This window comes from Hymenobacter sp. ISL-91, assembly GCF_018613725.1.
Taxonomy (GTDB): Bacteria; Bacteroidota; Bacteroidia; order Cytophagales; family Hymenobacteraceae; genus Hymenobacter.
In genome coordinates this window covers 1-55673 of sequence record NZ_JAGGPS010000014.1, presented here as the reverse complement: position 1 = coordinate 55673, position 55673 = coordinate 1, and the positions used below count along the sequence as shown (strand labels likewise).

At 61.5% G+C, this 55673-nt stretch carries 54 protein-coding genes; 29 read left to right on the top strand and 25 right to left on the bottom strand.

The features are described from left to right. Positions 1–86 precede the first annotated feature (86 nt). Positions 87–743 (top strand): NAD(P)H-binding protein, encoded by a 657-nt coding sequence (locus J7E24_RS07490; protein WP_251047084.1) that lies wholly within the window; start codon positions 87–89, stop codon positions 741–743. Positions 744–797: 54 nt separating this feature from the next. Here J7E24_RS07490 and J7E24_RS07485 read toward each other — a convergent pair whose 3' ends face one another. Beyond that, positions 798–1994, bottom strand: a complete 1197-nt coding sequence (locus tag J7E24_RS07485) for a lactonase family protein (RefSeq protein ID WP_215136717.1) — start codon at positions 1992–1994, stop codon at positions 798–800. Between the two features lie 180 nt (positions 1995–2174). On the opposite strand from J7E24_RS07485, the gene ispG reads away from it, so the two are divergent. The 4 genes from ispG to J7E24_RS07465 all read left to right on the top strand — a co-directional run bounded on the left by ispG (position 2175) and on the right by J7E24_RS07465 (position 5681). Then, complete coding sequence (ispG, locus tag J7E24_RS07480; protein ID WP_215136715.1) at positions 2175–4244, top strand: (E)-4-hydroxy-3-methylbut-2-enyl-diphosphate synthase; 2070 nt, start codon at positions 2175–2177, stop codon at positions 4242–4244. Between the two features lie 471 nt (positions 4245–4715). Beyond that, on the top strand, positions 4716–5015 hold the full coding sequence (locus J7E24_RS07475; RefSeq protein ID WP_215136713.1) for a hypothetical protein: 300 nt from the start codon (positions 4716–4718) through the stop codon (positions 5013–5015). Between the two features lie 21 nt (positions 5016–5036). Continuing rightward, complete coding sequence (locus tag J7E24_RS07470; protein ID WP_215136711.1) at positions 5037–5228, top strand: hypothetical protein; 192 nt, start codon at positions 5037–5039, stop codon at positions 5226–5228. A 279-nt stretch (positions 5229–5507) separates the two neighbouring features. Beyond that, entirely contained in the window at positions 5508–5681 is a 174-nt protein-coding gene (locus tag J7E24_RS07465) for a hypothetical protein (RefSeq protein WP_215136709.1), read from the top strand. A 144-nt stretch (positions 5682–5825) separates the two neighbouring features. Here the strand turns inward: J7E24_RS07465 and J7E24_RS07460 are convergent, their stop codons facing one another. Beyond that, on the bottom strand, positions 5826–6287 hold the full coding sequence (locus J7E24_RS07460; RefSeq protein WP_215136707.1) for a nuclear transport factor 2 family protein: 462 nt from the start codon (positions 6285–6287) through the stop codon (positions 5826–5828). Positions 6288–6427: 140 nt separating this feature from the next. Here J7E24_RS07460 and J7E24_RS07455 point away from each other — a divergent pair, with 140 nt between their 5' ends. The 3 genes from J7E24_RS07455 (at position 6428) to J7E24_RS07445 (ending at position 8907) form a co-directional block, all read left to right on the top strand. Further along, on the top strand, positions 6428–8197 hold the full coding sequence (locus J7E24_RS07455) for an AMP-dependent synthetase/ligase (protein WP_215136706.1): 1770 nt from the start codon (positions 6428–6430) through the stop codon (positions 8195–8197). A gap of 102 nt (positions 8198–8299) precedes the next feature. Next, entirely contained in the window at positions 8300–8473 is a 174-nt protein-coding gene (locus tag J7E24_RS07450) for a DUF6728 family protein (protein ID WP_176901158.1), read from the top strand. A gap of 83 nt (positions 8474–8556) precedes the next feature. Continuing rightward, complete coding sequence (locus tag J7E24_RS07445) at positions 8557–8907, top strand: MmcQ/YjbR family DNA-binding protein (RefSeq protein WP_215136704.1); 351 nt, start codon at positions 8557–8559, stop codon at positions 8905–8907. Between the two features lie 245 nt (positions 8908–9152). On the opposite strand, the gene J7E24_RS07440 is transcribed toward J7E24_RS07445, so the two are convergent. Then, positions 9153–12179 (bottom strand): class I tRNA ligase family protein, encoded by a 3027-nt coding sequence (locus tag J7E24_RS07440; RefSeq protein WP_215136702.1) that lies wholly within the window; start codon positions 12177–12179, stop codon positions 9153–9155. A 116-nt stretch (positions 12180–12295) separates the two neighbouring features. Between J7E24_RS07440 and J7E24_RS07435 the strand changes: the two genes are divergently transcribed. Next, complete coding sequence (locus J7E24_RS07435; RefSeq protein WP_215136700.1) at positions 12296–14152, top strand: SWIM zinc finger domain-containing protein; 1857 nt, start codon at positions 12296–12298, stop codon at positions 14150–14152. Positions 14153–14284: 132 nt separating this feature from the next. On the opposite strand, the gene J7E24_RS07430 is transcribed toward J7E24_RS07435, so the two are convergent. Then, positions 14285–14971, bottom strand: coding sequence for a spheroidene monooxygenase (locus J7E24_RS07430; protein WP_251047083.1), 687 nt, complete (start codon positions 14969–14971; stop codon positions 14285–14287). 109 nt (positions 14972–15080) lie between these two features. Continuing rightward, positions 15081–15596 carry a pyridoxamine 5'-phosphate oxidase family protein gene (locus J7E24_RS07425; protein WP_215136698.1) on the bottom strand — a complete coding sequence of 172 codons (516 nt, stop codon included), beginning with the start codon at positions 15594–15596 and terminating at the stop codon, positions 15081–15083. A gap of 156 nt (positions 15597–15752) precedes the next feature. Here J7E24_RS07425 and J7E24_RS07420 point away from each other — a divergent pair, with 156 nt between their 5' ends. Then, a complete protein-coding gene (locus J7E24_RS07420) occupies positions 15753–16364 on the top strand; it encodes an ACP phosphodiesterase (protein ID WP_215136696.1) in 612 nt (203 codons plus the stop codon). 92 nt (positions 16365–16456) lie between these two features. Here J7E24_RS07420 and J7E24_RS07415 read toward each other — a convergent pair whose 3' ends face one another. From J7E24_RS07415 to J7E24_RS07390, 6 genes are all read right to left on the bottom strand, one after another. After that, positions 16457–16867, bottom strand: a complete 411-nt coding sequence (locus tag J7E24_RS07415) for a DUF6691 family protein (protein WP_215136694.1) — start codon at positions 16865–16867, stop codon at positions 16457–16459. A 2-nt stretch (positions 16868–16869) separates the two neighbouring features. Further along, positions 16870–17430 (bottom strand): YeeE/YedE family protein, encoded by a 561-nt coding sequence (locus J7E24_RS07410; protein WP_215136692.1) that lies wholly within the window; start codon positions 17428–17430, stop codon positions 16870–16872. Positions 17431–17469: 39 nt separating this feature from the next. Further along, complete coding sequence (locus J7E24_RS07405) at positions 17470–17808, bottom strand: rhodanese-like domain-containing protein (protein WP_215136690.1); 339 nt, start codon at positions 17806–17808, stop codon at positions 17470–17472. A 66-nt stretch (positions 17809–17874) separates the two neighbouring features. Continuing rightward, positions 17875–19230 carry an MBL fold metallo-hydrolase gene (locus tag J7E24_RS07400; protein ID WP_215136688.1) on the bottom strand — a complete coding sequence of 452 codons (1356 nt, stop codon included), beginning with the start codon at positions 19228–19230 and terminating at the stop codon, positions 17875–17877. Between the two features lie 75 nt (positions 19231–19305). Continuing rightward, a complete protein-coding gene (locus tag J7E24_RS07395) occupies positions 19306–20118 on the bottom strand; it encodes a sulfite exporter TauE/SafE family protein (RefSeq protein ID WP_215136686.1) in 813 nt (270 codons plus the stop codon). 93 nt (positions 20119–20211) lie between these two features. Then, entirely contained in the window at positions 20212–20529 is a 318-nt protein-coding gene (locus J7E24_RS07390) for an ArsR/SmtB family transcription factor (RefSeq protein WP_251047082.1), read from the bottom strand. Between the two features lie 204 nt (positions 20530–20733). On the opposite strand from J7E24_RS07390, the gene J7E24_RS07385 reads away from it, so the two are divergent. The 3 genes from J7E24_RS07385 (at position 20734) to J7E24_RS07375 (ending at position 23828) form a co-directional block, all read left to right on the top strand. Beyond that, positions 20734–21105 (top strand): hypothetical protein, encoded by a 372-nt coding sequence (locus J7E24_RS07385; protein ID WP_215136684.1) that lies wholly within the window; start codon positions 20734–20736, stop codon positions 21103–21105. A gap of 299 nt (positions 21106–21404) precedes the next feature. Beyond that, positions 21405–22007: a TlpA family protein disulfide reductase gene (locus J7E24_RS07380; RefSeq protein WP_251047081.1), complete on the top strand. Its 603-nt coding sequence runs from the start codon at positions 21405–21407 to the stop codon at positions 22005–22007. A 375-nt stretch (positions 22008–22382) separates the two neighbouring features. Further along, positions 22383–23828, top strand: a complete 1446-nt coding sequence (locus J7E24_RS07375; protein WP_215136682.1) for a dihydrolipoyl dehydrogenase family protein — start codon at positions 22383–22385, stop codon at positions 23826–23828. 8 nt (positions 23829–23836) lie between these two features. On the opposite strand, the gene J7E24_RS07370 is transcribed toward J7E24_RS07375, so the two are convergent. From J7E24_RS07370 to J7E24_RS07340, 7 genes are all read right to left on the bottom strand, one after another. Continuing rightward, positions 23837–24460: a peroxiredoxin-like family protein gene (locus tag J7E24_RS07370; protein WP_215136680.1), complete on the bottom strand. Its 624-nt coding sequence runs from the start codon at positions 24458–24460 to the stop codon at positions 23837–23839. A gap of 31 nt (positions 24461–24491) precedes the next feature. After that, positions 24492–25175, bottom strand: coding sequence for a haloacid dehalogenase type II (locus J7E24_RS07365; RefSeq protein WP_215136678.1), 684 nt, complete (start codon positions 25173–25175; stop codon positions 24492–24494). A gap of 288 nt (positions 25176–25463) precedes the next feature. After that, complete coding sequence (locus J7E24_RS07360; RefSeq protein ID WP_215136676.1) at positions 25464–25979, bottom strand: peptidylprolyl isomerase; 516 nt, start codon at positions 25977–25979, stop codon at positions 25464–25466. 92 nt (positions 25980–26071) lie between these two features. After that, on the bottom strand, positions 26072–28057 hold the full coding sequence (locus J7E24_RS07355) for an AAA domain-containing protein (RefSeq protein WP_215136674.1): 1986 nt from the start codon (positions 28055–28057) through the stop codon (positions 26072–26074). Between the two features lie 101 nt (positions 28058–28158). Then, complete coding sequence (locus J7E24_RS07350; protein ID WP_215136672.1) at positions 28159–28668, bottom strand: hypothetical protein; 510 nt, start codon at positions 28666–28668, stop codon at positions 28159–28161. 168 nt (positions 28669–28836) lie between these two features. Continuing rightward, complete coding sequence (locus tag J7E24_RS07345) at positions 28837–29130, bottom strand: NifU family protein (protein WP_215136670.1); 294 nt, start codon at positions 29128–29130, stop codon at positions 28837–28839. Positions 29131–29419: 289 nt separating this feature from the next. Then, a complete protein-coding gene (locus J7E24_RS07340) occupies positions 29420–31714 on the bottom strand; it encodes an efflux RND transporter permease subunit (RefSeq protein ID WP_215136668.1) in 2295 nt (764 codons plus the stop codon). 206 nt (positions 31715–31920) lie between these two features. Here J7E24_RS07340 and J7E24_RS07335 point away from each other — a divergent pair, with 206 nt between their 5' ends. The 6 genes from J7E24_RS07335 (at position 31921) to J7E24_RS07310 (ending at position 37531) form a co-directional block, all read left to right on the top strand. Beyond that, complete coding sequence (locus J7E24_RS07335) at positions 31921–32145, top strand: hypothetical protein (RefSeq protein ID WP_215136666.1); 225 nt, start codon at positions 31921–31923, stop codon at positions 32143–32145. Positions 32146–32221: 76 nt separating this feature from the next. Continuing rightward, the gene (locus J7E24_RS07330) at positions 32222–32707 is read left to right on the top strand and encodes an SRPBCC family protein (RefSeq protein ID WP_215136664.1); all 486 of its coding nucleotides are present in this window, start codon (positions 32222–32224) and stop codon (positions 32705–32707) included. Between the two features lie 552 nt (positions 32708–33259). Then, on the top strand, positions 33260–35962 hold the full coding sequence (locus tag J7E24_RS07325) for a hypothetical protein (RefSeq protein ID WP_215136662.1): 2703 nt from the start codon (positions 33260–33262) through the stop codon (positions 35960–35962). An 85-nt stretch (positions 35963–36047) separates the two neighbouring features. Continuing rightward, a complete protein-coding gene (locus J7E24_RS07320) occupies positions 36048–36344 on the top strand; it encodes a TIGR03643 family protein (RefSeq protein ID WP_215136660.1) in 297 nt (98 codons plus the stop codon). A 103-nt stretch (positions 36345–36447) separates the two neighbouring features. Beyond that, entirely contained in the window at positions 36448–37242 is a 795-nt protein-coding gene (locus J7E24_RS07315; protein WP_215136657.1) for a thymidylate synthase, read from the top strand. A gap of 64 nt (positions 37243–37306) precedes the next feature. Next, complete coding sequence (locus J7E24_RS07310; RefSeq protein ID WP_215136655.1) at positions 37307–37531, top strand: hypothetical protein; 225 nt, start codon at positions 37307–37309, stop codon at positions 37529–37531. Between the two features lie 29 nt (positions 37532–37560). Here J7E24_RS07310 and J7E24_RS07305 read toward each other — a convergent pair whose 3' ends face one another. From J7E24_RS07305 to J7E24_RS07290, 4 genes are all read right to left on the bottom strand, one after another. After that, positions 37561–38397 (bottom strand): aminotransferase class IV, encoded by an 837-nt coding sequence (locus J7E24_RS07305; RefSeq protein WP_215136653.1) that lies wholly within the window; start codon positions 38395–38397, stop codon positions 37561–37563. A 56-nt stretch (positions 38398–38453) separates the two neighbouring features. After that, the gene (gene dprA / locus J7E24_RS07300) at positions 38454–39590 is read right to left on the bottom strand and encodes a DNA-processing protein DprA (protein WP_215136651.1); all 1137 of its coding nucleotides are present in this window, start codon (positions 39588–39590) and stop codon (positions 38454–38456) included. 13 nt (positions 39591–39603) lie between these two features. Continuing rightward, on the bottom strand, positions 39604–40278 hold the full coding sequence (locus J7E24_RS07295) for a DUF4241 domain-containing protein (RefSeq protein ID WP_215136649.1): 675 nt from the start codon (positions 40276–40278) through the stop codon (positions 39604–39606). A gap of 121 nt (positions 40279–40399) precedes the next feature. Beyond that, on the bottom strand, positions 40400–40762 hold the full coding sequence (locus J7E24_RS07290) for a MerR family transcriptional regulator (protein WP_215136648.1): 363 nt from the start codon (positions 40760–40762) through the stop codon (positions 40400–40402). 248 nt (positions 40763–41010) lie between these two features. Here J7E24_RS07290 and alaS point away from each other — a divergent pair, with 248 nt between their 5' ends. The 6 genes from alaS (at position 41011) to J7E24_RS07260 (ending at position 49065) form a co-directional block, all read left to right on the top strand. After that, on the top strand, positions 41011–43692 hold the full coding sequence (gene alaS / locus J7E24_RS07285) for an alanine--tRNA ligase (protein ID WP_215136646.1): 2682 nt from the start codon (positions 41011–41013) through the stop codon (positions 43690–43692). Between the two features lie 117 nt (positions 43693–43809). Beyond that, entirely contained in the window at positions 43810–44571 is a 762-nt protein-coding gene (locus J7E24_RS07280; protein WP_215136644.1) for an energy transducer TonB, read from the top strand. An 81-nt stretch (positions 44572–44652) separates the two neighbouring features. Continuing rightward, positions 44653–45447, top strand: a complete 795-nt coding sequence (locus J7E24_RS07275; RefSeq protein ID WP_215136642.1) for an energy transducer TonB — start codon at positions 44653–44655, stop codon at positions 45445–45447. Positions 45448–45556: 109 nt separating this feature from the next. Continuing rightward, positions 45557–47017 (top strand): Asp-tRNA(Asn)/Glu-tRNA(Gln) amidotransferase subunit GatB, encoded by a 1461-nt coding sequence (gene gatB / locus J7E24_RS07270; RefSeq protein WP_215136640.1) that lies wholly within the window; start codon positions 45557–45559, stop codon positions 47015–47017. Between the two features lie 222 nt (positions 47018–47239). After that, a complete protein-coding gene (locus J7E24_RS07265; protein ID WP_215136638.1) occupies positions 47240–47719 on the top strand; it encodes a peroxiredoxin family protein in 480 nt (159 codons plus the stop codon). 191 nt (positions 47720–47910) lie between these two features. Beyond that, complete coding sequence (locus J7E24_RS07260) at positions 47911–49065, top strand: TlpA disulfide reductase family protein (protein WP_215136636.1); 1155 nt, start codon at positions 47911–47913, stop codon at positions 49063–49065. Positions 49066–49287: 222 nt separating this feature from the next. On the opposite strand, the gene J7E24_RS07255 is transcribed toward J7E24_RS07260, so the two are convergent. The 3 genes from J7E24_RS07255 to J7E24_RS07245 all read right to left on the bottom strand — a co-directional run bounded on the left by J7E24_RS07255 (position 49288) and on the right by J7E24_RS07245 (position 51673). Next, on the bottom strand, positions 49288–50154 hold the full coding sequence (locus tag J7E24_RS07255; RefSeq protein ID WP_215136634.1) for a hypothetical protein: 867 nt from the start codon (positions 50152–50154) through the stop codon (positions 49288–49290). Between the two features lie 95 nt (positions 50155–50249). Beyond that, entirely contained in the window at positions 50250–50801 is a 552-nt protein-coding gene (locus J7E24_RS07250; RefSeq protein WP_215136632.1) for an acyl-CoA thioesterase, read from the bottom strand. Between the two features lie 215 nt (positions 50802–51016). Beyond that, complete coding sequence (locus J7E24_RS07245; RefSeq protein WP_215136630.1) at positions 51017–51673, bottom strand: protein-L-isoaspartate(D-aspartate) O-methyltransferase; 657 nt, start codon at positions 51671–51673, stop codon at positions 51017–51019. Between the two features lie 186 nt (positions 51674–51859). Between J7E24_RS07245 and J7E24_RS07240 the strand changes: the two genes are divergently transcribed. From J7E24_RS07240 to J7E24_RS07225, 4 genes are all read left to right on the top strand, one after another. Continuing rightward, positions 51860–53293 carry a sugar transferase gene (locus tag J7E24_RS07240; protein WP_251047080.1) on the top strand — a complete coding sequence of 478 codons (1434 nt, stop codon included), beginning with the start codon at positions 51860–51862 and terminating at the stop codon, positions 53291–53293. 163 nt (positions 53294–53456) lie between these two features. Continuing rightward, a complete protein-coding gene (locus J7E24_RS07235; protein ID WP_019949591.1) occupies positions 53457–53828 on the top strand; it encodes a GxxExxY protein in 372 nt (123 codons plus the stop codon). A 117-nt stretch (positions 53829–53945) separates the two neighbouring features. After that, positions 53946–54545 carry a riboflavin synthase gene (locus J7E24_RS07230; protein ID WP_215136628.1) on the top strand — a complete coding sequence of 200 codons (600 nt, stop codon included), beginning with the start codon at positions 53946–53948 and terminating at the stop codon, positions 54543–54545. 63 nt (positions 54546–54608) lie between these two features. Beyond that, the gene (locus J7E24_RS07225; protein ID WP_215136626.1) at positions 54609–55553 is read left to right on the top strand and encodes a serine hydrolase domain-containing protein; all 945 of its coding nucleotides are present in this window, start codon (positions 54609–54611) and stop codon (positions 55551–55553) included. Positions 55554–55673 lie beyond the last annotated feature (120 nt).

The window sequence follows — 55673 nt, the reverse complement described above, 5'->3', positions numbered from 1 at the left end:
CAACAAAAGGGTCTTGCCGCCGTTAGTCTTCTGCCTGGTTACGGTTGAGCTTGGCCAGCCGTCTGTTTTTCAAACCATCATTTCATATGAATACCGCACTTCTGATTGGGGCCACTGGTCTCGTGGGCAGCTACCTGTTGCGGCAGCTTCTCGCCGATGAGCAGTGGCAGCACATCAAAGTTTTTACCCGTCGGCCTACCGGCTATCAGAATCCGCGGCTCGAAGAGCACACAGTTGATTTCGACCAGCCTCGCACCTGGAACCACCTGCTGCAGGGCGATGTGCTGTTTTCGAGCCTCGGTACCACCCTGGCCCAGGCCGGCAGCCAGCAGGCCCAGTATCAGGTCGATTACAGCTACCAGTACCAGGCTGCTCAGGCGGCGGCCGAAAACGGGGTACCCGCCTATGTGCTGGTATCTTCGACCGGGGCCGATGCCGAGTCGCTGCTGTTTTATAACCGCATGAAGGGTGAGCTGGAGCGTGATGTTAAACGGCTGCCTTTTCAGCGTATTCGCATCATTCAGCCCGGTATTCTGGCTGGGCCGCGGGCTGAAACCCGGCCCGCCGAAAAAGTGGGCCTCTGGCTGGCTACGGCCGCCAGCATGATGCCGCTACTGCGCAGCTACCGGCCCATCCATGGCCGCACCGTGGCCCGCGCCATGCGCCACGCCGCCCTCGATGAAACTCCGGGCGTACAGACGGATACACTGGAAGAAGTATTCAGCCGGGCCGGAAAGGCGTAACCCCACGGCCAGCCGGTGGATTAAAGTGGACCTTCCGGCTTCGGCTCGCCCCGCTCAGCGGGCCATAAAATCGGGCACTAGCTGCAGAGAAACCGGTTTGGGCACCGTGGCCGTGTGGCCGGTGGCTGTGAGCAGGCCGGTTTGGGTATCGACGCGAAACGTGACGAGGGAGTTGGAGTTCTGGTTGGCGACCAGCAGCAGGCGGCCGTCGGGGCTGAGGGCGAAGTTGCGGGGCGTCTGGCCCCGGGTGCTCACAGTTTGCAGCAGCGTCAGGCGGCCGGTATCAGGGGCTACCCCAAACACGGCCAGGCTGTTGTGGCCGCGGTTGGAGCTGTACACAAACCGGCCGTTGGGGGCCACATGAATATCGGCGGCGGTGTTGGGCGCGGCAAAGCCGGCCGGCAGCGCCGACAGCGTATGCACTTCGGTGAAGGTACCGGCTGCGGCATCGTAGCGCAGGGTGGTAACAGTCGAGGTCAGCTCGTTGGCCAGGTAGGCCCAGCGGCCGTTGGGGTGGAAGGTGAGGTGGCGCGGGCCCGCGCCGGGTTGCGCTATAAAGGCTGGGGAGGCCAGCGGCAGCAGCTGGCCCTTGGCTGCATCGAGCCGGTAGCCCACCACCTGGTCACTACCCAAATCGACGGCAAAAGCAAACCGGCCGGCCGGATCGGGGATAATGCAGTGGGCGTGGGGTTTTTCCTGCCGCTCCCGGTTGGGGCCCGAGCCTTGGTGCGCGTGGGTGGCCGCGGCCTGCCCCGGTTGCCCGTTGGGGGCCAGCGGCAGCAGGGCCACGCTGCCGCCGGTGTAGTTGGCAACCAGCGCGGCCCGGTTGTCGGGGCTCAGGCTAAGGTAGCAGGGGGCCGCCCCGCCCGAAGCCTGCCGCCCCAGGGCCGTAAGCTGGCCCGTTTGCTGATTGACGCCAAAGGCGCTGACGAAGCCGCTGGCGGCCCCTTCGAACTGGCCCATCTCGTTGGCAGCATACAGATACCGGTGGCGGGAGTCGAGGGCAATAAACGACGGATTGGGCCCTGCTTTTTCGGCCCGTAGCCGGGTTAGCGCCCCCTCGCCACTCATGCGGTAGAGGAAAATGCTTTCGGCCTCTGCTTCGGCGTAAGTGCCCACATACAGCAGGTAATCGGTTGGAGAGCCGGCGGGCAGGCGGCCCGCGCCGCAGCCTGCCAGCAGCGGCAGGCCGGCCAGCGCCAGGGCAAAAAGGTGCAGGAAACCACGACGCGAAAAACCAGCAGAACGCATAGAACAGGAGGGAGAAAGTGCTGAACGGCGGTCAAGATAAGTATCCTGTTGCCAGCAGGGCAGCGGTAGCGGCGCGTTTGCTCAGGCTAACCGCCCCGGCCAGCCGCTTGGCCGCTGCCCGGCAGCGTGTACCTTTGCCTAGCCGCGCAACTTTCGCCCGCCGCCCCCGGTTTTCCTCCTATGAACACGACGTACTGCCCCAGCCTGACCGAGTATAAGCGCCGCCTGAGCCGCGAGGTGAAAATCGGCGACCTGCCCATGGGCGGCCTGAACCCCATTCGGGTGCAGAGCATGACCACCGTGGACACCATGGATACCATGGGCTCGGTGGAGCAGACGCTGCGCATGGTGGAGGCCGGCTGCGAGTATGTGCGCATCACGGCTCCCAGCGTGAAGGAGGCCCAGAACCTGCTCGAAATCAAAAAGGAGCTGCGTAAGCGCGGCTGCACCGTGCCGCTGATTGCCGACATCCACTTCACGCCCAACGCCGCCGAGCTGGCCGCCCGCATCGTGGAGAAAGTGCGCGTAAACCCCGGCAACTACGCCGACAAGAAGAAATTCGACCTCATCGAGTACACCGACAGCAGCTACGCCGCCGAGGTAGACCGTATCCGCGAGCGGTTCCGGCCGCTGGTCCAAATCTGCAAGCAGTACGGCACCGCTATGCGCATCGGCACCAACCACGGCTCGCTTTCCGACCGGATTCTGAGCCGCTACGGCGATACGCCGCTGGGCATGGTGGAGTCGGCGCTGGAGTTTCTGCGCCTTTGCGAGGAGGAAAACTACTACGACGTGGTGCTGAGCATGAAGGCCAGCAACACCCAGGTAATGGTGCAGGCCTACCGTCTGCTGGTGCAGAAGCTCGACGCCGAAGGCCTGCAGCCTTACCCGCTGCACCTGGGCGTAACGGAAGCCGGCGAGGCCGAAGACGGCCGCATCAAGTCGGCCGTGGGCATCGGCACGCTGCTCGAAGACGGCCTCGGCGACACCGTGCGCGTAAGCCTCACCGAAGCCCCCGAAGCGGAAGCGCCGGTAGCCCGCGCCCTGATTGACCGCTACACCCACCGCGCCGAACAAGCCAGCCCTATTCCTCCAGTTGTTAGTGGTCAGTTGTCAGTTGTCAGTCAGCAGACCAGCATTGACAACGAGCAACTGACAACTGACAACCAACCCCCCACAACTGACAGCTCCCCAATCAATCCCTTCCAGTACCAGCGCCGCGTAACGCGGGAGGTGCTCAACTTCGGGGGGCTGAACGTGCCGCGGGTGGTGGTGGATTTTTCGCGGCTGCCGGGGCTGGAGTACGCCGATTTGCGGGCGGCCGGCCACCTGTATTCGGCGTTTTTGGACAAGTTTCAGATGAGTGACTTGGGGGCCGACTACCTGTACTCGGGCCAGCAGCCGGTGCCGTTCATGCTGCCCAACGGCCTGCGCGAACTAGTGGACTACAGCGCCTGGCTCGATGCCGGCCAGCGACCCGAGCACTACCCCGTGCTCACCCAGGCCGAGTACGCCGCCGCCGGGGTCCGCCACCCCGCCCTGAACTTCGTGTTTCAGAACCTGGCCTCGCTCACGCCGCCCACGCTGGCGCAGCTGCGCGACGATACCACGGTCGTTATTATTCTCTACACCGATAACGCCCACGCCATGCCCGAAATCCGGCGGGCATTCTTCGAGCTGCTGAACCACGACGTGCCCAACCCGGTCATCATCAACCGCCAGTACCCGGCCCTCACGCCCGAGCAAACCCAGCTCTACGCCGCCACCGACGTGGGCGGCCTGCTGCTCGATGGCCTCGGCGACGGCGTGGTGCTGAGCACCGAGCTGCTGCCCGAGCGCCCCAAAGCGGAGTGGCTGACGACCATCGACGAACTCAACCAGCTCAGCTTCGGCATCCTGCAGGCGGCGCGTACGCGCATGAGCAAAACCGAATACATCAGCTGCCCCAGCTGCGGCCGCACCCTGTTCGATTTGCAGGAAACCACCGCCATGATTCGCCAGCGCACCGACCACCTCAAGGGCGTGAAAATCGGTATCATGGGCTGCATCGTGAACGGCCCCGGCGAAATGGCCGACGCCGACTACGGCTATGTGGGCGTGGGCAAGGGCAAAATCGCGCTCTACCGCGGCCAGGAAGTCATCAAGAAATCGGTGCCCGAAGCCCAGGCCGTCGACCAGCTCATCGACCTCATGCGCGAGGACGGCCGCTGGGTGGAAAAGGAGTTTCTGGAGCAGCCGGTAGCAGGGTAACGAGCATTTCTAATGCAATATCTGCACATCATTTTTACTTGGTACTACTGCGCAGCACATCGAAATAGATGGTCTGATGGTATTTCTCGGGCTGCCGGTGCAATGGGACTATGCGTTGGGATTTTGTTTCTTAATCTAGTGCTTTTGGCAGTAAGTGTTGTCAAAAGCAATGTAGAAATCGGGGTAGTTTTATTTCTTTCGATTCTACTAATTCCAAGTTTAATTTCTTACTTCATTATTTATCGGATCTACGACAAAAAGTATAGAAGAATAGTAAGAAAAGCTTCAGAAATTCACGGAATACCTAGGCTTATACGAGGGATAATTGCTATCATTTTAACTATCATACCTGCACTCATTGCAACGTTGATTAATGTAAAATTTATCTGATTATTTAGTGTGTAGATAATGTTCATTACGATTGCCCCGCATTATTTAACGCCAGTTTTTTTCTTGTAACTAAGCATATCTATGCTGGATTTCTACTTGATTCAAGATAGCCATAACATTTCGAGCAAGGGCTTAACGCTGGAGCGTTTTGGCGGTATGGAATACGAGGCGATTATCGAACTGCAAGCAGCCGGAATTATCGAATCGTGGCTTGATTACTACGGTAAATTCCGCTGGGGCAATGAGTTGATTATCCGCAAACAACAGCAAATGAGCCAGCTGCCTAAAGCTGCCGTGGACCCAAGCACGCGTATAGTGTTTGCGGCGCTTCTCCAACGGGCAGCGCAGGCGCATTGCGGCTTGCTGGCACAGGGTGATTGAACTACGAATCCCATATTGATTATGACGGATATACAAAAAATGCAGGCAGCACTGGAGGCGGCTGGTATCAACGTCCAGAAGCATCGTGAGCGCCTGCGACCCGAAAACGCTGACCTACTGCAGCAGAGGGCCGTTTCGGCAGAGGTACAGCAGTTTTTGACGGAGTTTTCCTTCGATACCGATCTGTCAATCGGGGAGGTGCATTTTGACTAGGTGAACGGCCTGAAAAATAAACTGGATTGGGAAGATGATTTCCAGCGGGCCTGGCAAGCCGGGTTGCTGCTGGTGGGAGCCGGTTCAACCGGTGACCCCATTGCGCTAGATATCCGGGATTCCCAGGTAGGATACCTGTTTCACGATTACTTCTAGGAAGAGGAAGCCGAAGACCCGCGCAAGTTCTTTATCAAGCTCAATTGCTCGCTGGGGCTGGGGTTTCGGGCGGCCTTCCTGTTCCGGCCCGGCTTCCTGAAGCCCACGCCCGGCCAGCAGCACGTGCTTTCCTATTACAAGTACCTTGGCTGGCTGTATCCGGTGCTACGGGGGCTGGCGCCTCGCTACGCTTCTACGCTGGCCGGGCTGGGGCAGGCCATGCTGCACGTAGCGCAGCGCGGCTTCGCGCGGCCAGTGCTGGAAGTGCCGGACGTGGTGGCGGCGGCCAGCGGGTAACTGCCCAAGCTGCGAAGAACGGCGTAGGGGCGGGGCTTGTCCCCGCCCGCCGTGCGCGCCACTGTAACGGTAGTCGTTCAGCGGGAATCGTCCAACGGCGGGCGGGGGCAAGCCCCGCCCCTACATCGACCTCCCCGACTTTTGTTACTTACACTTCTCCATGCGGCGCGTGTCGATGACGTGGGCGATGCGCCAGCCGTCGGCCAGCTTTACCAGCTGAAACGAGTTGTAACCGCAGTGGCTGAAGGTGCTGCCCAGGTAAAACTCGTAGGGCGTCCAGACGCTGGCCAGGTTGGCGTCGATGAGCACTTTCTCAAACGTGATGCGCTCATCCCACACCTGCGGATGCGGGGTGCCCACGGCCTTCACAAACCCCGACGGGCTTTCGGGCCGTAGCTGGGTCTGGCCGTTTTTGGTGGCGAGCGTATGGAAAATCGCTCCCGGGGCCAGCGTGGCGCGCACGGCGGTACTGTCGCCGCGGCGCATGCCCTCAAAAAACCGGCGAACGGTTTGCTGTACGGCTTCGGTTTCGGCGTTTGGCTGGGTTTGGGCGAAGGCAGCCGGCGCGCTCAGCAGCAGCAGCGGCAACAGAAGCAGGGGTTTCATAGGCGGAGCAACGGCGCGGATAAGCGTCTCTGAAGCGAATGTAGTCTGATAAAATTAGGGCCTGGCACCATTGCCACCGCGAAGCCGGCTATTTTTGGCTGATTGCCGCGGTTCCGGCAGCGTACCCCGCTCTGTTTGCTATGACGTTTTCCCGCACCTTCGATTTGCTGGCCCACCTGGCTGAAACCACCCCGCAGGCCGACTGCCTGGTAGAAAAGCGCGACGGCCGCTGGCAACCCCGCAGCGCCCAACAGGTGCAGCAAAGCGCCGACCAGCTCAGCCTGGGCCTGCGGACGCTGGGCGTGGCGGCCGGCGACAAAGTGGCCATCATCTGCGCCAACCGGCCCGAATGGGTAATTGCCGATATGGCCATTGCCCAGCTCGGAGCCGTGAGCGTACCCATGTATCCTACCATCACCGTCGACGACTACCGCCACATTTTCCAGGATGCCGGCGTGCGGGTGGTGCTGGTGCAGGATGCGCCGCTGCTCGACAAAGTGCGGCAGGCCATTGTCGGGCTTGAAGCGGGTCCCGAGCACATCTTCACCTTCGACCCCACGCCCGGCGCCCCCTCGCTGGCCGACCTGCTGGCCCGCGGTGCCACCGCCGACCCGGCCGAGCTGGTGCCGCTGCGGGCCGCCGTGCAGCCCGACGATTTGCTCACGCTCATCTACACCTCGGGCACCACCGGCCGGCCCAAGGGCGTCATGCTCAGCCACCGCAACATCCTCTTCAACTGCGAAAACCTGCTCAGCTACCTGCCGCTGGCGCCGGGTTCCAAAACGCTCAGCTTCCTGCCCCTGAGCCACATTTTCGAGCGCACGGCCACGTTTCTGTACCTGCAGCTGGGCTTCAGCATCTACTACGCCGAAAGCGTGGCGCTTATTGCCGACAACCTGCGCGAGGTGCAGCCCCACGCCTTTACCACCGTGCCGCGCCTGCTCGAAAAGATATTCGACAAGATTGTGGCCACCGGCCAGCAGCTGACGGGCGCCAAACGCAAGCTCTTCGACTGGGCCCTGGCGCTGGGCCTGCGCTACGACACCCAGCAGGACCAGGGCTGGTGGTACAACGCGCAGTTGGCGCTGGCCAACAAGTTGGTGTTCAGCAAGTGGCGGGCGGCGCTGGGCGGCGAGGTGCGCTTTATTATCTGCGGCGGCGCGGCCCTGCAGCCGCGGCTGGCGCGGGTGTTCTGGTCGGCCGGCATCCGGGTGATGGAGGGCTACGGCATGACCGAAACCTCGCCCGTAATTGCTGCCAGCCGGCCTGAGCCTGAGAACAACCTGATTGGGGCCGTGGGGCCGGTGCTGCCGAACGTGGAGGTGCAGATTGCCCCAGACGGCGAAATCCTGACCCGCTCGCCCTCCGTGATGCGCGGCTACTACAACCGGCCCGACCTCACGGCCGAGGTGCTCGACGCCGACGGCTGGCTGCACACCGGCGACATCGGCGAGCTGGTGCAGGGCAAGTTTCTCAAGATTACAGACCGCAAGAAGGAGATGTTCAAGAACGCCAACGGCAAGTACGTGGCCCCGCAGCCGCTGGAGTCCCGATTGTCGGAGTCGCCGCTGGTCGAGCAGGTGATGGTGGTGGGCGAGGGCGAGAAGTTTACGGCCGCGCTGCTGGTGCCGGCCTTTGCCGAACTGCGCACCTGGGCTGCCGGCCAGGGCCTGCCCGCCGGGCTGTCGGACGAAGCGCTGGCCGCCGACGAGCGGGTGCAGCAGCGCTACGAGCAGCTGCTGCAGGATGCCAACGCCACGTTTGCCGACTGGGAGCGAATCAAGAAAGTGGCGCTGCTGGCCACGCCCTGGAGCGTGGATTCGGGCGAATTGACGCCTACGCTCAAGGTGCGGCGCAAGGTCATTCGCGAGAATAATACCAAACAGCTCGAACAGCTCTACCGCGGCTAGAGCCCATTTTATTGCCGCGAATGGGAGGCTTTTGTCTCCGCCAGGCAAATCATTTTCTGGCGACGGGTGTTATCTTTCCGAACCCGCAACTTCTTCTTCGTCATGCGCAAAGACCTGTTCAATCTCGGCCCCGTATTCGGTTATTTCTTCCGCAAAAACGACCCCAACCGGCCCACCAACTTCAACCTCCGGACCATGCACTTCATCAATAAGCTGAGCCTGGCCATGTTCCTGGTCGGTTTTCTGGTGCTGCTCTACCGCTGGTTTATCCGCTAAACCAGAAACGCCAAAACCACCTGTCATCCTGAGCGGAGCGACGCTCCGCTCAGGATGACAGTTTTTTTATCCGAGCTCAGCCCATGCACATCGAAGAGTTCCGCGACTATTGCCTGCTGAAGGCTGGTGTTACCGAAGACACGCCCTTCGGCCCCGATACGCTGGTATTCAAGGTTGGCGGTAAGCTATTCGCCCTCACCGACCTCAATACCTTCGCCAGCATCAACCTGAAGTGCGACCCCGAGCGGGCCACGGAGCTACGCGAGCAGCACGAGTACGTGCTGCCCGGTTACCACATGAACAAGAAGCACTGGAACACGGTGCTCATCGGCACCGGCATCCCGGGCCAGCAGCTCCGCGAGCTAATTGACCATTCCTATGACCTCGTGCGCGCTTCCCTGCCGCGGGCTGTGCGGCAAGAAATAGAGGGATAGAGTCCAGGAATTGCTTATCAAAGCCTTTTAAAGCCCCAGCGGGGCGACATATCGGTAGTATGGTTTGTGGTTGAAGAATTAAAGCCCCAGCGGGGCGGCACCAACCGTTTAACGATTGGTGCCACCCCGCTGGGGCTTTGTAAATAAATGGCTATTGGGTTACTACCGATATGTCGCCCCGCTGGGGCTACAATGAAAATAGCAGGTAGTTCTTGAAGAGGATATTTTGCTCAAACCCTGACCAGCTACACCACGATATTCACCATCCGGCCGGGCACGACAATCACCTTTTTAGCAGGCTTGCCTTCGGCGAAGCGGGCCAGGATATCGGTGGCGCGCACGGCGGCTTCAATTTCGGCGGCGGTGGCGGTGGCCGGGAACTGCAGCTGCTCGCGTACCTTACCGTTGATGGCCACCGGGTAATTCACCGTGTCCTCCACCAGGAATTCCTCGCGGAACTCGGGGTAGGCGGCCGTGCTAATGGAACCGGCCGCGTGGCCCAGCTCCGACCACAGTTCCTCGGCCAGGTGCGGCGCATACGGGGAAAGCAGCACCACCAACGGCTCCAGCACGGCCCGCTTGTGGCAATCGAGGGCCGTCAGTTCGTTCACCGTAATCATCAGGGCGCTGACGGTGGTGTTGAACGAGAACCGCTCAATGTCCTCTTCTACCTTGCGGATGGCCTTGTGCAGGGCCTTCAACTCGGCGGGGGCGGCCGGCTCGTCGGTTACGGCAAAAACGCCATCCTGGGGGTGGTAGAGGCGCCAGAGCTTTTTCAGGAAGCCCGCCACGCCGCTCATGCCGTTGGTGTTCCAGGGCTTGAACTGCTCCAGCGGGCCCAGGAACATCTCGTACATCCGCAGCGCATCGGCCCCGTAGCGCTCAATCAGCGTGTCGGGGTTCACCACATTGTACTTCGACTTCGACATCTTCTCGACTTCGGTGCCACATACGTAGGTGCCGTTTTCTTCGAGAATGAACTCAGCATTGGCGTACTCCGCCCGCGAGTTTCGAAAGGCTTCAATGTCGAGCGTATCGTTCTCTACAATGTTCACATCGACATGGAGAGGAGTAAACGCTGGCGTTCCGAACTGGGCGCTAGCGAAAGAATAAGCTCCAGTGTTGGGTTTCATCAGTTGCTTCAGCGCCTCCTTAATACCGGCGCGGACCGTACCCGTGTTGTCGTGAAGGGCTTCCAGCAGGCCAATTTCACTTACCGCCTCATAAATTCCCTTGGAAACGAAGACATTAGGGCCAGTCAGCTTCTGCATCTGCTTGTCTTTATCGGCCTGTAAGTAGCTTACATTCAAACGATACACGAAGTTCGAGCGGCCCAATATCATCCCCTGATTAATCAGCTTCTGGAAAGGCTCATTGGCCGTTACCAGGCCTAAATCCTTCAGGAACAGGTGCCAGAAGCGGGAGTAGAGCAGGTGGCCGGTGGCGTGTTCAGCCCCGCCCAAATACAGGTCCACGTTCTGCCAGTAGGCTTCGGCTTCTTCGCCCACGAACCGCTCGGCGTTGTGCGGGTCCATGTAGCGCAGGTAGTACCAGCTGGAGCCCGCCCAGCCGGGCATAGTGCTCAGCTCGTAGGGGTACTGGCCCTTGTACAGCCAATCCTGGGCGCGGGCTAGGGGCGGCTCGCCGGTTTCGGTGGGCTTGTAGGCGTCGATTTCGGGCAGCACCAGCGGCAGATCGGCTTCGGCCACGCCGTAGGCTACGCCATCCTTGTAGTAAATCGGGATGGGCTCGCCCCAGTAGCGCTGGCGGCCGAAAATGGCGTCGCGGATGCGGAAGGTGGTTTTCGGCTCGCCCACGCGGTTGGCCCGCAGCCGCAGGCGAAGCTGCTCCAGGGCCTCGTCGTAGGTGAGGCCCGTGATGAAGCCCGAGTTGATGTAGCGGCCCTCCTTGGTGGGGTCGGCCTGCTCATCGAGGTTCTGCTGGGCATCCAGAATCTGGCGGATGGGCAGGTTGAAATGGGTGGCAAACAGCCAGTCGCGCTGGTCGCCGCTGGGCACGCCCATCACGGCGCCGGTGCCGTAGCCGGCCAGCACATAGTCGGCGGTCCAGACGGGCACGTACTCCAGCGTGAACGGGTTCTGCACGTAGAAGCCGGTCGGCGCGCCGCTCACGGTTTTCACGTCGGTCTGCCGCTCGCGCTCCGAGCGGTTGGTCGCCGTCTTCACGTAGGCCTGCAGCTCCGAGAATGTCTGCGAAGCCTCGGGCGAATAGTCGGCCTGAGCGGCGGCCCGCTCGCCCATGGCCAGCGTGAGGTCCAGTTCGGGAGCCAGCACCAGGAAGGTGGCGCCGAAGATGGTGTCCACGCGGGTCGTGAACACCTCAATTTCCTCGGGCTGGGGCTTCATCTCGCCGTCGGAAGTACGCAGATATACCGGGAACCGCACGCTGGCCCCGATGCTCTTGCCAATCCAGTTGCGCTGCATTTCCTTCACGGCGTCGGGCCAGTCGAGCTGGTCGAGGCCGGCCAGCAGGCGGTCGGCGTAGGCGGTGATGCGCAGGTTCCACTGGGGCATCAGCCGGCGCTCGACGGGGAAGCCGCCGCGCTCTGAAAGGCCATCCTTCACCTCGTCGTTGCTGAGCACCGTGCCCAGGCCGGGGCACCAGTTCACGTAGGTATCCTGCTGGTAGGCCAGCCGGTAGGGGTGCACGGCCTGTAAGCGCTGTTTTTCTGAGAAGCTCTGCCACTGCCCGGCCGTAAACTCGTGGCGCTCGGCCTCGTCGCCGGCCGCCCGGATGCCGGCGCTGCCATTGGCGGCAAACTTGTCGAGCAGGGTTTTGAGCGGCTCGGCGCGGTCGGTGTCGAGGTTGTACCAGCTATTGAACAGCTTGAGGAAAATCCACTGCGTCCACTTGTAATACTGCGGGTCGGAGGTGCGGATTTCGCGGCTCCAGTCGTAGCTGAACCCCAGGGCCGAGAGCTGGCGGATGTAGGTGCTGATGTTCTGTTCGGTGGTAACGGCCGGGTGCTGGCCGGTCTGGATGGCGTACTGCTCGGCAGGCAGCCCAAACGAGTCGAAACCCATCGGGTGCAGCACGTTGAAGCCCCGCAGCCGCTTGTAGCGGGCCACGATATCGGAGGCGATGTAGCCCAGCGGGTGGCCCACGTGCAGCCCCGCCCCGCTGGGGTAGGGGAACATATCGAGCACGTAGTATTTGGGCTTTTCGGAGTGGTTATCGGCTTGGAACGTCTGGTGGTCTTTCCAGAAGTCCTGCCACTTTTTCTCAATATCCTGGGGATGGTAGCCGGGCATGGTTGACGGAGCGGTTAGCGGATAGCCGTGAGCCAGTAGCTTTCGGGCTGTAGATTAGGGGCAGTTAAGCGGGCGAAATTACGGAAATTTACCCCCGCCCATTTACCCCCAAGCCTATGTTCACGCGCCAGAACCTGAAAGCCGCTGCCAACACCACCAGCTACGAGCGGGGCCAGCAGTATTTCAAACGGGGCTACGTGGGCAAAATCAGCCGCGAAAACAACACGTTCAAGGCCCGCGTGGAGGGCTCGGAGCGCTACAAGGTGCGGCTAACGGTTGATAGAACGGGGGCCACCTACCGCTGCAACTGCCCCTACGACTACGACGGCATCTGCAAGCACGCCGTGGCGCTGGGTTTGGCCGTGCTGCAAAAGTTCGGCTCGCCGGTTGAGCCCCTGCCCATGCCCGATACCAGCGAGCAGGCGCTGCTGCAGGCGTTACTGGACACGCCCGTTACCACCCAATTGGCCTTTCTGACCAACCTGCTGCGTACCGAGCCCAGGCTGCGGGAGCAGTTTCTGCTGCACCTGGCCCCCGCCGCTCCGGCCGCGGCCAGCAGTGCCCCCGTCGCCGCCCCCGAAGAGCTGACGACCATCGAGGAAGTGAGTACCGAAGTGTACGAGGCGCTGGCCGACCTGGTGTTCGATGACGACGCGCTATCGGAGCACACCGATTATTACGGTGAATACCTGCATGACGAAGGCGACGGTATGCTGGAGCTGGCCGACGAAATCATCTGCGACGTGCTCAAGCCCTTTGCCCGCTTCGTGGCCGACCACCTGGCCCACGGCCGCCTCACCCGCGCCTTGGAATACTGGATTGGCGTGTACGAGGGTGCCACGGCCGCCACCGACCCCGCCGCCGACGATTACAGCCTTTTTAGCTACGAGGGCTACCCGGCCCGGGTGCTCGACTGCTGGGACCGGCTGCTGAATGAGTCGGGAGTTGATGCGCGGCTGAAAACCACCGACTTCGGCGACGCCAAAACGGAGGCCGCACTAACGCTGCTTTTCGACCGCTACGCCCAGCAAGGCTCCCCGCCCGACTACTTCGCCGACCTGCTGGCCGACCTGACCCGCACCCCGGCCGCCGCGGCCCGGCTGCGCCCGCGCCTCGAAGCTGCCGGGCCGCCCCTGAGCCCCGACCAGGCCCACCTGCTGCTGCACACCGCCGAGGCGCTGGCCGACGACGCGCTGTGGCGGCGCACCGCCGAAGCCCACGCCGGCCAGGATTTCGGCCTGCTCCAGCGCCTGCTCGACCATTACCGCCAGCACGACGACCGCCCCAACCTGCTACGGCTGCTGCGCCAGTACCGGGAGCAGTTCAGCCACCGCCTCGACCCCTACATCCTCGAACACCTGACGCTGGCCGACGACGAAAGCCTGTACCTGACGGCCCTGGAGCAGCGCTGCCGCAGCACTCAGTCGCTGGCCGATTACGAGCAGCTGCGGCCACATTGGAGTGTGGCGCAACGGCGGCAGTTCGTGGACGAGCAGGTGGAGCGCCAGCGCAAGGCCTGGGGCGGCAGCAACCCGCTGTTCGGGGCCGGGCTGCTGGTGGCCGAAAACCGCGCGCCGGAGCTGCTGGCCTACCTGCTGGCCCAGCAGTGGCTGAGTTCGGGCGGCGTCCCGGAGCTGCTTGCCCTCACGGCCCGCCCCCAGCCCGAAGCCACCTTCGACGCCGTAATGGAGCGCACCGAGCAGGCGCTGGCCAGCAGCAGGGGCCGCGACGTGTACCAGCGCATCACCTCATGGCTGCTGGCCCTCAACGAGTTCGAGGCCCTGCGGCCGGGCATTGCTCTTTTTGCCACCCATCTCTACACCGAATACTCCAAGCTGAACGCCCTGCGCGAAGAATTGCGGGCTGCCAAGCTCGTGAAAACCGAACGGTTTGGCAAAACCTACCGCCTGGTGCCACCCACCCCCGAAGACGACGAGCTGCGGGAGCTGCTGCGCGACCGGAAGAAGCGGTGAGAGAGGGGGAGCTTAGAAGTGAGAACGTCATTCTGAGCGAAGCCGAAGAATCTCTACCGCTTCGTTGCAGTCGTCAGGATTGGCATTGCGGTAGAGATTCTTCGGCTTCGCTCAGAATGACGTTCTCACTTCTCAGCTCTCACTTCTAAGCTCCCAAACCCCTTCCGTACTCAGCACCCGGAACCGGGCGAACATTTCCTCCGAATACCAGTCTTCCTGCCGCGTGAGGCGGATAACTTCCTTGTGTTTCTCGTTGCGGTAGGCGTAGTCCTGCATTTGGCGGGCCGAATCCCAGAGGCTGACGGTGGCCTGGCGCACGATGGGCAGCTCGCCCAGTCCGATGGCGGCCCGCACGCCCGGCGCATCGGCAATAGTGGCGCTTACCGGGGCCACGTAGCGCCAGAAGCGGGGCGTTTTCAGCAGCCGGATGGCGGCCCGCGTGAGCACCAGCACCGGCTCGTCGGGCGCGGCCGTTTCGGAGGCGTAGTCGAACGGGTTCACCCCATCCCAGAGGCCGTGCGCCTTGATGGGAGCTAGCCGGGCCGTCCAGATAGCGGTGGTGCGCTGCTGGTACTGCTGCCAGAGCGGGTGCTGGCCGAAGAACGCCTCGGCCGCCGCTTCCGATTCCCAGACGGCCATAAAGCCATAGCGCCGCAGGTTGGGCAGGGCCCCGAAACCGTTATCGGCCCCGCTGCCCAGCAACCGGGCAAACCGCAGCCCGGCCACCCGGCGCAGGGGCTGCTGGGCCGTACCCATCTGGGCAAATCCCCAGCGCCGCTGGTTGGGGAGAAGCGTGATAATGGAAAGCGTCGTCAGCAAAGGAAAAAGGATAACTGAAGGGCTCTGCGCACTTGTGCAGGAACTGCCAGCGGAACAACAAAAAAGGGCCGGAATTGCTTCCGGCCCTTTGCAATCAGCCAAATATACGCTACTTGACTTCTACTTTGGCGTGCTCGTTCACGTCGTCGGCGTCGCTCTTCTCGCCCGAAGCCACGGCCCGCACGTAGGCGTACGCGCGGCTGAGCAGGCCGCTGGGCGAATCCCAGTACTCGCCCTTATCAATTTCCACCTTCAGAATCATGATGTTAGGATCCTCTTTGCCGTTGGGGAACCAGGCTTTCATATCCTCGCTCCAGAGCTCATTGATTTTGGCCTGGTCGCGGTAGGCATTGCAACGGCCCGAAACCGACACGTACACGTTGTCGGAGGGGTTGCCGTAGCTCAGGCCTACGTGGCTGTCCTTTTTCACCTCGTACACCTTAGCCGAATCCTTGTCGGTCAGGAAGAGCAGGGAGTTGTCGGCCTCGGGCTTCTGGGTGGCCATCGGGCGGCTGCGCAACGAATGATCCTCGTCGGAGGTGGTCGTCATCATGCAGATATTGATATCCTTGATTTTTTCGAGCAGCGTTTTAATGTCGTTCGTTACGGGCGTTTTAGAAGCCATGATAGTACGGTTTTGGGTTGGGGTAAACAGGTAGGCACTAGAAGCAATGCGCCCGGGCCAGGGCCGGAGGCGCGCAAGTAAATACGGCCCGCCTACGGCTGGGGTTGGCTCTGCAGGCCGCATTGCCCGTATTATACCCATCCACCCCCTGCTCCCATGAATTTTCTGGCCCATCTGCTACTTTCCGGCTCGCCCGCCCACACTCCTCAGTACGATGACATAGTAGTGGGCAACTTCGCGGCCGAAGCCGTGCGCGGCCGGGCCGGACTGCTGGCCTACCCCGAGCCCGTGCAGCGCGGCATCCGTCTGCACCGCTTCATCGACTCCTTTACCGATACCCACCCCGTTGTGCGCCGCACCACGGCCCGCTTGCGCGAGGCCGGCCTGGGCAAGTGGGCCGGCGTGGTGGCCGATATGGGCTATGACCACCTGCTGGCCCGCGACTTCGTTCGCCACCACCCGGCCGAGCCGCTACCCGACTTCGCCCAGCGGCAGTACACGCTGCTGCACGCCCGCCGCCACGAAATACCCGAGCGCCTGCAGCCCCTGCTGCACCACATGCGCCACGGCGACTGGCTGACCGGCTACGCCCACCCCGCCGGCCTGCAGCAGGCCCTGCTGGGCCTCAGCCGCCGCGTGCCCGCCGGGGCCGTAATGGCTACCGGAGCGGCGGCTTTCCTGGCCGAGCTGTCCGCCTACGAGGACGATTTTATGGAGTTCTGGCCGGAACTGCGGGCAGGGGTGGAGGGCAACAGTGCTGCGTTTTAATAGGGGTGAGGTAGCGGAGGTTATCGGCTGCTGGGTGGCTGGCTTCCAGAAGATGATTATTGAGGTTTTTGCCCTGTAGGCTGTTTGGCGGCCTACATCGGCAGCTTTTCGCGCAGGGCACTGTAGGTCCAGGTGCCGGCTAGGGCGGCCAGAACCATGACGGCGGCGGCCGCCACACCGCTGCCCAGCTGGGCAAACAGGGGGCCGGGGCAGGCGCCGGTAAGTGCCCAGCCCAGCCCGAAGATGGTGCCCCCGATCCAGGTGCCGTGGTTGTACTGCTTGTCGGTTAGCTTTATTTCTTCGCCGTTGATGGTTTTCAGGCGGTTGCGCTTGATGAGCTGAATGGAAATCAGGCCTACCACAATGGCCGAGCCGATAACGCCGTACATGTGGAAGGCCTGGAAGCGGAACATCTCCTGAATTCGGAACCAGCTGATGACTTCGCTTTTGGTGAGGATGATGCCGAACAGCACGCCCAGCACCAGGTATTTGAGGTTTTTCATCGTTAAAAAAGCAAAGGGTAAATCACCCAGGTCAGGAGCAGGCCGCCCGCAAAAAAGCCGATAACGGCTACCAGCGACACCCACTGCAGGTTGGAAAGGCCCGAAATGGCGTGGCCCGAGGTGCAGCCGCCGGCGTAGCGCGTGCCGAAGCCCACCAGAAATCCGCCCAGTACCATAAATACCCAACCCTTCCAGTTGGCCAGGTTTTCCAGGGCAAACAGCTCTTTGGGCAGCAGGCCCGAAAAGTCGGTCAGCCCCATCTGCGTCTTCAGGTCGCGCACGGTGTCGGCCGAAATGGCAATGGTGTCGGGGTGGCCCATAAGCCGGTAGCCGATAAAGCCGCCGATGCCGATACCGAGCACGAAAAACAGGTTCCAGATTTCCTTGCGCCAATCGTAGGTAAGGAAGGGAATGCCGGCGGGCATGCAGGCCGCGCACACGTGGCGCAGCGACGAGCTGATACCCAGGGCCTTGTTGCCAATAAGCAGCAGCGCCGGCACCGTGAGGCCGATAAGCGGCCCGGCCACGTACCAGGGCCAGGGCTGGCGAAGTAATTCAAGCATAAAAAGGGAAGTCAGCAGGAAAAACAGAAAAACAGGAAGCTAGCGAACCAACGGTTCCGACCAGTCCAGCACGCCGCCGAGCATGTTGTGCACCTGGGCAAACCCAGCTTTGGTGAGCTGGCCGGCGGCCGTAGCCGAGCGCGCCCCACTGCGGCAGTACACGTACAGCGGGGCGCTCTTGTCGAGGGCGGCCACGCGCGGGCCGAAGTCGGGGGACGTAACGTCGATGTTCAGGGCACCGGGCAGGTGGCCGCTGGCAAACTCGTCGGGGCGGTGCACATCCAGCAGCAGCGCACCGGGCTGGCGCAGGGCCGCCGAAAACTCGGCGGGCGTCAGGTTCTGATAAGTGGGAGCAGCGGGTTTTAGGAAATCAAACATGATGAGCAGAAGAAAAAAAGTGCGAAATAGAGCCTTAAAAGCAGCGGAATAGCCTGTAGGCGTTGCCTAGTGACTGGCCGCCATTGGTTGAAACGACTTCACGGCTTCGCCCAGGTCGAACACGCTGGTGCCGGGCAGGGCCGGGGCCACTATGCTGCTGCCGGCAGCCGAGCGGTAGCCGCCGGCGCAATGCACCACCACGGGCTTGCCCGCCGGAATTTCGGCGGCCCGCTCGCGCAGCTCGGGCAGCGGAATGTGGAGGGCGCCGGCAAACAGCGACTCGGCCTTCGCTTCCGATGCGTTGCGGATATCGACAATGGTGTACTGCTCCGGGTGCTGGCGGAACTGCTCCACATCCAGCTCGGGAAGCGTGGCCGCCGCCGAGGGCAAGCCCACCAGGCCGCCCGCCACCAGGGCTTCGTAGCCGATTTTGGCCGTTTTACGAATCAGGTCTTCGAGCGTCGCCTCATCGGCGGCCAGCAGGTAAAACTTCTCGTTGGGGCCAACAATAGAGCCCAGCCAGGTTTCGAACTTGCCACCCTGCTGAATGTTGAGCGCGCCCACCAGGTGGCCCCGCTTGAACTCGGCTTCGGGGCGCGCATCTACCACCAGTACGCCGGGCTGCGGGGTGGTGCCGGTGGCCAGGCGCGGCACCCGCGCCACGCTGGGGGCATAGGCCGGGGCGCCCTGCCTGTTCAGGTCCACATCATAACCGAAATACTTGGGTATAAAGGGCTGGTCGGCCAGCAGCTCCTTTACAAAATCATCCTCCGACTGGGGCTGCAGGGCATAGTTTTCGGCCTTTTCGAGGCCAATGCTGCTGCTGCTGGCGCCGCTGCCGGCCTTGCTACACAGGCTGCCCGCACCGTGGGCCGGATACACCAGCACATCATCGGCCAGCTGCATAATCTTTTCGCGGGTGCTGTGGTACATCTGCCGGGCCAGCTCCTCGCGTTTGGCCGTTTGGTGGCCGGCTGTCTCGCGCAGGTCGGGGCGGCCTACGTCGCCGATGAGCAGCGTGTCGCCGGTAAACACGGCTACGTCCTGGCCCTCGCGGCTGAGCACGGTGCTTACCGAGTCGGGCGAGTGGCCCGGCGTGTTCAGGGCCCGAAACGTGAGCTTGCCCACCGTAAACGACTGGCCCTCATCGAAACCTTCGTGGTCGTAGGCGGCCCCCAGCAGCTTGCTCACGCGGATAACGGCCCCAGTGGTCTGGGCAATTTCCAGGTGCGAGCTCACAAAGTCGGCGTGCGGATGGGTTTCGAGCACGCATACGATGCGGGCGTCGTGCTGCCGGGCATAATCGTAGTAGGGCTGCGGGTCGCGGGCGGGGTCGACGAGCACAATTTCGCGGGCGCAGTCGCTCAGGATAGCGTAGGAAAAATGGGCCAGGCCCTTGTCTTCAAACTGTTCGATTTGCATAGGTGTAAACGAAGAAGTAGGGGAGAAAAATGCGGGTCCCGGCAGCGTATTTCGGCGCCGGTTCCGGCGGATTGATTACCGAAATACCAGCTCGCGGAGCAGAATAAAAGTGCCCATAAACAGTGTAAACCAGCCGAAAGCCGGCTTGAGCCGGGCCCCCGAAATGAAGCGGGCCAGGTAGGTGCCCAGCACGATGCCGCCCAGCGCGAAGGCCAGAAAACCGCTCAGAAATAGCCAGTCGATGGGGGTGCCCGCGCTCAGGTCGCCGGTAAAGCCAATCAGCGAGTTGGTGGCAATAATGAGCAGCGAAGTGCCCACGGCCAGTTTCATGGGCAAGCGGGCAAACAGCACCAGGGCCGGAATAATCAGAAAGCCCCCGCCGGCCCCCACAAACCCCGTCAGCAGGCCCACTATGGCGCCCACGGCCAGAATCAGCGGGTAGTTGACGCGGTGCCGGTGCTGCTCATCGTCGTGGAGGATTTCCTCGGCCTGCCGGCTGCGGATCATGGACGTGGCGGCCACCACCATCAGCACGGCAAAGGCCACGAGCACCAGCAAATCCTTGGTGAAAGCCACCCTGCCGACTGTGAACAGCTGCTGCGGAATAGCGGGCATAAGCAGCTTGCGGGTGGCAAATACGGCCCCCAGCGAAGTGGCCAGAAACACCAGAGCCGTGGGCACCGATACCAGCCCTTTACGGAAATAGCCGGCCGCCCCAACCACCGAAGTCGTGCCCACCACAAACAGCGAGTAGGCCGTGCTCAGCACCGGGCTCACACCCATCAGATAAACCAGCACCGGCACCGTCAGGATGGAACCGCCCCCGCCCATAATGCCCAGCGAAAGGCCGATGAAGATGGCGGCAAAGTAGCCGATAAGGTGCAGCATGGCTGAAAGGGGAGGAGGACGAAAAAGGGAAGTGAACGTATGTATTTATGAATAGATGTTCATGTGTGTGGCCGATAAAAAGCTGCGCTTTTCCTACAGGAAAGTGCAGCTGGCCAGGCACTGAATTACATCGACTACCTCGCGCATTTTCAGCGAATAAAAGATGTTTTTGCCCTCGCGGGTGCTGCTCAAAATACCCTTGAGCTTCATGCCCGTCAGGTGGTGGGAGAGCAGGCTCTGCTCCACCTGCAGCGTCTCGCTGATGTCCGTCACCGACAGACCTTCCTGCTGGGCCAGCAGCTGCACAATGGCAATGCGGGTAGGGTGGGCCGTGGTTTTGAGGATGAAAGCCACCTTTTCCATCTTCTCAACGGATAGGTTCAGCTCAGCAGAAGTGGTTATCGGATGCATAGGACAGGCAAATATAGGTTCATTTGTTCATCTATACAAAACGCCACTTCCTTTTCGTTCCCGGCCAGCGCTTTTTTTCCCTCGGCCTACCAAAAAATGTCTGGTAGCAGGGGCAGTGCCGGCCGTTGCGCTACCGGCCGGCAGACCGTTGGCGGCGCCCATTCCCTGAAAATGTGCGCACCTTTGTACCGCGTTCCACTGCCTATGTCTCGTTTGCTGGCCCATTTGCTGTTGCTGCTCTATGCTGGGTTATTCCTGCAGTGCCAGCCGCTGCCTGCCCGGGCCGCCGCAACCGCCGCCAGCTACGGCAGCCAGCAAAAGGCGCCGCGCACCAGTTTCTGTAAGAAGAAGCTGCAGTCGGTGCAAGCCAACCCGCTGGCCGACTTCGGCCAGCGAGTGAAAGCCAAGCTGCCGCCGCTGGACCTTTCGTTGGGCGACGGCTTGGCGGCGCTGTATTTGGGGCGGCTGTTTCCGGCCGATAAGCCGGTTCTGACGCCCACTCGTGGCCCCAACCTCGGGCCTGGCCAGGCTTTTGCCAACCACCCCAACAAGGCTCCGCCCGTTTGCTTTTCTTAAGGATAAGCCCCCAGGAGCCGGGCGTGTACCCGGTTAGCTGTCCCGCTTAGCGGGGCCGGCAGCCGGTTTTTTTGTGGCCCTGCGCCCCAACGAGGTTGCGCCCGATGCCCGGCTTTTCCCTGACGGCACTTACGCGAAGCCAGCGCTTTGCTTCGCTGTCCTTGGGTTTGTGCTACCGCCTAAGTCCTGCCCCTTTTATTTCTGCTGCTGGCCATCCCAGGTAAGCCGCACGGCTAAACCCCGGCGGTAGCTGATACATGAATATTTTCGCATCTTTTCGTTGCTTGAACCTGCTGATTATGAATCGTAAAAAACTGTTGCAATGGTTGCCTTTGGCCATTTTCGCCCTTGTTATGTTCACGCCGCTGCGCACACCGGTAATGGCAGGGCTGCAGCGCGGCCTGCTGGCTACGGGCCTGTGGAATGCCAATGCGCCAACGGCTGGCGCGGCTCCCGCAGCCAATACGCCTGTTGTGCCAACAGGCGGAGCCGCCTACCCCCACCAGCTGCCCCTGACAACGCTCGATGGCAAATCGGTTAGCCTGAGTGATCTGAAAGGCAAAGCGGTGTTCGTGAATATGTGGGCCAGCTGGTGCCCGCCCTGCGTGGCCGAAATGCCGGGCATTCAGGCGCTTTACACGAAAACGGACCCCCAAAAGGTGGCCTTTGTAATGATTTCGCTGGATGAGAATCCGGCCAAGGCGCGGGCCCTGCTCAAGCGCCAGGGCTACACGCTACCGGTGTACTTCCCGGCCGGCCCGCTGGTCGCGCCTTTCAATTCCAACTCCATCCCGTCCACAGTGATTCTGGGGCCCAACGGCGAGGTAGCCGCCCGCCACGAGGGCATGGCCGACTACGACACGCCCGAATTTAAAGCCGCTCTGGAGCAGTTGGCGCGTTAAGCACGCCTTTCTCTGGTTCCTGGTGTGGGCGCCGGCCGTAATGGCCGGCGCTTTGTGTTTGAGTGCATTCTGTTAGCTGTGCGCCGGCCCCGTTCGCGTGGGTAGCCTCGCTGGAACCTAACCGGACCACCGACTTGCTTCGGCGAAAAACCCTCCGCTGCTCGGCGGCCGTATAGCTTTCCTGAAAGTTTTACCTGAAACCGACGTAGCACAACTACGCTGTTGTGGCGGGCTAAACGGCCGCAGCCTCGCACGATACCGGGGCCCCAAACACGCGTGCACCTGCCGGCGCGCTTGTAATGGCCGCTGGAATAATGGCAGCTGGAAGTGTCCCGTCATTCGGCTTCAATTTCTATCCCGACTCACCCACCCGCAATGCCCGAAAACGCCGCTGATTTTGATTTGATTGTCCTGGGCGCCGGTTCGGCCGGGCTGGGCCTGAGCCTGTTCATGGCCCGCATCAAGCTGCGCGTGCTGCTCATCGACCTCACGGCCGAAGATGTAGGCGGCGACTGCCTCAACCACGGCTGCGTGCCCAGCAAGGCGCTTATTCATGCGGCGCGGCAGGTGCACCAGGCCCGGCAGGCCACGCAGTTTGGCCTGCAGGTAGGCGGCGCGGCCGATATGGGCAAGGTGATGGACTATGTGCAGGGCCGGCAGGACATCATCCGCGACCATGAAAACCCCGAGTACCTGCGCGAACTGGGTATTACGGTGGAAATCGGTCGGCCCCGGTTTGTGGGCGACCACGCCGTGGAGATAAACGGCCGCACCCACACCGGCCGCAAGCTGGTGGTAGCCACCGGCTCGCGGCCGGCGCAGCTGCAGGTGCCCGGTGCCGACCAGGTGGAGCTTTACGACAACCAGCGCGTGTGGGACCTGCGCACGCTGCCCCAGCGCCTGCTGGTGGTGGGCGGCGGCCCCAACGGCGTGGAGCTGGCCCAGGCCATGCAGCGGCTGGGCGCGCAGGTAACGATTGTGCACCGGGGCGAAGCTATTCTCGAAAAAGAAGACCCCGCCATCCGGGCCGTGCTGGCCGAGCGGCTACGGGCCGAGGGCCTCTCCATCCATCTGGAGGCCGAAGTAGAGGCCTTTACCTCCGCTTCGCAGGCCCGCATCAGGCCTAAATCGGGCGAGGCGTTTGCGGTGGATTTCGATCTGGTGTACGTGGCCATTGGGCGGCACGTGAGCTTCGAGGGGCTGCAGCTGGAGAAGGCCGGGGTAGAGGTGGATGAGAAAGGCCACATCAAGCTAAACGAGCACCTGCAAACCACCAACCCCGACATCTTCGTGGCCGGCGACGCGGCCAACTCGCTTAAATTCAGCCACGGGGCCGAGCTGCATGTGCGCACGCTGCTGTTCAACTTCTTCTCGCCCCTCAAGAAAAAGCTCAACTACGACCACTTTTCCTGGGTCACCTTCACCGACCCCGAGGTGGCGCACTTCGGCCTCGATGCGGCCGAACTCGACAAGCGCGGTACGGCCTACGAGCGGTGGGAAACCTCCTTCGCCGACGATGACCGGGCCGTGGTAGATAGCTACCGCGACGGCCATCTGCTGCTCTTTATCGAAAAAAACGCCCTGCCGCTGCCCGGCCGTAAGCGCCGCATTCTGGGCGGAGCCATGGTGGCCCCCGGCGCGGGCGAGCTGATTCAGGAGCTGATTCTGGCCAACACCAGCGGGCTGGGTATCAGCGAGCTATTCGACAAAGTATACCCGTACCCGGTGGCGGCCCGCATCAACCAGAAGCTGATTGTGGACTACCAGGATGTGTCGCCGCTGCTACAAACGACTCTTGATGTGGCGTTTAAGCTGCAGTAAAACCGGTGCTACAGCGCGGCAGCTATCCGGCGCACCGACACGCGCTTTTTGTAGTCTGGGTTGAAGTAGGTGAACTTGATGCGGCCGTCGCGGCCGATGACGTAGGTGGCCGGCACGGGCAGCACGTCTTCGGTGGCTGCGTTGGCTTGCTGCAAATCAACCCCGAAACCCTTGTATTTAAGGACAATGGCGGGGTCGACGGTGAAGGCCGTGTTGTAGGCTTTCATGATGACAAAGCCCTGGTCTTGCACAATGGGGAAGGCCGCCTTGGTTTTCTCTACAGTCTTGCCGATGTTCTCCTGGGTTTCGGGCGTCACGACGACTATCTGGGCGCCTTTAGCCGTGAGCAGCTGTAGCGAATCCTGGAGCTGGCTGAGCTGCTTGCTGCAATACGGGCACCACTGGCCGCGGTAGAAATAGAGCACCACCGGGCCCTTCTTTAGCAGTTGCTTCAGTTCAATGGGCTTCCCGGTGGCATCCTTGCCCTTGAAGTCTGGGGCCACGGTGCCCACGGCCAGCGGCGCGGCCGTGCGGGCGGCGGGTGCGGTTTGGGCACGACCGGCCAGGGGCAACGCCAGCAGAAAAGTAAAAGCAGCGGGTATGGGCAGGCGGTAGTTCATGTTCAGGCTCATGGATGTAAAAGTAGCCGTTCGGCAGCCGGCGCTACCCCAGCAGTTGGCGGACGATGTCGGGCAGGGTGGGGCCGGTGAGGGTGGGGGCAGGAGCCAGCGGATATACCTGCTGGCCCGGGCGGGAGATGAACGCGGCCTGCAGCCCGGCCAGTTGTGCGCCGGCTGTGTCCCAGCCGTGGGCGGCCACGAGCATGGTTTGGGCGGGCGCTACCTTCAGTTGCTCGCAGGTGCTGTGGTAGGTGTTGGGGTGAGGCTTATAGCGCTTGAGCGAGTCGATGCTGAGCAGTTGCTCGAAGAAGCTGCTGAGGCCGGCGTAGGCCATCTGCTTCTTCACTGTGGCATCGGGCGAGTTGGTGAGCGTGACCATCCGGAAGCCCGCGTTTTGCAGCGCCGTGAGGCCGGGAATGATGTCGGGGTGCGGGGGCAGCTCGGTGATAAGGGTGAGGAGTTCCTTTTTGCGGGCTGCCGGGCGGGCCGGCTGGCCCAGGGCCTGCGCCAGCATATCAAGGGCCGCGTCGCCAATCTGCCCGAAGTTGTGGTAGTTGCCGGTCACGGTATCCACCAGCGAATATTGCAGCAGCAGCGCAAACCACTGCTTAAAGGCCGTTTCCGACTTGAATTCCTGATTAACAGCCTGCTGCAGCTTGCTCAGGTCGAGCATAGTTTCGTTCACATCGAAAATCAGCAGCTTGGGGCGAACAGGGGCAGCAGACATAGCGGATAAGGGAAAAGGCACCGCCGTAGCGGCAGCAGCCATGGCCAGAGACGATAAGACAGCGCGACGAGAAATCATGCGCCTGCTTACGCAGTTCCGCCGCATAAGGCTATATCAGGGGTGCTTTTCGAAAATTCTAAGTCCGTTTTCAAATGGCTCCGCTGGTTACGCGTGCGGCAGTATTATACGAGAGGGCTCTGGATTTGCGAAAGAGCCAAATGCAATAATGCAGACACAAGAAAAGGGGCCGGAAGGCCCCTTTTCTTGTGTTGGTTGAATACGCAAAGATTAGTGTTGGTGGCCGCCTTCTCCGTGTACGTGGCCGTGGTCCATTTCTTCGGCGGTGGCCTCGCGCACGTCGGCTACGTTGCCGTCGAAGTGCATGACCATGCCGGCCAGCGGGTGGTTGAAGTCCATTTTCACGGCATCGTCGCTGATTTCGACCACTTTGCCCTGCATGTGGTGACCCTGGTTGTCAGCCATGGGCAGGAAGTTGCCCACCTGCAGCATCTCCTCGTCGGTCTGGCCATCGATTTCAAACACGCTGCGCGGGATTTCAACCACAGCCTGCGCATCGTAGTCGCCGTAGGCCTGCTCGGGGGTGAGGCTGAAGCTGAACGCGTCGCCGGCGTTTTTGTCGGCGAGCTGGCGCTCGAACTCCTCGGGCAGGCCGCTCTGGCCGAACAGAAACACCATGGGCGCATCGGTATCGGCCGACTCTACGAGCACTTTCTCCTGGTTTTCGTCGGTTACGCTCAGGTCGTAGGTGATGGTAACGACTTTGTTGGCACTGATCTGGGTCATGATGCGGCGGGGTAAGATTACGCTTCGAAAATACTATTGCTAGTTACGGAAATGTTGGCGAAGGGAATTGAAAACAAGCGACAAATCAGCCCTTAGCCCTCCAACTCCCAGGCCGTGCGGTAGGCCCCGATGCGCTCAGTGTAGTCGAGGAAGGCCTTGTAGAAAGGATGGGCGCCCAGCGTGGCCGAGTCGCCGACGAGCAGCAGCTTTTTGCGGGCCCGGGTCATGCCCACGTTCATGCGGCGCACGTCGCTCAAAAAGCCGATTTCGCCCTGGGGGTTGCTGCGGGTGAGGCTGATGGCAATAATGTCGCGCTCCTGGCCCTGGAACGAATCGACGGTGCCTACGCTCAGCATGCGGTGCTCCATGAGGCCCACCAGCTCGTCGTCTTCCTCGATGGCGTCCTTCAGGTAGTTGATCTGGGCGCGGTAAGGGGCAATAACGCCGATGGTGAGCAGGTCGGTTTCGTGGTCGGCGGGGTCGTAGGGCTCCAGCAGCTGGGCCAGGCGCTTCAGCAGCAGGTCGGCTTCCTCGGGGTTGGCCGTCGAGCGGCTTTCCTCAATGGTGAGCTCCTGGAAGCCGAAGCCGGCCGTGTCGAGGAACTCCACGGCCAGGTCGGGGGCGAAGCGCAGGTCGTAGGCGGGCAGGTCGGCGTGGGCTACGGCAGGAGCAGCTTTTAGGCGGCCGTCGTAGAACTGCTCCGAGCTGAAGGCCATAATCAGCTCGTGCATGCGGTACTGGGTTTCCAGCATCCGGGCTACTTCGGGCTGGCGCCTGATGCACTTCTCGAACAGTGTTTCGCGCAGACCTTCGCGGGCCGCCTTTTCGCTTTTCACGGTGGGCGGCAGCTGCTGGTGGTCGCCGGCCAGCACTACCCGGTTGGCCTTGGAAATCGGAATCCAGGAACCCGGCTCCAGGGCCTGGGCGGCCTCATCAATGAACACGGTTTCGTAGGTGAGGTGGCGGATGGCACGGTTGCCGGCCCCCACCAGCGTGCAGGTTATCACCTGCACCTGCTCGAGCAAATCCTCGGTAATGTAGCGCTCCAGCTGGTCCGATTCCTGAAGCAGCTCGTGGGCCTGCTGCTTGAGCAGGCGGCGCTGCTCGCGCTCCTCCCAGCCGAAGTGCTTCTTGAACTTGCCGGCCGCTTCGCGGTACTGCTCAGCGGTCTGGCGCAGGCTGCGCAGTTCGGCGTAGCTCTTATGGTTCATGATTTGCGCGTCGAGCGTGTGCTGCAGCAGCAGGTCGGACACCCGCGAGGGGTTGCCCATCCGGATGACGTTCACGCCGCGCTCGGCCAGCTTTTCGGTGAGCAAATCGACGGCCGTATTGCTCGGAGCGCATACCAGCACCCGTCGCTCGCGCCGGATGGTTTCCACAATGGCCTGCACCAGCGTGGTGGTTTTGCCGGTGCCGGGCGGACCATGAATGATGGCCACATCCTGCGCTGCCAGCACATGGCGCACGGCGGCCAGCTGCGAGTCGTTAAGGGGCGAGGGGTAATAGAGCGTGGCTTCGGCTTCGGGCCGGAAGCGGGCTGGCTTAGCGCCCAGCAGCACGTCGCGCAGCTCGGCCAGGCGCGAGTCGTAGGCGCCCATCACCTTGCCCAGGGCGTAGTCCATCTCGCGGTAGCTCACCTCGTCGAAGGTCAGGTCCACGCCCAGCTTGCCCTCGTCGGTCCAGTCGGGCAGGTCTTCCTTGGTGGTGGCGAGGCGGATTTTGTTGCGCTTGACGCTGGTAACGACGCCCGAAAGCGTGGGCCGGTCGGAGGCCGCTCGGCCGGGAATATTGGCGAACAGCGCAGCATTTTTGCCCACCTGAAACAGGTGCAGCCCGCCCTGGCCGCCCTGGCGCTCCAGCTCCAGCACGAGCTTGCCGCCGAAGCCAATGTCTTCCTGGATTATCTTGACCGGGTACCACGTAAGGCCCCGGCGCTGGCGCTCGGCAATGCTGGCCTGGGCGCTCTTGATTTTGAATTGCTCGTAGTCCTCCTGCTGCTCCAGCTTGAGAAGGCCCTGCACCTTGCGCAGCTCTTTTTCGAGGGCGTAGGGTTCGGTATAAGTAGGTTGTTCCGCCAACAGATTCTATAGTTTGGGATTCGTTAGCCTAACAACGAAACCGGGCAAATGGTGGCCGAAAGGTCGGGAGGAAATAGGGAATGGGCTTTGGTTATTGCCGGCTAGTTGTAGGCTATGTGTTGAACGTAGTGCCGCTGAATAGTGCCGTCAGGACGGAATATAAACAGGTAGAGCAACGACTGGTCGAAGGTGGAGAAGATATTATGCAAGCCCGGCCCGCCCTCTTGGTTATCACTTACTTCAGCCAGCAGCATATTATTCTCCAACCGCGAAAATACAATGACAGTACTGCCCTTTATAAGACCACTGTTCGTGGTTAAACTGGTATTCAGCGGTGAAAAGTAGGGCTTGTGAAAAGTGGTTGTTCCTAATTGATCAAGAGAATCTGCTAGTCGTTTTTCCTTTTGATAACCCGTGTAACCCCATAACACCCCAAGTTCCTGACTAAACCACGTCAAATCCTTGTGAACGATGCTGTCAAATACTGCTACGTTTTTCAGGTTGTACCCCATCTGACGAAGCTGCCGGTCATGCTTGATATGGTTAAAGGCCGCTTTGTATGTTTTTTCAGGAGCCGGAAGCGACTGGCCGTTAGTGAGAAAGGGCAGCATTGCCAGAATGCAGAGTAGGGGTAGCCGCATTTCAGAGGTCAAAAATCACGATAGTGAAACCCACCGCGCCCCGCTGCCACCGATGAAACGGCAGGAGCGGGGCGCGGCTGAAGTCTTAGGGACTCGTTCGGCAGAAAAGCTGACTGCTAGTAGCTCTCAGCTAGCAGCTCAAAAACGAACCTGGCCGGCGGGCTGCTCGCTCATGGGCGTGACGTTGATGGCTTCGACGGCCCGGATTTCGGGCACGGCTTTCTTCACCGATTCCTCCACGCCGGCTTTCAACGTCATTGGCGACATGGGGCAGGTGCCGCAGGCGCCAAGCAGCTCCAGGCGCAGAACCATATCCTCGGTGATTTCGAGGACGCGCACGTTGCCGCCGTCGGCGGCCAGGTAGGGCCGGATGCCGTCGAGGGCCTGCTCGACGCGGGGCAGTAGCGGGTGAGAGTCGACGGATACTTCCATGAATTGCGGTTTTGGGTGATGCCTAAGCAAAGATAAGCTTTCTGGCGGGGCTACCGGTGTCAACCAGCGAAGCGGGCGGGAAGTTCGGGAGTAAAGGAACGTCATTCAGAGCATGTGGCGCATAGAGCCAGGGACGAAGAATCTTGCGTGCTGATGCCGGTGTGCTAATTAAACGTCAGCACGCGAGATTCTTCGTCCCTGGCTCTATGCGCCACATGCTCTGAATGACGTTCCTCCACTAACCACTAACCACTAACCACTAACCACTAACCACTAACCACTCCCGTCCCTACGGCACTACCACTTCCTCGATGATGGCTTTGGGCTCGTGCTTGTAAAGCCACAGAATCAGAATGGGCAGCAGCGTCAGCTCGGCCACCACGCCGAACAGCAGCGTGAGGCCGATCAGCAGGCCCACGTAAAAGGTGCCGTCGAAAGAGGAGAAAATCAGCGTCGAGAAGCCGCCCACCAGAATCAACGAGGTGACGATAACGGCTTTACCGGCCATCAGGTAGGTTTTGCGCACCGCCCGGAACAGGTTGTCTTCCTTGAGCAGCATGAGCTTGAGCTTGCTCATGAAGTGGATGGTGTCGTCGACGGCAATGCCAAAGGCGATGGTGAAGATGATGCTCGTGCTCACTTTCATGCTTACGCCGGCCAGGCCCATTACGCCAGCCACCAGCAAAATCGGGAACAGGTTGGGAATGAGCACGACCAGCGTCATGCGCAGGCTCCGGAACAGCGCCAGCACAATGAGCGTGACCATCACGATGTCGAGCGTCATACCGATAATCATGTCGCGGCTCAGGTTTGCGTTGTTCTTATCGATGAGGTTGGCCGAGCCGGTAAGCCGGGTCTGCACCACCGTCGAATCAACGGAGGTGCGCAGAAACTGCCGCAGGCCGCCGTTGAGCGCGTGTACTTTAATGCTGCCCACATCGGCCATGCGGCCGGTGAGGCGGCCGGCGGAAGCGTCGGGCAGGGCCAGGGCCCGGAACTCGGGTTTGCGGCTCAGCAGCTTCGCCTTGCGTAGCAGCCGCGCCAGCTCGGCCTCGTCGGCGGGCAGGCGGTACTCTTCCACCAGGCCGCCGTTCAGGGCCTTGCGCACCGATTTGATGATGGTAACCGGCGAGGCCACGAAATTGAGGCCGTAGCTTTTCTGGAGGTAATTCTCAATCTGCTCGGTTTCGCGCAGCACTTCCAGGTCGAACACCGTGCGGCCGGGCCCGGGGCTCAGGGCCATTTCGAAGGGCCGCACGCCGGCGAAGTTATCCTCGAAAAACCGGAAATCGAGCTTCACCGGGTCGTTTTTAGAAAGGTCGTCGAGCAGGGCCGAGTTGATGCGGATGGTGGAGGCCGAGCCCACCGACAGCACCAGCACTACCGCGCTGATGCCCACCACCCAGTGTCGCCGGGCCAGCACCCGCCGGAACAGGCGGCCCAGCACACCGTCCCAGCTGTGGCCCTGCTGGCGCGGCACCCGCAGCTGGGGCTTTTTGAGCAGCACCAGCAGGGCCGGCAGCAGCGTGAAGCTGAGCACAAACGTGAGCAGCACGGCAATGCCCGTAAACAGCCCGAAGTTGTAAATGGGCCGGATGGAGCTGGCCATCAAGGAGAAAAAGCCGATGCTGGTAGTGAGGGCCGACAGTCCCGAGCCGAAGGCCGACTCGCGCATGGCCACCAGCAGCGCCGGCCGCTTTTCGGCTCCGTAGCCCAGCTCCGTCACGTAGCGCGTTATCAGGTGAATGGTGTCCGACATGCCCACCACAAACAGCATCACGGGCAGCAGGGCCGTCATCAAATCGATGCTCACGCCGAAGGCCGACATCACGGCCAGCCCCCACAGGATGGAGCCCAGCACCACCACCAGCGGCAGCACCACGCCCCACCAGGTTCGGAACGTAAGCCACAGCAGCCCCGTCACGAGCACCACCGACAGGCTCATAAACAGCGCCAGCTCGTTCTGCAGCCGGTCTACGAATACCGACTGGGCTACCTGCTTGCCGGCCAGATGGTACTGGTCTTCGGCAAAGTTCTGGCGAACCAGCTCGCGCCGCAACGCGCTCAGCAGCGAGTCGCCGGGCGGCTTGCTCAGGTTGGGCGACGTCTGGAACAGAATGGTGGCGGCGCGGGCATCGCGCGAAATCAGGTTGCCCACGAGGCCCGGCGTGCGGTACACCAGCGCCGAGTCGGGGGCGCGGCGCTCGGGCTCGTAGGGGTGCAGATAGAGCAGGTTGAACACACCCGGCCCCTCCACTACCGGGTTGCTGGCGTTGGTCGGCGACGATACCCGCAGCACGTGGCGGCGGCCGGTCAGAAACCGCGTCAACGAATCAACGCGCACCAGGAAGCGCGGGTCGAATACCGTCTGGCCCACGGGGGCTTCCAGGCCCAGCAGCACGTAGTCGTTGTCGTTGCCGAAGCGGGCGGCGTAGGCCTCGTAGTAGTCTAGGTCGGGGTCGCCGGCGGGGTAGAAGTCGTTGAAATTGTAGTTGAACCGCAGCTGAGCCACGAAAAACACGGCCAGAGCCGTCAGCAGCCCGAGGGCCCACAAAGTCAGGTGCGCGTAGCGGCGAAGGGGCATAGATCAGGCAGCGCGCGCCGCCGGGCAACAGAGCCGGGCGGCGGCTTCACGGGGATAATAAAACAAGGTGCAGACTACCCGGTAGAAAGCGCCCAAACCAGAGCCGGGCGCGTGGGAGTTCTGGCAGACATTGCGTACTTTAGGAGCAGCCGAAACCCAACCGCCGTTTTCGGGCATTTGTTTCCTTCACTACCACATTCGTCGTCATGAAAAACGTCCTGCTCGCCCTCGCCCTGTTTGCCTTCACCGCTTCGGCCGCCACTGCCTCGGAAGGCGACAAGGGCAAGAAGGCCAAGAAAGCCACCGCCACTACCGAGGCCAAAGCCTCCTGCGCCATGGCCAGCACGCCCTCGTGCTGCATGAAAAAAGACGCCAAAACCAGCACCGCCGCCACTACGCCAGCCGCCAAGCCGGCCGTGAAGTCGTTGTAGTGGTGAACTGGATTCGAGTGGAGAAATGCCTCACGTGCTAAAACACGTGAGGCATTCTTATGTCATATCTTTGAATATGTCCGTCCTTGAAGTCCTGACGCACATCAACGCCCCGCCGGAACGTTGCTTTCGGCTGGCCCTGAGCGTCGACCTGCACACCATTTCTACCCGCCAGACCGGCGAAACCATCGTGGCCGGCGTTCGGAGCGGCGAGCTGCAACTTGGCGACTCGGTTACGTTTCGGGCCCGGCACTTCGGTATCTGGCAGACGCTGACCAGCCAGATAACTGCGCTCGACGCGCCCCGCTACTTCCGCGACGAAATGCAGCGTGGCGCGTTTCGCTATATGTGGCACGAGCATTACTTTGAGGTTCAGGATTCGGGTGCCACGCTCATGCGGGACGTGTTTGGGTTTGCTTCTCCACTAGGCTTTCTGGGCCGTGTAGTCGATGCGCTGGTTCTGAAACGGTATTTGTGCCGTTTTCTGGCAGAGCGCGGGCGGGTGGTGAAGCAGTACGCCGAAACCGATGACTGGCGCACAGTGCTGGTAAACAGCAGGTAGAAGCTGATGCAACTTTGCCGCTGTACCACTCCTGGTATAGAACTGTGTGCTATACCCGTTATTACTCGTTGATGCTGACTTTGTGGAGTTTCGGCAGCTGCGAAGAAAACTGTGAAATATCCCCCAGCGGGTGCACAACCAACGGTTCGGCCCGCATGCGGGGCTGGCAGTAGCCTCGGCGGTGAAGAAGGCCGCGAATTGCTGCTACACCTGCCCCGGTAGTTCGGTATTAAGGCAGTAGCAAACAGTGAGCCCTCGATTTGCTCCGAACCAAATCATGTATGTCAGGTTTGATACAGGCTATAGCGGACGGCATAGGAGCGGGGCGCGTCCTCACCCGCCACTTCAAGGGCACTCGTTCAGCGGCCGTTCGGGACCAGCTCTATCCCTGCACCGTGCCGATGCATGCCTATAACCCCGGCGGGGTACTTTGCCGTTATGCCTGCATGCGCGCAGTGGTGGCCGCAGCAATAAGCGTTATGCATCAGCCAGCAGCTTTTATACACCAATAAAAGCTGCTGGCTGCAAATAGCTGCTTTCCAGCCGATTTCTTTGCCAGAATACCTCGTGCCCGAAACACCCGCCTCTGTTCGCTTTCCTGCTGCTGCCACTCCGCCGGGGCAGCCCGCACCAGCGGGCCGACGCTGGGGGCGCTGGCTGCTGGCGGCTGTGGCGCTGCTACTGCCGCTGCTGCTCTTCGGCCCGCAGTACCTCGACCAGTGGCTGCATAAGGAGCTGGAGCAGCAGGTAGCCAACCAAACCCAAGGCCAGTACCGCCTGCAAGTGGGCGAATTGCGCACCAGCCTCTGGCAGCGCAGCATCTGGCTACGGCAGGTGCGGCTGCGCCCCACCGCCGGCCAACTGGCCGACTCGCTGCCCCGTGTGCATCTCGATGTGGCCCGGCTCCGCGTGCAGGGGGTTGGGCTGCTGGCGCTGTTGCGCCGAGGGGTAGTGCCCATCGACAGCCTGGTACTGGATTCAGCCCAGCTAAAGGTTCTGGCCCTGGCCAGTAAACCCGCCAAAACCGGTTCTGCACCGCTGCACGAACGGCTGCCGCTGCGGCTCAAAGGCCTCCGCATAGCCTACTTGGGGTTGCTAAGTACGCAGGTCGTTTACCGGCCCGGCCCTGATTCGGCCCGCATTGAGCGCGCCGACCTTACTGGCCAGCACCTGCTTATTAGTGCGGCCGGAGCCGCCGACACCCAGCGCCTCGGCTACGCGGCCGCCTGGTCGTTGCAACTACAACGGGCCCGGGGCCAGGCCGCGGGCCACCGCGTGCGCGTGGCTGCCGCGCACCTCTCCACTACCCGCCGGCTATTGCAGCTCGACTCGCTCCGGATTGAGCCCCAGCGGCCGTACCAGCCAGCTCATACGCAGGTTGATTTTGCCCTTGCGCGCTTGCGCCTGAGCGGCTTCGACTTGGCGGCCCTGCAGCAGAGGCGCCGGTTCCGGGCCGATTCGCTGCACTTGCAAAGCCCCCGGCTGGCGGCCCGGCTGATGGCTCAGGCAACCGCCCCGGGCTTGGGCTCTGCCCCGGCGTATCTGCGCCAGTTGCACCTGGCGCACCTGCAAATAGAGCAGGGGGCGGTTGAAGTGACAGGGGCGGATGGCTACCTGAAGATACACCAGCTGGCGCTGCTGGGCGCGGGCCTGCAGTATACTCCGGCAGTAGCTTCCGACTCGGCCCGCGCGTTTTCTGCCGAAAGCTGGGACGTGCGCCTGGGGCCGACCCAGGCCGCAGCGGCTGCCCACACCCTGCGCCTGACCAGCGCGCAGCTCTCTACGCGGACCCGGGCGCTAACGCTTCACTCGGTACTTATTCGGCCGCCGGCACCGGGCCAGGGCCCGCCCGGCGCCGTGCGCGTCAGCCTCACGCTGCCCCGGCTTGCCCTGCGCGGGCTCGATGCCAACGCCCTGCAGCAGCGCTTACTTCGGGCCGATAGCCTGACTCTCAGCAACCCTCGCCTGCACTTCACCCCGCCTGCTCAGCCACCGCCCCCGGTCTGGAAGCTGCTGTCGGGCGTGGTGCGGCGCTCCGAGCTGGGCCGGTTCGTGGTACAGAACGCCGATATACAATTCGGAGGCCTGCGCCATGCGCCAACTATTTCCGGCCTCTTCCTCACTGGCTCCGCCATCCGCATCGACTCGCTGGCCGCCCGTATGCCTGCCCGAATTGCGTATGCCAGGTCGTGGCAGGCCCGTTCCGGCCGCATTACGGTGCCCTTCGACCTGCCCTATTACCAGGCCGCCAGCCAGACTATGTACCTCGATACCGATGCCCGTACTCTGGTGTTCAATACCATGTCGCTCACCCCAAAATATTCGGCGGCCGGCATGAACCGGCACAAGGGCTACCAGGCACCGGCTGTTTCTATCCGGGTCCGCTCGCTCAGGGCCGAGGGCCTCGACTTTGCGGCCTTGGTGAGCCGCAGTGACTTCCGGGCTGCGCGCCTCACGGCGCAGAGTCCGGTTGTGCGCATTGTCTCGGATGGGCGCGGCCCCATCAACCCAAACTACTCCAAAGTATCGCCCGAGCAGATGCGCGAATTGCCCGTGCTCGTTGATGTGCGGCAGCTCATTATCCGGAATGGCAACCTTTACTCCAGCTACCGCAGTCCGCTTACGCCCATTGTGGGCCGGCTGAGCATTAACCGCTTCAACGGGCGCTTCTTCAACCTGAGCAACGACCCCGGGCGCCAGACAGCCGCCACCCCACTCACCGGCCGGGCCACCACGTACCTGCAGAACCGCTGCCGGCTCGATGCCCAGGTTTCGATGTACTTGCTCGATCCGCAAGGTCGGCATCGGGTATGGGGGGCGTTTGGCCCCGGCTCGTTTTCGCTGCTTAATCCGATGACGGTGCCTACCCGGCTGGTTCGGTTTAAGAGCGGCGAGCTGCGCAGCCTGCGCTTTGCTATGCGCGCCGACCGCCGGGGGGTAAGGGGCACCACCTGGGCCTCGTACTCGGGCCTGCAACTAACGCTGCTCAACTACGGAGAAGAAGAAATCGAAAAATCGTTGTTTAGTCGCATCAAGTCCAAGCTGGTGAATGTGGTGGTTATCCGCGACCAGAACCCCCGCAAACGCGGCAAATTTGAAACCGGCCAGATGACTTCTACCCGCGAGCCTCGCTTTTCGATGTTTACGCTGTGGCGCCAGGGGATTGTAAGCGGCCTGTTTCATAATGTGGGAGTTCCGCAGAAACTGGCGCAAAAGCTCAGCGAAAGCAAGGATGAAGCTCCGCTGCCCAGGTAACTGCCTACGCTTCCCAGGGGCTATACTACCCAAAACATCCGGCGCAGCATACCGGTCTTACTGTCTTCTGAATAGACTCACTGCTATGCCCGCTGGTTTTGCCCTTCTCGATGCTTTGTCTGCCACCGACCTCGACCGTGTTATCGAAATGGGCTGGGAAGACCGTACCCCATTTGAGGCCATTGAGGCGCAGTTCGGGCTGGCCGAAAAAGATGTTATCGTTCTCATGCGCCGCGAGTTGAAAGGCTCCTCATTTCGGATGTGGCGGGCCCGGGTGAGCGGCCGGGCCACCAAGCACCGCGCCCGGCGCCCCAGCGGCATGAGCGGCTTCAAGAGCGACCAGCAGCGCAGCATTACGCACAACAAAATCAGCAAGCGGTAAAGGAGGCCTCCGCCTGAGCCATGTGCAAGCCCACAACAAAAGCTGCCTCAACCGGGCGGCTTTTTCTATTTTTGGGCCCGTCAACCCGTTCTTTCCGGTCGCTATGCTTCAGTACCACGCCCTTCTTCAGCACATCCTCGACCACGGCACCCGCAAAACCGACCGTACCGGTACCGGTACGCTCTCGGTGTTTGGCCACCAGATGCGGTTTGATCTGCAAGCTGGTTTTCCACTCGTTACCACCAAAAAAGTCCACCTCAAAAGCATCATCCACGAGCTGCTGTGGTTTCTGCGCGGCGACACCAGCAACCAGTCGCTCGAAGACGTGGGCGTGAGCATCTGGCGCGAGTGGGCGGATGAAAACGGCGAGCTGGGCCCTATTTACGGGCAGCAGTGGCGCAGCTGGCGGGCCCCCGACGGCCAGAGCATCGACCAGATAACCCAGATGGTGCACCTGCTGCGCACTCAGCCCGACTCGCGCCGCATGGTAGTATCAGCCTGGAACGTGGCCGAGCTGCCCCAAATGCGCCTGACGCCCTGCCACGCCCTGTTTCAGTTTTACGTGGCCGACGGCCGCCTCTCGTGCCAGCTCTACCAGCGCTCCGCCGACGTGTTTCTGGGCGTGCCGTTCAATATTGCCTCTTACGCGCTGCTTACGCTGATGATGGCCCAGGTAACGGGCCTGGAGCCCGGCGAATTCATCTGGACCGGCGGCGACACCCACCTCTACAGCAACCACCTGGAGCAGGCTACCCTGCAACTCACCCGCGAGCCGCGCCCGCTGCCCGCTATGCGCCTCAATCCAGCCGTTACCAACATCTTCGACTTTCGCTACGAAGATTTTACGCTGGAAAATTACGACCCCTGGCCCGCCATCAAAGCTCCAGTGGCGGTGTAATACGGCGCTAGCAATTTCGTAAGGCTACCCCAATCCAAACGGCTACCGGTTTCGTAACTGGGCGATGCTGAATTCTTCGTCTGACCTCGACCCGGCTGCTGACCCTGAAGACGGAATGCCAGGTCTCTCGCGCAAGCACCGGGCCTGGGTTGCCCTGTATTCGCTGGAAAACCCTGCCTTCGACCGCCGCCAGATCCTGCGCGAGAACGATGTGACGGAGGCCGACCTGGTGCGCCACATGGAAAGCTGGATGCAGTTGCAGCGCCAGCATCGCCAGAAGCAGCGCTAAGCGTGGCCAGTGAGCACCTGCCAACCTGCCTAAGTTACCGCAGCATCGGCGGCCTGTAACTGCCGCAACAGCGGGTGCGCCGCCGAGTCGAACGCTTGGCCTTCTACCTGCTGCACCGGCCGTAGGCCCGCCACGCTGGCCGTAAACACGGCTTCGGCGGCCAGTAGCGCTGCTGGCTCATACAGGCCTTCGTGCCAGACCACGCCCAACCGCGCCGCCGCGCCGCGCAGGTGGGCCAGTCGTACGCTGCTCACGCCGCCCGCCGCCTCAGCCGGTACGTACACCGCGCCGTTGCGCACCCAGCCCACGGCCGCCGCGCCCGCCTCTGCTACATGCCCGGCCGCCGAAAGCAGTATAATTTCATCAAGTTCGTGCTGCTGCCGTTCGCGGGCGGCCAGCACATACAGCAGCGCATTAGGGCCTTTGCAGAATGATACCGGGCTGTGCTGGGTCTGTACTTTTGTACTGAAGCCAGCCCGCGCCACCGGCGCCGTGCGCTCCTCAAACGGCCGGGCCGTGGCCAGCCACTCGGCCGGCGCGCTGTATTCGGGCGGCGTATACAGGCCCCCGCCGGGCCGCCAGAGCTGCAACCGCAGCCGCTGCGGTGTAGCCGGCTCGGGCTGGGCCGCTACTAGCCGGCCCAGCGCGGCCGTCAGGGCTGCCAGCGTGGCCAGCGCCGCGGGCAGCGGTAGGGCCAGCACGGCGGCGGCCCGTTGCATGCGCGCCAGGTGTTGCGGGCCGTAGCGCAGGCCGCCCTCGGCCCACACCAGCGTCTCAAAGAACCCGTCGTTGAACTGCAGGCCGCGGTTGGGCAGGGGCAGCGCAAACGTAGATTCTGGATAAAGCTGGCTGTTGTAGAGAAGCATGAGGTTAGTTGATAGCTGTCAGGGAAACCAATGGCTTCAGTTGAGATACCAACCGCTTAAACCAGCGCAAACCGCTTGCCGGGCAACGCTTTTATCACGCCCCCGAACTCCAGGCTCAGCAATATACCGGCCACCAGATGCACCGGCAGCTGGGCTTTCCAGGCCAGCGCGTCGAGGTGTTCCTCACGGTTGGGCGCGGCCTGCAGCACGGTCAGCAGGCCAAATTCGTCGACTGTGAAATCAAGCGGGTCGAAGGTTTTGGGGGCCTTGGGGCGGCCGTGCAGGTGCAGGGCCAGGTCCCAGTTGAGCAGCTGCTCAATGTCGCGGGGTTCCGAATAAAGGGCGGCTTTGTTGCTCTTGATGAGCTCGTGGCAGCCTTCGGACGCGGCCGAACCCAGCGGCCCGGGTACGGCCAGCACGTCCCGGTCGTAGCCCTGGGCCAGGTCGGCTGTTATCAGCGCCCCGCCTTTCTTGGCCGCTTCCACCACCACTGTCCCGTCCGAAAGGCCCGCAATAATGCGGTTGCGCGAGGGGAAGTTGTACTTATCGGGCGGGGTGCCGAAGGGAAATTCGGTGAGCAGGCCGCCCTGCGTCAGCATTTTCTCGGCCGTTTTGCGGTGCACGGCCGGGTACAGCACATCAAGGCCGGTGGCCATTACGCCCACCGTTTCCAGGCCTTCCTGCAGGGCAGCGCGGTGGGCGGCAATGTCGATGCCGTAGGCTAAGCCGCTCACGATGAGCGGGCGGTGCGCGGCCACACCTTTGATGAGCCGCTCGGTTTGCTCGCGGCCATAGTCGGTGGCTTGGCGCGTACCTACCAAGGCCAGCGTTTTGGGGTAGTTAAGGTCGGCGGTGCCTTGGTAATAAAGCAGGGCCGGGGCGTCGGGTACCAGCTTGAGCCGCGCCGGAAACGCCTTGCTGGTATAAAACAGCAGCTGCACGCCCTCTTTCTCGGCCCGGCGCAACGCGGCTTCGGCTTGGTTAAGCGCCTCAGTACGCGACTTGCCCGTGAGGATGCCCGCCGTGGCTGGCCCCACGCCCGGAATTCGCAGCAGCTTGCCCGATGGCAGGTGCAGCGCGTTGCGGGCCGAGCCGGCATAGCTCATCAGCTGCCGCGTCAGCTGCGGCCCTACGTTCGGGAACAACGTCAGGGCGACTTCGTGGAGGAGGGTATCGTCAAGTAAACTAGACATCTAGGCGAAAGGGCTATTGCCACTTTATCAACTGAAAATCGGTTAGCAGCCGGCAGGGTCGGTGCTGAGCATCAAACCCAATGTAGGTCGCATAATAACCATCACCTAAACCTGTCGAAAAAGTTGCCAGCGTATTGCCCTGCGCAGTGTAAAGTATACCGGGTTTCTGCTGGTTTTCAGCCAAATAATCGGTGAAGACATGGCTGAAATTTTTGTTATCGGCTGATAAATACTGGTTGAAGCCGCGCAGATAAGTGCTGTCGATGAAAAGCCCGGAACCGCTATCAACTGAGTAGCCATAATACTCCTCACCAGTAATGGGAAGCGGCTTCTGCCCGGCAAGCAAAGCCATAGTCCAAGCCGCTACAGGTTCTGCCGAAAATAAAATTCGCGCAAAAGCCACTCGCTCGTCGTCGCCGAAATGTGCTATAGCTAGTTCAACAGGAAAATCACCCTTGGGAAATACTGTGGTAAAAGGCAAAGATTCTGACTCCAATAAAATGGGGTCGGTAACCACAATGCGCCCGGTAGGAACGGGCAAGTCGCCCAAATAAGTGCGCGTAAAGCGAAATGTGATGTTATTATGCTGAATCGTTGTGCCCGGAAAAAAAGAAGTTTCAAACACTTTAGGCTGCGCCGATACAGAATAAGCTAGGCGTGTAATTTCCTGTGAGGAAGGGGAAGCCATACTGCTAACCTGCGACGTGCCGCATGAAGTAACCAACCAAGCCACTATAACAATTGGTAGGTATAGATATGGACTATACATAAATGGCAGAAGGCTAAGCGAAATAGATGGCCCTTTTAAACTACCCCTGCTGCGCCTTGCCCAGCGCGTCCAGCTCCTTCTTCATCGTCACCATAAACTTGCGGACTTTTTCCAGGCTCTGAATCACGTCGATTTTCTCCTTGAGCTGGGGGCCTTTCTGCTTGAGCAGGTCGCGGGCGCCGGGTATGGTGTAGCCGCGCTCCTTTACCAAGTGGTAGATAGTGCGGAAGATGTCGATGTCCTGGGGCGTGTAGAGGCGGTTGCCCTTCTTGCTTTTGCGCGGCCGTAGCTCGTCGAACTCCGTTTCCCAGAACCGGATCAGCGAGGGCGCCACGTTGAACTGCTGGGCTACTTCGCCGATGGTGAAGTACTGCTTCTCAATTTCGCGGTCTTGGTAGGTCATGCGGGGGGCAAAAGTAGGTCCAGGCGGCAGCTTGGGCAGGAGGGACGGGGCGGCGGCCGGTAGCGGGCAAGGTAATGCCCGGCCAAAGGCGGGCGCTCCATTTTTCACTTTTGTCGCAGCCGGCTACCTTTACGGGTAGCGCCATGGGGTTTGATGGCGAAAAATAGCTAAAAACCCGGTTGCCGCCAATTCCCGGCGGCCGCTTCCACTCTTCTTCACCGAACGGGCGCCCGCCGCGCCCCCGCTCCATGCTTCCAACCGCCGCCCACGTCCGCCAGCAGTTCCTCGATTTCTTCGCCTCCAAGGGCCACCACATCGTGCCCTCGGCCCCGATTGTGGTTAAAAACGACCCGACGCTGCTGTTCATCAACTCGGGCATGGCCCCGTTCAAAGACTACTTCCTGGGCAACAAGCCCGCCCCGTTTAAGCGCATCGCCGATACCCAGAAATGCCTGCGCGTATCAGGGAAGCACAACGACCTCGAAGAGGTAGGCTACGACACCTACCACCACACCATGTTCGAGATGCTCGGTAACTGGTCGTTTGGGGATTATTTCAAGAAGGACGCCATTGCCTGGGCCTGGGAATTGCTCGTAGATGTGTACAAGCTCGACAAGGACCGCCTCTACGTTACCTACTTCGAAGGCGACGCGGGCGACAACCTCGGCCCCGATACCGAGACCCAGGAGCTATGGCGCCAGTACACCACCGACGAGCGGATTCTGCCCGGCAACAAGAAGGATAACTTCTGGGAAATGGGTGATACGGGTCCGTGTGGTCCGTGCACCGAAATCCACATCGACCTGCGCTCCGATGAGGAGCGGGCCCAGAAACCGGGGGCCGAGCTGGTCAATGCCGACCACCCGCAGGTGGTGGAAGTGTGGAACAACGTGTTCATGGAATTTGAGCGCCGGGCCGATAAGTCGTTACTGAAACTACCTCAGCAGAACGTAGATACGGGCATGGGCTTCGAGCGTTTGATGATGGCCGTGTCGGGCGTGAAGTCCAACTACGACACCGACGTTTTCCAGCCTCTGATTCAGTTTATCGCGAAGGAAGTTGGCGTGGCCTACCACGGCACTGCCCCGGCCACCGTAACCGACCAGCCGGCCACCGAGAACGAGAAGACCGACATTGCTATCCGCGTCATTGCCGACCACATCCGCACCATCGCCTTTACCATTGCCGACGGCCAGCTCCCGAGCAACGTGAAGGCCGGCTACGTGATTCGGCGCATCCTGCGGCGGGCCGTGCGCTACGCGTTTTCGAGTCTGAACCAGAAGCAGCCGTTTTTGTACAAAATCGTGCCCGTGCTGGCCGACCAGATGGCCGCCATCTTCCCCGAGCTCAAGGCCCAGCAGCAATTCGTGCAGCGCGTGATTGAGGAGGAGGAAATCAGCTTCCTTAAAACCCTAGAAAACGGTCTGCGTCGCCTCGATTCGCTCGAAGAAGGCTTCCGCCAGCAGGGCAACCGCATCGACGGGGCCACGGCCTTTGAACTGTCGGATACCTTCGGCTTCCCGCTGGACCTCACGGCCCTGATTGCCCGTGAAAAGGGCCTGACGGTGGATGAGGAAGGGTTCCAGCAGGCGCTGGCGGCCCAGAAAAGCCGCTCCCGCAACGCCCAGGAGGCCGAGCAGAGCGACTGGACCATCGTGCTCGAATCGGAGGAGCAGCCCGCTTTCGTAGGCTACGACCAGGCCGAGGCGCCGGCCCGCATCCTGCGCTACCGCCGCACCGACCGCAAGGGCAAAACCGAGTACCAGGTAGTGCTCGACCAGACCCCGTTCTACGCCGAATCGGGCGGGCAGGTGGGCGACACGGGCTACCTGGAGTCGGCCCTGAGCAAGGTGCGGGTAATCGACACCAAGAAGGAGAACGACCTGATTGTACACACCGTGCTGGAGTTGCCCCAGGACCTGGAGGCCGAGTTTACGGCCCGCTACGAGCCCGCCCGCCGCGCCCAGATCATGCGCAACCACACCGCCACCCACCTGCTGCAGGCCGCCCTGCGCGAAGTGGTGGGCACCCACGTGGCCCAGAAAGGCTCGTTGGTTAACGAAAAGCTGCTGCGCTTCGACTTCTCGCACTTTACCAAAGTAACCGACGACCAGCTCCGGCAGGTGGAAACGCTGGTAAACGCCCGCATCCGCCAGCAGATTCCGTTGGACGAGCGCCGCAACGTGCCCATCGACGAGGCCAAGAACCTGGGCGCCACGGCCCTGTTCGGCGAAAAGTACGGCGAGTTCGTGCGCGTCATCACCTTCGACCGCGAGTTTTCGGTGGAGCTGTGCGGCGGCTGCCACGTGCGCACCACCGGCGACATCGGCTACTTCCGCATCACGAGCGAAAGCGCGGTGGGAGCGGGCGTGCGCCGCATTGAGGCCGTAACGGCCGAGGCCGCCGAAGCCTTCGTGAACCAGCAGCTGGATTTGCTGGGCCAGGTGCGCGAGGCCCTGGGCAACCCCCAGCACCTGCTGCCCGGCATCGAGAAGCAGACGGAAGAAATTGCCGCTTTGCGCAAACAGATCGAGCAGTTTGCCCAGCAGAGCATCAACCAGCAGCGCGAGCAGCTGGCGGGGCAGGTGCAGCCGCTCGGCGAGGTGAACTTCCTGGCTGCCCAGGTGCAGGCTACGTCGGCTGAGGGCCTCAAAACGCTGGCCTTCCAGCTCCGGCAGGCCGTGCCGAACCTGGTAGCCGTGCTCGGCGCTGAAATCGACGGCAAGCCCCAACTGGCCGTGATGCTGGCCGATGAGCTGGTGCAGGCCGGCAAGCTCAACGCCAGCACGCTGGTGCGCGAGCTGGGCAAGGAAATCCAAGGCGGCGGCGGCGGCCAGCCGTTCTTCGCCACCGCCGGCGGCAAAAACGCGGCCGGGCTGCCCGCAGCCATTGCCAAGGCCAAAGAGCTGGTGGAAAAGGCGCTGGCGTAGTTTGCATTTTCGGTAGAAGACGGTATTTTTGACCGTTGGGCCACCCACGGAAAGCGGGCGTTGTGCTGATGAGCACGGCGCCCGCTTTTTTCATTCCATCAATCCATTCCGCAATCAATGAGAGCTATTTTTATTATAAGTTACGTCTTGCTGATAATGGGCACGGCTACCAGGACCATTGCTCAAGAGGCACCCATAAAAAGCACTATTTATCGAATGTTTAAAGATTCGGTGGTCACCGCATCGTCGGACGCTGTTTACCGGATTCAACGGACCCAGGTAGCTGAAAAGTCGCAGCTGGACAGTGTGTTCTACGTCGCTTCCAACCGCTTACACATGGTGAAAATGACCACCTGGCAGCCCAACGGTGACACGCTGGCCGTGGTAGAGGGCCGACGTTCCAATGGTCAGATTGAATACGTAAGCCACAGACTGGGCAATAAAAGGCATGGCGAATATCGCGCTTATGATATCCAGGGTCGTTTGCAGAAGATAGCCCAATTCGACAAGGGGAAGGAGCGGAAGGCTACATGCTTCTCGAAAACGGGCGCAACCGTTTCCTGTAAGCAGTACAAATACACCGAAAAACTGCCGGAGTTTCCGGGTGGACAACAGGAACTGATGAGCTACATCGGCCGCACCCTTCGTTACCCCGATGCTGCTTTAAAACAGAATTTGCAAGGCGTGGTGAAACTGGCATTTGTCGTGGCCGAGACCGGCGAAGTGCGTTGCGTGCAGGTAACGCAGCCGTTATGGCCGGAGCTGGATGCCGAAGCGCGACGTGTACTGACAAGTCTGCCGCGCTTTACGCCAGGCCAGCAAAACGGCGAACCAGTGCCTGTTTATTTTACGGTGCCCGTTACTTTCGCCATTCAATAAGTACTATTACGCAGTTTATGCCCCTACAACCGGTGGCAAGCAAATCACTGGTGCGTAACAGCATCTTTTATTATCCCCATTATGATGAACTATAAGTTGCTATTGCCACTCCTGCTGCTACTGGCCGCTGGCTCGCTAGTGGCGGCCCCTTTGCCCGATAGCACGCGCATTACGCGCAGCACAGAGTATCAGGACCGTCACTTCCGCAGTTCTGCCACTCCCGAGGGAGCCACTTACCGGGTGGAAATTATGCTGAAGGATAGCGCACGGGGCGTGGCTAAAACGTATTTGCTGTCCAGCGGCAAGCTCTATTCCTATAAAGCCTTCCTCAACCAAGCCCCGCGAGTGCGGCACGGAGCCTACCTGGAATTTCACGAAAACGGTAAAACACGCCTGCAGGAGGTGTACGTGCTGGGGATATTGCAGGGCGAGAGGCGAACTTACTACCCTACCGGGGAGCTGCGTCGTCGGGAGCAGGTAGTGCCCGGTCAGCCTACTACGGGCGAGTGTTTCGGGCCTGATGGAAATCCGGTGGCCTATTTCCCTTACATGCAAATGCCGGTTTATCCGGGCGAGCAGGCCGGGCTGTTGCAGGATATTGGCCGCAATACGGTGTACCCGAGGACGGCCCTCCGGGCCAGAGCGGAGGGCGTTGTAATTGTAGGTTTTACGGTTGGCAAGGACGGTAAAGTGCAGGACGTTGCGGCCGAGGAGCCGTCGGCGGATGCTGCTGCTGCGTTGCGGTGGGCATATACCCACTTACAGGAAGCCGCTGTGCAGTCGGTTCGTAAGCTAAAGCCCTTCGTGCCGGGCCGCCGGGAAGGCGAAGTGGTCGAAGTGCGTTTCCGGGTGCCGGCTACATTTAGAATTATGTAGCCCGGCCTAGCGTGCCCGCGGGAGCCTTCCTGTTACACCAACTCCACCGGCGGCTAAGTATCTTCACGCCTGTAATCAGCGGCATCAGCCGTATAATCAGCGTACATCTGTGATAGACGACAGCCTCAAAGCCAAATACCAGCCCGTTATCGGCCTCGAAGTACACGCCCAGCTGCTAACCCGCAGCAAAATGTACTCTTCGGATGAAAACGAGTACGGCGCCCTGCCCAACCACAACCTGAGCGTGATTACGCTCGGCCACCCCGGCACGCTGCCCCGCGTCAACCATTCGGCCATCGAGTTTGCCATGAAAATGGGCCTGGCCACCAACTGCCACATCCGGCGCGACAACCTGTTTGCCCGCAAAAACTACTTCTACCCCGACCTGCCCAAGGGTTACCAGATAACCCAGGACAAAACCCCGATCTGCACCGAGGGCCACGTGGAAATTAGGCTGGCCGATGGCACGACCAAGCAAATCGGCGTGACGCGCATTCACATGGAGGAGGACGCGGGCAAGAGCATGCACCTGGCCGGCGAAACCGAAACGCTCGTGGACCTGAACCGGGCCGGCGTGCCGCTCATCGAAATCGTGAGCGAGCCCGATATTCGCAACTCGGAGGAAGCCTACGCCTACCTGGCCGAAATCAAGAAGCTGGTAGAGTACCTCGGCATCTGCGACGGCAACATGGAGGAAGGCTCGTTGCGCTGCGACGCCAACGTGAGCGTGATGCTGAACGGGGCCACCGAGTTCGGCACCAAAGTGGAGGTGAAGAACATGAACTCGTTCCGCAACGTGCAGCGGGCCATCGAGTACGAGATTGAGCGCCAGATTCTGCTGCTCGAAGCCGGCGAGGTTATCGACAGCCAGACCCGCGGCTTCGATGCCCAGAGTGGCACTACCACTGCCCAGCGCAGCAAGGAAACGCTCAACGACTACCGCTACTTCCCCGAGCCCGACCTGCCGGCCGTCATCATCGACGATGCCTGGCTGCACCGCATGCAGCAGCAGATGCCAGCGCTGCCCCAGCAGCTCTACGCCCGCTTCACCGGTGAGCTGGGTCTTTCGGACTACGACGCCACGGTGCTGACGGCTGAGAAGGAACTGGCGCTGTATTTCGACGAGCTGACCCGCCTGAGCCCCAACGCCAAAGCCGCTGCCAACTGGGTAACCGGCCCCGTGAAGGCCTACCTCAACGAGCGCGCCCTTACCCTCGACCAGTTCCCGCTTACCACGCAGCACCTGGCCGATATCATCGGGCTCATCGACGAGAACAAAGTGGGCCAGTCGGTGGCCAGCAAGCAGTTGTTCCCGTACCTGCTTGAAAACCCCACGCAAACTGCCGCCGCCGCCGCCGAAGCGCAAGGACTTATGCAACAGTCGGACGCCGGGGCGCTGGAAGCCATGATTGCCCAGGTGCTGGCCGCCAACCCGGTCAAAGTAGCCGAGTACCGCGCCGGCAAAAAGAGCCTTACCGGCATGTTTATGGGCGAGCTGATGAAGCTGACCGGTGGCAAAGCCGACCCCAAGCTAGCCAACCAGCTCCTGCGCCAGCACTTGGACGGATAAAGTAGAAGTGCCGTAGGGGCGGGGCTTGTCCCCGCCCCCCGTTCGCCCGCCTCAACGAGTCCGTTCAACGGCGGGCGGGGACAAGCCCCGCCCCTACGCCGCCCTATGCAGCGCAGAGGACCTTATTCCACCAGAAAATTTGTGGCAATGGCTCAGATTTGCAGTATAAGGTCCTTTGGGCTGCGCCGGATGACGGGCGTTGTTGCCGCTACCGCGCTGCTAATGCTTATTAGCTGCCAGCGGCTTGGGGCGCCGGCCACGCCCGGTGAGGCTACCCAGAACCGCCGCGACAACCGCCCGGCCTCGCCAGACTTCGACCTGCCAACTGCCGCTGATAAACCGCTGACGCTACAGAGCCTGCGCGGCAGCTACGTGTTGCTCGATTTTCGGGCTGTTGGCTGCGCCGAATGCGGGGCCGAAAACGCCAACCTGCGCAAGCTCTACGACCAGTTCAGCCACCGGGGCCTGGTTATCGTGAGCGTGTGGGGAGCGAGCAGCCAAGCCGAGTGGCGCGCGGCGCTGGCCGCCGAGGAGCTGCCCTGGGCGCAGGCCCTGGACCTGTCGGGTGAGACTGCCCGGGCTTATAAGGTACAGCAGCCACCCGTGGCCGTACTGCTCGACCCACGCGGCTACGAGCTGGCGCGCAACCTGCGGGGCCGCAACCTGGGTCAGAAAATTTCGGAATATATCCCGCTCGACTAACCGGGCTGCGTTGGTTGCCGGGCGAATGGTACAACGAAGGCGGGGAACCTGTGGCGCTAAGTAGTAGTTGCACACCTGCCTGTCGGACCCTTTTTCGGGCAAAATCAGCAACTTGCAGCCTGTTTTCGGGGCACTGCTCCATTCCGCGCCGCCCAGCCAGGGCGGTTGGCCTACTCGCTTAACCAATGAACATGAAGAGCCTGCTTTATTTTGGTGCCCTGCTTGGCATGACCAATGCCTGCAACAAAAACGCTACCCCAACTACCGCCGGCTCCACCGATGCGGCCAGCTATGAGCTAAGCGGCCAGCTCCAGAACGCCCCGGCCGGCACCAAAGTGTACTTGGCCGAGCTGGGCGAAACCCAGTTCGTGTCGCGCGATACGGCTACGTTGAACGAAAAGGGCGAGTTTGCTTTTTCGGGGCCGATGACCGAAGCCGGCCTGTACCAGGTGAAAACTACCGACCAGAACCAGGCGCTGCTAGTGCTTGGCCCGGGCCAGCGGGTGCAGCTGGCCGGCGACGCCCAGCAGCTGCCCGCCACCTACACCGTGCAGGGTTCGCCCGATTCGGAGTTGCTACGCCGCATAAACAAGGCGGCCGAAGCCAACCAGAAAGAGCTGCAGCAGATAATGCCGCGCCTGGAGCAGCGCTACACCGCCGCCGCCCAGGCTGGCCGCACCGACTCGATGCAGGCCATCCAGGCCCGGGCCGAAAGCCTGCAGCGCCGGGGCCAGCAGCAAATGCTGCAGCTGGTGCGCCAGAACCCAGGCTCCATTGTGTCGGGCTTCGTGATGGCCAACGTGCTCAACCCCGACGAAAACTTCGCCCTGGCCGACTCGGTGGCCACCGTGCTGAAAACATCGGCCCCCAACTCGCGCTACACCAAAGCCCTGGCTACTCGCCTCGACGGCCTGCGCACCACTGTCTCGGGCGCTACTGCTCCCGAAATCAGCCTGCCCACGCCCCAGGGCCCGCTGCTGGCCCTCACCAGCCTGCGCGGCAAGTATGTGCTGATTGATTTCTGGGCCAGCTGGTGCGGGCCCTGCCGTCAGGAAAACCCCAACATCGTGCGGGCCTACAACAAGTACAAAAACGCCGGCCCGGGCTTCGAAATCTACGGCGTCTCCTTCGATCAGGACCGGGCCAAGTGGCTGAAAGCCATTCAGGCCGACGGTTTGGTCTGGAAGCAGGTATCGGACCTGAAAGGCTGGGAGTCGGCCGCCGGCCAGACCTACGGCATCAAATCCATCCCGTTCTCCATTCTGCTCGACCCCCAGGGCCGCATCGTAGGCAAGAACCTGCGCGGCGCCGAGCTGGATGCCAAGCTGGCCTCAGTATTGAAGTAAGAGGGTGATAAGTACGCAACAGAAACGGCCAGTCGCATATGCGGCTGGCCGTTTCTGTTGTAACGAGGCTGGCAGGAAATCAGATAGCCCGTCATTCTGAGCGCAGCCGAAGCATCTCTACCGTTTCGTCAGGTTAGCATTGTAGCGAAGCGGTAGAGATGCTTCGACAAGCTCAGCATGACAGACAAGTTGATTTCAGCGAGTCTCAAAACGCGTTTAGAGTCACACCCCAAACATGCGCTGCACCGACTGCCAGAGCTTCTTTTTGCGGCCGGCATCGTATTCGAGCATTTCGATTTCACTGGCTCCGAGGAAGGCCGTGTCGCCGTAAAGGAGCACCGGTTCGTAGGGCTGGGTGGTATACACGGCTACGTCGAGCAGGTTTTTGCCGAACGCCAGGAACTGCCGGGCTGCCAGGTGCTGGCGCAGGCTGCACAGGGCCACCGGGTAAGAGTCGTGCTCCACGTTCACCAGCAGCACGTCTTCCATAATCAGGCGCAGCGCTTTCAGCAGGTTGTTGAGAAACACGTTGCGCGGCAGCTTGCGGAACTGAGCCTCGGGCAGGCGCACCAGCAGTACCAGGCCGTCGAAGTTGCTGCCCAACACCGAAAATGGGATGTGCGCCACCGGCGACTGGGTAGGCGTGGGCTGCACCCGGCCCGGCTGCGAAGGCGGAGCCGCCGGGGCCGCTGGTAGCGGGGCCAGTGTGAGCGTTACGGCCGCGTGCCCGGCTGCTGCTGCTGGTGCCGATGGTGCTGGTTCTACGGCCGGTGCCGGCACCGCAACCGGAGCTGGTGGCGCTACTACTGGTGCTACCACGGCCGGAGCGAGTGGTTTAGAGACCGGAGCGGCTGCTGTCGGTGGTGCCATTGCGGGCCGCATCGGTGGGAGCGGAACTGGCTCGGGACTGGCGGCTGTAGCTGGCTGAGCAACCGGCGGTGCCACCGAAACGGGCGGCGCCATTGCAACCAGGGGAGCCGCCGAAGCTGCCGCGGCGGCCAGGGGCGCCACTACCGGGTCCGGCACCACATAAAGGGAGGCTTCGGTGTAGAAGTTCTGGAAAAAGGCGAGCGTGGCGGCGTTGTCCATGCAAAAGGGCAAAATAGGAGCGTAGAGGCAATTTACGCATTCCCCAACACCAATCAGCACGGCCTGCGCTGATTGGCGTTTCTTCAGCTAACAGCTCAGCTGGGCGTTTCATCCTCGGCGGCCTGGGCTACGAGGTCGAAGAGGGCTTTGAGTTCGGTGGCTTCCTGTGGGGCCATGCGCCCGCCCAGCACCAGGCGTAGCTGGCGGCGGCGCAGGGCTCCGTCGTAGAGGGCTTGCTCGGCCGCTGTTTCGGGTACGGCGTCGGGCACGTCAATGGGGCGGCCAGACTGGTCGACGGCCACGAAGGTGAAGAAGGCTTCGTTGGATTTGACTTTCGTGCCGCTCGGAATGTCCTCGGCCCACACGTCAATATGCACCTCCATGCTGGAGCTGAAGGAGCGCGTAACCTGCGCCTCCAGCGTGATAACGCTGCCCAGCTTGATGCCTTCGCGGAAGGATACGTTGTCGACCGAAGCCGTAACAACGATGCGGTTGGAGTGGCGCTGGGCCGAAATGGCGGCCGCTACGTCCATCAGGTGCATCATGCGGCCGCCCATCAGGTTGTTGAGCGTGTTGGTATCGTTGGGCAGTACCAGCTCGGTCATGCTGACGAACGAGTCTTTAACAGGCTTGGGTTTGCGGGTCATCGGGGAGGGGGTGAATGCTACTTAAGAGGAAGCAAAGGTAAGCGCTGACTCGGGGAGTGGGGGCCTTCGCCTGTCATGCTGAGTGCAGCGACGGCCCTTAGCACCTGCAACCAGCCGCAATAACGACTCGCCCTCACGGGCTAGGGTCCTTCCCAAGCTCGGGATGACAAACGACCTCCCTCCCTCCCTCCCTCCCTCCCTCCATTCACTAACCGCTACCCCCAGCCGGCCTTGCCCAGCAGCGGCACGAAGCGGAATTCCTCCAGCTCCTGGCGCGAAAATTCCTCCTCACTCTCGCGCACCACGCGCACCATGCGCTGGCGGGTAGCATCGCCTACCGGAATGACCAGCGCCCCGCCCACTCGCAGTTGCTGCAGTAGCGGCCGGGGCAGCGTGGGCGAGCCGGCCGTTACCAGTATCTTATCGAACGGCGCGTGCTGAGGCAGGCCCAGCGAGCCGTCGCCGCAGAACAGCTGGGGCGGCTGGGGCAGCTGGGCCAGGCGGCGGGCCGTGCGCTCGAACAGCACGGCGTTGTACTCAATACTGAACACGTGGGGCGTGAGCTGCAGCAGCACGCTGCACTGGTAGCCCGAGCCGGTCCCGATTTCCAGCACCTTATCCTGCGGGCCGATGCGTAGCAGTTCCGTTTGGTAGGCCACGGTGTAGGGCTGCGAAATGGTCTGGCCCTCGCCGATGGGAAACGCCTTGTCGTGGTAGGCATGCGACTGAAAGCCGGCGGCGAAGAACTGGTGGCGCGGCACTGCCCCAATGGCCGCCAGCACTTGCTCGTCGCGGATGCCCTTGCGGCGCAGATCCTCGACCAGGGCGCGGCGCATGCCTCGGTGGCGGTAAGTGTCGGGGGCGGCGTGCATAGATGGCGGGTAGAAGCGGCAGGCGCGAATGGCGGCGGAGCGGGCTAACGGGTATTGGTTACCTTTATGCCGCTCCGAAAAAACCGGCCCGGCAGTGGGGCAGGGGTAAGCGGAAGCGTAAAATTAGGCCTTCCGGGCCAGAATACGCAGCTTTGTTGCCGGTTGAACCGCTTACCTGCTTCGCTCTTGATTCGTACTCTGCAAAAAATGAAGCTGATAGGCGCCGACTTTCTGGCGGCGCTACTGGCGTGGATGTGCTTTTTTTTGGTGCGCAAGTATCTGCTGCGCGAAATCAGCTCCGACACCGACTACCATTTTGCCGCCGATGCCGTGCCCAATCCGGCATTTCTGGTGGGAGCCGCCCTGTTGATTGCTACTTTCTGGACGGGCCTGTATGCGCTGCTGGGGGAGTACAACGATATTTTCCGCAAGTCGCGGCTGAGTGAGCTTATCCGGCTGGCCCGCGTGTCGGTGCTGGGGGCCGTGCTCATCTTCTTTGTGCTGCTGCTCGACGACCAGGGCGTGCAGAACTACCGCAGCTACTACAAAACCATTTCGGCCTACTTCCTGCTGCACTTCCTCATCACGGCGGTGCTCCGGCTCTGGGCCGTGTACAGCGTGCAGCAGCTGGTGCGCGGCGGCGTCATCAGCTTCAATACGCTGCTGGTGGGCTCGGGCGCGCTGGCCCGCGACACCGGCCGCGACCTGGGCCGCACCGGCCGCCACCTGGGGCTGCGGCTGGTAGGTTTCGCGCCCCTGGGCCCCAGCGTGTGCGCCGAGCTGGCTGCCGAGTTGCCCGATGTGGGCTCGTACCGCCGGCTGCCCGAGCTGGTGCGCGAACTGAACGTGGAGCAGATTGTCATTGCCATCGAACCGGGCGAGCACCGCATCATCGAAGAAATCCTGACGCTGCTCAACGGTACGCCCGCCCGCGTCAGCATCCTGCCCGACCTTTATCAGATGCTGCTGGGCTCGGTGAAGGTGAGCCACGTTTTCGGCACGCCGCTCATCGATATCAAGCAGGATTTGCTGCCGCTGTGGCAGCAGGTGGCCAAGCGCCTGATCGACGTGGTAGGCTCGGTGCTGTTTCTGCTGCTGGCCTGGCCGGTGTACGCCTTCACGGCCCTGATGGTGCGGCTTTCTTCGCCGGGGCCGGTGTTCTACTCGCAGGAGCGCATCGGGCGCAACGCCGTGCCGTTTCGCATCTACAAGTTCCGCTCGATGTACGTGGATGCCGAACGACAGGGCCCGGCCCTGTCGTCCGACCACGACCCGCGCATTACCAAATGGGGCCGATTTATGCGCAAGGTGCGGCTCGATGAGCTACCGCAGTTCTGGAACGTTATCAAGGGCGACATGAGCATTGTGGGCCCGCGCCCCGAGCGCCGCTTCTTCATCGACCAGATTGTGCAAATCGCGCCCCACTACCGCCACCTGCACCGCGTCCGGCCCGGCCTTACCAGCCTCGGCCAGGTAAAGTACGGCTACGCCGAAACCGTGGCCCAGATGGTAGAGCGCCTCAAGTTCGACATCCTCTACATCGAAAATATGAGCCTGGCCATGGACTTCCGGGTCCTGCTCTACACGTTGAAAATCATTATTGAGGGGCGGGGTAAATAAATCACAGATGGTACAGATGACTGGATGCCACAGATTTATTCTGGTGGCGGATTTGTTCTGGATGCCAGATTCATTCTGGTGGCGGATTTGTGCTGGTGGAGGATTTGTTTTACTTGTTTGGTGGGTGGTGTTTTGCTCTTGTCGAAGCTGAAACGTATCTGGTATGGAGGGGTATAAGCACAAAGAGCTGACCGGAAAAATTATTGGAGCGGCTATGCGGGTACATACGTATTTGGGAGTGGGCTTCCCGGAGGTGGTGTACCAGCGTTGCCTGGCCATTGAGCTGCGGGAAAGCGGGGTTGCTTTCGAGCAGGAACTGGAGCTGCCGCTGTTTTACCGGGGCGAAAAAGTGGGCAGCCGCCGGGTTGATTTTCTGGCAGAAAAAACAGTGTTAGTCGAACTGAAAGCCGTCAGCGAAGTTACCACGCTACACCACGCCCAGGTCCTGAATTATCTGCACGCCTACCAGCTTGAAGTGGCCCTGCTCCTAAACTTTGGCGAACCCCGCCTCAGCTACAAACGCTTCGTCAACTAGCCCTGCCAGCCAGAAGAGGGCTACAAATTATCCCCACCAGAACGAATCTGGCATCCAGAACAAATCCGCCACCAGAACGAATCTGTGGCATCCAGTCATCTGTACCATCTGTGATTTATGTTCACCGGCATCATCGAAACCCTAGGCACCATTACCACTGTACGCCGCGAGGGCACCAACATTCATTTCACGGTTGAATCAGGTTTCGCGTCGGAACTCAAAATTGACCAGAGCGTGGCCCACGACGGCGTGTGCCTGACGGTAGTAGCTGTGGACGGCATGGCCGGCGCCACCGGCACCCACGTCGTCACGGCCATCGACGAAACACTGCAAAAGACTAACCTGAGCACCTGGGCCCCCGGCCGCCGCGTAAACCTGGAGCGCTGTCTCTCAGCCAACGGCCGCTTCGATGGCCACATCGTGCAGGGCCACGTCGATTTGACGGCCACCTGCGAGTCGGTGGAGGACCAGAACGGCTCCTGGCTCTACCGCTTCCGCCACGAGGCCGGCCCCGGCCGCGTAACGGTGGAAAAAGGCTCTATCTGCATCAACGGCACCAGCCTCACCTGCTTCAACAGCACCGACGACGGTTTCTCAGTGGCTATCATTCCCTACACCTACGAGCACACTACGTTCCAGGACCTGCGCCCCGGCGACCGGGTGAACCTGGAATTTGACATCGTGGGCAAGTACGTGGCCAAGCTGCTGGGGAAGTAGGAGGGCGTAGTCTGGGCCTGCCAGTGGCTGAAATCGACGGTGCCAGCGTATCTTCCCGGCTCTATGCGCTACCTCCTGTTTCTGCTGCCGCTCTTACTGATCCGGCCCGCCGCGGCCCAAAATCGCCTCGACTCGGTGCTGACGGCTGAGCACGCGGCCGGGCATTTCAACGGGGCGATGCTGGCTGTGAAGAACGGCCGGGTGGTAGCCCGCGGCAATAAAGGCTCCGCTAACTTCCAGTTTGCCGTGCCGGTCACCGACAGCACCCGGTTTCCGATTGCATCGATGAGCAAGACCTTTACCGCGCTGCTAGTGCTGCAACTGCAGGAGTGGGGCCAGCTCAAGCTCACCGATAAAGCCGCCGCCTACCTGCCCGAACTACCCACTAGCTGCCGTCAAATCAGCCTGCTGGATTTGCTGACGCACTACTCGGGGCTGAAAAACGAGCCCATACAGGCCTACGACAAGCGGCTGCCGCTGGCGGAGTTCGTGCGGGCTTACGTGGTGCGGGATGAAACGAAACCCACGCCCGGCTTCAACTACAATAACGTCGATTACGTAGTGCTGACGCGGGTGCTGGAAGTGGTGAGCGGCCGGCCGTACCCGGTGCTGCTGCAGGAGACTATTCTGACGCCGCTGGGCATGAAAAATACCGGCGTACTGACGGATGACCGCATTATTCCCAACCTGGCCTACGGCTACTACAACTATTCTTTCGGCGGGGGCGGCCAGCCGGAACCACTGCAGAACGATACGCGCGACGTCGCCAACTACGCCGGGGCGGGAGCCATTTACTCGACGGTTGCCGACCTGGGTCGGCTTGTGGAAGGCCTGCGCACGAACCGGCTATTGCGCCCCCAAACCACCGCCCAACTGCTCATCAGGCCCCAGCAGCCGGCCTACCTCGACTATGCCCGCGGCCGCCCCACCGTTGGCTTCTACTACAACAACCGCACGTTTGGGTGGCCGGTGCTGGAGCGCCGCGGCAGCATCGACGGCTTTAAGTAGTCATGCAAAAGTAATCGTGTATTGTTTGCCGACGTTTGTCAAGACGTCTTCAAGTCGTTGGAGCAGTGTTTGGTCGGTGGCATAGTCTTGTGGCCTTATCCAGTAATGCTTGCAGCGGTG

Bases quoted from the DNA above. Each gene is read 5' to 3' on its own strand.
- J7E24_RS07280 (WP_215136644.1), top strand. From the start codon at position 43,810: ATGAGAGCTATTTTTATTATAAGTTACGTCTTGCTGATAATGGGCACG.
- J7E24_RS07335 (WP_215136666.1), top strand. From the start codon at position 31,921: ATGAAAAACGTCCTGCTCGCCCTCGCCCTGTTTGCCTTCACCGCTTCG.
- J7E24_RS07455 (WP_215136706.1), top strand. From the start codon at position 6,428: ATGACGTTTTCCCGCACCTTCGATTTGCTGGCCCACCTGGCTGAAACC.
- J7E24_RS07395 (WP_215136686.1), bottom strand. From the start codon at position 20,118: ATGCTGCACCTTATCGGCTACTTTGCCGCCATCTTCATCGGCCTTTCG.
- J7E24_RS07435 (WP_215136700.1), top strand. From the start codon at position 12,296: ATGTTCACGCGCCAGAACCTGAAAGCCGCTGCCAACACCACCAGCTAC.
- J7E24_RS07260 (WP_215136636.1), top strand. From the start codon at position 47,911: ATGAAGAGCCTGCTTTATTTTGGTGCCCTGCTTGGCATGACCAATGCC.
- J7E24_RS07245 (WP_215136630.1), bottom strand. From the start codon at position 51,673: ATGCACGCCGCCCCCGACACTTACCGCCACCGAGGCATGCGCCGCGCC.
- J7E24_RS07255 (WP_215136634.1), bottom strand. From the start codon at position 50,154: ATGGACAACGCCGCCACGCTCGCCTTTTTCCAGAACTTCTACACCGAA.
- J7E24_RS07320 (WP_215136660.1), top strand. From the start codon at position 36,048: ATGCCCGCTGGTTTTGCCCTTCTCGATGCTTTGTCTGCCACCGACCTC.
- J7E24_RS07460 (WP_215136707.1), bottom strand. From the start codon at position 6,287: ATGAAACCCCTGCTTCTGTTGCCGCTGCTGCTGCTGAGCGCGCCGGCT.
- J7E24_RS07405 (WP_215136690.1), bottom strand. From the start codon at position 17,808: ATGTTTGATTTCCTAAAACCCGCTGCTCCCACTTATCAGAACCTGACG.
- J7E24_RS07450 (WP_176901158.1), top strand. From the start codon at position 8,300: ATGCGCAAAGACCTGTTCAATCTCGGCCCCGTATTCGGTTATTTCTTC.
- J7E24_RS07375 (WP_215136682.1), top strand. From the start codon at position 22,383: ATGCCCGAAAACGCCGCTGATTTTGATTTGATTGTCCTGGGCGCCGGT.
- J7E24_RS07345 (WP_215136670.1), bottom strand. From the start codon at position 29,130: ATGGAAGTATCCGTCGACTCTCACCCGCTACTGCCCCGCGTCGAGCAG.
- J7E24_RS07445 (WP_215136704.1), top strand. From the start codon at position 8,557: ATGCACATCGAAGAGTTCCGCGACTATTGCCTGCTGAAGGCTGGTGTT.
- J7E24_RS07360 (WP_215136676.1), bottom strand. From the start codon at position 25,979: ATGACCCAGATCAGTGCCAACAAAGTCGTTACCATCACCTACGACCTG.
- J7E24_RS07305 (WP_215136653.1), bottom strand. From the start codon at position 38,397: ATGCTTCTCTACAACAGCCAGCTTTATCCAGAATCTACGTTTGCGCTG.
- J7E24_RS07350 (WP_215136672.1), bottom strand. From the start codon at position 28,668: ATGCTGCCCTTTCTCACTAACGGCCAGTCGCTTCCGGCTCCTGAAAAA.
- J7E24_RS07330 (WP_215136664.1), top strand. From the start codon at position 32,222: ATGTCCGTCCTTGAAGTCCTGACGCACATCAACGCCCCGCCGGAACGT.
- J7E24_RS07380 (WP_251047081.1), top strand. From the start codon at position 21,405: ATGAATCGTAAAAAACTGTTGCAATGGTTGCCTTTGGCCATTTTCGCC.
- J7E24_RS07485 (WP_215136717.1), bottom strand. From the start codon at position 1,994: ATGCGTTCTGCTGGTTTTTCGCGTCGTGGTTTCCTGCACCTTTTTGCC.
- J7E24_RS07410 (WP_215136692.1), bottom strand. From the start codon at position 17,430: ATGCTTGAATTACTTCGCCAGCCCTGGCCCTGGTACGTGGCCGGGCCG.
- J7E24_RS07490 (WP_251047084.1), top strand. From the start codon at position 87: ATGAATACCGCACTTCTGATTGGGGCCACTGGTCTCGTGGGCAGCTAC.
- J7E24_RS07385 (WP_215136684.1), top strand. From the start codon at position 20,734: ATGTCTCGTTTGCTGGCCCATTTGCTGTTGCTGCTCTATGCTGGGTTA.
- J7E24_RS07235 (WP_019949591.1), top strand. From the start codon at position 53,457: ATGGAGGGGTATAAGCACAAAGAGCTGACCGGAAAAATTATTGGAGCG.
- dprA (WP_215136651.1), bottom strand. From the start codon at position 39,590: ATGTCTAGTTTACTTGACGATACCCTCCTCCACGAAGTCGCCCTGACG.
- J7E24_RS07440 (WP_215136702.1), bottom strand. From the start codon at position 12,179: ATGCCCGGCTACCATCCCCAGGATATTGAGAAAAAGTGGCAGGACTTC.
- J7E24_RS07275 (WP_215136642.1), top strand. From the start codon at position 44,653: ATGATGAACTATAAGTTGCTATTGCCACTCCTGCTGCTACTGGCCGCT.
- J7E24_RS07425 (WP_215136698.1), bottom strand. From the start codon at position 15,596: ATGGCTTCTAAAACGCCCGTAACGAACGACATTAAAACGCTGCTCGAA.
- J7E24_RS07370 (WP_215136680.1), bottom strand. From the start codon at position 24,460: ATGAGCCTGAACATGAACTACCGCCTGCCCATACCCGCTGCTTTTACT.
- J7E24_RS07400 (WP_215136688.1), bottom strand. From the start codon at position 19,230: ATGCAAATCGAACAGTTTGAAGACAAGGGCCTGGCCCATTTTTCCTAC.
- ispG (WP_215136715.1), top strand. From the start codon at position 2,175: ATGAACACGACGTACTGCCCCAGCCTGACCGAGTATAAGCGCCGCCTG.
- J7E24_RS07420 (WP_215136696.1), top strand. From the start codon at position 15,753: ATGAATTTTCTGGCCCATCTGCTACTTTCCGGCTCGCCCGCCCACACT.
- J7E24_RS07365 (WP_215136678.1), bottom strand. From the start codon at position 25,175: ATGTCTGCTGCCCCTGTTCGCCCCAAGCTGCTGATTTTCGATGTGAAC.
- J7E24_RS07340 (WP_215136668.1), bottom strand. From the start codon at position 31,714: ATGCCCCTTCGCCGCTACGCGCACCTGACTTTGTGGGCCCTCGGGCTG.
- J7E24_RS07315 (WP_215136657.1), top strand. From the start codon at position 36,448: ATGCTTCAGTACCACGCCCTTCTTCAGCACATCCTCGACCACGGCACC.
- J7E24_RS07295 (WP_215136649.1), bottom strand. From the start codon at position 40,278: ATGGCTTCCCCTTCCTCACAGGAAATTACACGCCTAGCTTATTCTGTA.
- alaS (WP_215136646.1), top strand. From the start codon at position 41,011: ATGCTTCCAACCGCCGCCCACGTCCGCCAGCAGTTCCTCGATTTCTTC.
- J7E24_RS07250 (WP_215136632.1), bottom strand. From the start codon at position 50,801: ATGACCCGCAAACCCAAGCCTGTTAAAGACTCGTTCGTCAGCATGACC.
- J7E24_RS07290 (WP_215136648.1), bottom strand. From the start codon at position 40,762: ATGACCTACCAAGACCGCGAAATTGAGAAGCAGTACTTCACCATCGGC.
- J7E24_RS07310 (WP_215136655.1), top strand. From the start codon at position 37,307: ATGCTGAATTCTTCGTCTGACCTCGACCCGGCTGCTGACCCTGAAGAC.
- J7E24_RS07470 (WP_215136711.1), top strand. From the start codon at position 5,037: ATGACGGATATACAAAAAATGCAGGCAGCACTGGAGGCGGCTGGTATC.
- J7E24_RS07415 (WP_215136694.1), bottom strand. From the start codon at position 16,867: ATGAAAAACCTCAAATACCTGGTGCTGGGCGTGCTGTTCGGCATCATC.
- J7E24_RS07230 (WP_215136628.1), top strand. From the start codon at position 53,946: ATGTTCACCGGCATCATCGAAACCCTAGGCACCATTACCACTGTACGC.
- J7E24_RS07265 (WP_215136638.1), top strand. From the start codon at position 47,240: ATGCTTATTAGCTGCCAGCGGCTTGGGGCGCCGGCCACGCCCGGTGAG.
- J7E24_RS07475 (WP_215136713.1), top strand. From the start codon at position 4,716: ATGCTGGATTTCTACTTGATTCAAGATAGCCATAACATTTCGAGCAAG.
- J7E24_RS07225 (WP_215136626.1), top strand. From the start codon at position 54,609: ATGCGCTACCTCCTGTTTCTGCTGCCGCTCTTACTGATCCGGCCCGCC.
- J7E24_RS07390 (WP_251047082.1), bottom strand. From the start codon at position 20,529: ATGCATCCGATAACCACTTCTGCTGAGCTGAACCTATCCGTTGAGAAG.